Origin of the sequence: Salmonella sp. 741265055_HSA (assembly GCF_046569525.1) — a bacterium.
GTDB classification, from domain to species: domain Bacteria; phylum Pseudomonadota; class Gammaproteobacteria; order Enterobacterales; family Enterobacteriaceae; genus Salmonella; species Salmonella enterica.
The window spans coordinates 1-57,078 of the sequence record NZ_JBKFSQ010000013.1; the positions used below are offsets into that span (position 1 = coordinate 1).

Here is a 57,078-nt window from a genome sequence, read left to right on the forward strand (position 1 = left end):
GGTGGTCTGTAATCTGGAATAATTGAAATATGAGCCATTAATTTTTCAAGACCCATAATCTGTTCTCCTTATTTTTCAGGAGATATTTGATCATATATAAAGTCAGAAGGACAGTTGCACCAGATGAGGGTTAGCTTAATTTTTAAACAAGAAATGCTGATTTATTAGTACAAAAAACATACTTCTGCTGATCTTTCCCTGGTTTACTAACCTGCACACCCTAAGATTACTCTCTTATCTGCATTAAGAATATCATTGTGTTTTTTTCGGAATATATAAAGGTTCCCCATAGTGGATGCATAACGTGAGCCAAATTAGTTAAAGACGGGATCACTGACACTATAATAAGTCAAATGACCTTTTGTATTTTCTTTAATACATGTTGCCGAGGTAATTTCAAGTTTATTTTTTAGTGAATTAGTTTCATATTCAAGAAATGCTTTATTTAATTCCTGAATATTGGGGCGGTGTCATAACATCCTGATAGCAGAAAGATAAAAATCAGCAGCCATTTACCCTGATTAAACATATACGCTTCACGCATTACAATCTTCCGTAACCAAATCCAGCAGCGTTAAACTCCACCCTTTGCCCAAGCCATGAAGCTCGCTCAGATGAAAAATCAAACCATCACCCCATTTTTTCGGCACTGCCACCACTCGCTCTGATTGCAGCTCAAGCCGCCTGGCGTTTGCTATACAGGTATCCGACGCCTGATCCCCATTATCCGCTCCATTCACCATGCTAAACGCCAGCAGGTATAGCTAACAAAAAACCGGCGTGATCCCATCCCTTTTCACAAACGTACTCAACCTCCGTGTGGTGATCAAATTCCTTATCCACAGGAATGTGCTCTGAAAACCAACCTACCTGCCCCAACAGGTAGTTAAAGTCAGGTATCGGTTTATTAATATCAAATTTTTCATCCAGTTATAATCAAACCCAGCCCCAATTCGGTACAGCACATACATCCCGACTTTTTTATCAATCAGGGCATTAATTTTCGCGTTGTCTCGCTGCTGAAAAGCGATAATCACTTGTCTCGCCGTCTCTTCAAACGACGGAGCGGCACAAACGGGATGCGCGACCATTCCCAGCAGACTCAACGCGATGGCCGTGCGGCTCATTTTCATCATTGGCTCCCCATTAACATCCGGTGTTCTATTAGCGCCAATATACTCTCGCAATATTTACTCAGCCTGTCCGTAAGCGTACAATGCCCGCCCTTAAAGTGAGGACTCTCCTCCAGCCGCCTCATCAGGTGAGGCGGATCTGACCTGTCATCAGAACGAGAAAATGATGTTTAAACCAGAACTCCTTTCGCCGGCGGGAACGCTGAAAAATATGCGTTACGCTTTCGCTTACGGTGCCGATGCCGTCTATGCGGGCCAACCACGCTACTCTTTACGCGTGCGTAATAACGAATTCAATCACGAAAATTTGCAGCTTGGCATCAACGAAGCCCACGCGCTCGGAAAAAAATTCTACGTGGTGGTGAACATCGCCCCGCATAACGCCAAGCTCAAAACCTTTATCCGTGACCTGAAACCCGTCGTCGAGATGGGCCCGGATGCGCTGATCATGTCCGATCCAGGGTTGATTATGCTGGTACGCGAGCACTTCCCGGCAATGCCGATTCACCTGTCGGTACAGGCTAATGCCGTAAACTGGGCGACGGTAAAATTCTGGCAGCAGATGGGGCTGACCCGTGTGATTCTCTCCCGCGAACTGTCGCTGGAAGAGATTGAGGAAATTCGCCAGCAGGTGCCGGATATGGAAATAGAAATTTTCGTCCACGGCGCGCTATGCATGGCCTATTCCGGTCGCTGCCTGCTTTCCGGCTACATCAATAAACGCGATCCGAACCAGGGCACCTGCACCAATGCCTGCCGTTGGGAATATAACGTGCAGGAAGGAAAAGAAGACGTTGTCGGCAACATCGTGCATAAGCACGAACCGATTCCGGTACAGAACGTTGAGCCGACGCTCGGTATCGGCGCGCCGACGGATAAAGTGTTTATGATAGAAGAGGCCCAAAGACCGGGCGAATACATGACCGCGTTCGAAGACGAGCATGGCACCTATATCATGAACTCAAAAGATTTGCGCGCTATCGCCCACGTGGAGCGCCTGACGAAAATGGGCGTCCACTCGCTGAAAATCGAAGGCCGCACCAAATCCTTTTATTACTGCGCCCGTACCGCGCAGGTCTACCGTAAGGCCATCGACGACGCCGCCGCGGGTAAACCCTTCGACCCTACGCTGCTGGAAACGCTGGAAGGTCTGGCTCATCGCGGCTATACCGAAGGTTTCCTGCGTCGCCATACGCACGACGATTACCAGAATTACGAGTACGGATACTCCGTTTCCGAACGCCAGCAATTTGTCGGCGAGTTCACCGGCGAGCGTAAAGGCCAACTGGCGGCCGTGGCGGTGAAGAATAAATTCTCCGTTGGCGATAGTCTGGAGCTGATGACACCGCAGGGAAATATCAATTTCACCCTGGAACAGATGGAGAACGCCAAAGGCGAGGCTATGCCGGTGGCACCTGGCGATGGCTATACCGTCTGGATGCCCGTCCCGCAGGACGTTACGCTGGATTACGCACTATTGATGCGTAATTTCTCAGGTGAATCAACGCGTAACCCCCATGCTAAGTAGTTAATTGCGGTTATTTTTTCATGGCGGGAAGATTCTTAGAAATTGATCACATACCGCTTCGCTCAATGCGGGTATTATTCAACGCGCTGAAAAACATAACCCATAAATGCTAGCTGTACCAGGAACCACCTCCTTGGCCTGCGTAATCTCCCTTACGCAGGCTTATTTTTTGCGTATAATCAATAAAAAAGTGGTACTTCCCGCCATATCCAAAAATTGACCACACTAACCAAAGCGCAAATGGGCGCTTAGGTTTAGAGAGCTCCCCTATTCATTGCCAGCCAGCAAGTCACAATCCTCCCCGCATCCGGTCAGACTCAGGACCTGACATTCTGACGGCGACCAGGAGATGACACAGCACCAGGGTAAAAAGTATAAAATCATTCTGGAACAGGATAGAATTTGTTTCTTTTTTACGTTTAAAATCAGTGTATTAAATCAATAACTGCTTTGTGAGAACTTACACAAAAAGTTTACAGGCTATTAAATTAAGGTTAAAAACTGATAATTTAAGCGTATAAAATTATGGCACGTTTTAATGCCGCTTTTACAAGGATTAAAATAATGTTTTCCCGGATTAGAGGTTTGATTTCATGTCAAAGTAATACTCAAACCATCGCACCCACGCTCAGTCCACCTTCATCCCATGTAAATTTTGCTGGGGTTGATTATCCTCTATTACCACTCGATCACCAAACGCCCTTCCCACCGTCACATATAATCGGTATCCAGAGTTATTCCTTTATCCTGTAAAATGTGATACAGATTCTCCATTGATCTAATAACTACCTCAATTTCACATTCAAGTTTCTCTACAGAACTTTCATTGAGTGAAAGGTTGAGAGCCAGTAATAATGATTGTGAGTTATTATCATAACACAAATGTGGTCCACTATTCTCTGCAAACCATAAGTTTGCATTGAGAAACTCCAAAGCAAGATTATTATTATCCGGAGGTCTTCCACAAAAACCGTATATCATTATATACTCGCTGTTAGTGCTTGTTAATAACACACGATAGCGGTTATCTATAATAAATGAGCATAATCTGCTTTCGTCAAAGGCAATTGAATCGACATTTAATTTTAGTGAAAACTGTCTTAATAAGCTATCGGCTCTTGAATACATAACACCCCATACTCTAAAAATTTTCCATATATACCCTTCATACTTCAAGTTGCTTATGTGTTGGCTACGGATTACTCGACCCATCCATGGGCCTCGCCCTGACGGGCCGTCGCACGCGACGTTCAAATCTGCTCCCGGCAGATTTGTCGTTCACCCCAGTCACATCGTTATCTATGCTCCCGGGGACTCACTCCCTTGCCGCCTTTAAGCAACTCGAATTATTTTGGGTATAAGTCATAAACCTCTGGTCTGTGCGCTTAACACCCCGTGTCATCTCCGGAATTCATCTTTTCCCTATGACTTGCTGTGTTTGCTCATTTATGGCCAGGCTGGCCGGGTTCTGACGCCATTTGCGCTAAGGTATAGTCCGGCGCATATTCCCATCATACCAATTCCCCCCATGCCAAACGATGCGCCTAAAACCGTCAGGGCGGTAGTATATGCAGCACCGCTACTGACACTGGCGACAGCCCCTGAGCATACCCCACTGAAAACACTTGTAAAAAATGCTGAGGCTCCCAGGCACATTAAACATCTGGGTTTATTGCCGTAAACGTTAAGCTCAACGATTTGAGCTCCCGGTCTTTCTTCATTACACCGTTCAGAAGGAGGGAGCAATGGCGTTTGCGCATTCACGCCTGAAGTGACATTCATATAAACCTCTTCATGCACATGCCTGTTTATGTTTATGAGAAAAGCGATACCTCAGGCAACGATACGACTATAAGACACCGCGCTTAGAGCCTATCCCATTAGGGATATTTTACTTGCCATTTTGGTCCTGGGCAGTGCTCAAAATCCTCATGTACTACGTGTACGCTCCGGTTTTTGCGCGCTGTCCGTGTCCAAACTGGCTGCGCCAATAACGCCTGGTGGGATAGGCGCTAAGTCATCATCTAAATAGGTTTTATTTCATAACAAGAATAGTGTACTGCTAATAGTGCGCCTTGTTCCTGCCAAAGCAGTCTAAAGAACATTTCGATTTTATGCTATTAAAAAGTATGTTTGGTAATAAATATCAGGTTATTATCTTATATTGTGGTATTTGAAATTAATACTGATAACTGACGTATGTTCGTCTTGTTAATCCTCCGTTTCGTTATTAAAGGCGCTATATCGGAAAGCGTCTGACTACCCCTTGTGGTTTCCCTGCACTCTCACAAGCGCTACTCAATGCGTATACCGGCATCTCTCTTGTCGCCATTTGCCTTAAACCATGCTTCGCTTACCGCTGCGTATAGCAGGAAGAAAAACGGTAAAGCAATAAGTGCGCAACATTTCAATTTTCATCCTGTTCTGACCTCGCTTTTTCATTTCTGCTATACACTTTCTGGAGATGGTTGTTCAACCTATTAAGGCATAACGGATGGCTAACTTTCCCGCCAGCTTACTGATCCTCAATGGCAAAAGCGCTGATAACCAGCCGCTACGTGAGGCCATTACTCTACTTCGCGACGAAGGCATACAGATTCACGTTCGGGTAACCTGGGAAAAAGGCGACGCGCAGCGTTACGTTGATGAAGCCCGTAGACTGGGCGTTGAAACGGTGATTGCCGGCGGCGGAGACGGTACCATTAATGAAGTGTCAACCGCGCTGATCCAGATCCACGACGGCGTAGCCCCTGTACTGGGCCTTTTGCCGCTCGGCACTGCCAACGATTTTGCCACCAGCGCCGGTATTCCTGAAGCGCTGGACAAAGCGCTGAAACTGGCGATTGCCGGAAATGCGATGGAAATTGATATGGCCAGAGTCAATGATAAAACCTGTTTTATCAATATGGCGACGGGCGGTTTTGGCACCCGCATTACCACCGAAACGCCGGAAAAACTCAAGGCCGCGTTGGGCGGCGTCTCCTATCTTATCCACGGTCTGATGAGAATGGATACGCTGACCCCTGACCGCTGCGAAATACGTGGCGAAAACTTTCACTGGCAGGGAGATGCGCTGGTAATCGGCATCGGCAACGGTCGTCAGGCCGGCGGCGGACAGCAATTATGTCCCACCGCGCTGGTTAACGACGGGCTGTTACAGCTACGGATTTTTACCGGCGAAGAGCTGCTGCCGGCGCTGTTTTCCACGCTCACGCAGTCAGATGACAATCCGAATATTATTGACGGCACCTCGGCGTGGTTTGATATTCATGCGCCGCATGAAATCACGTTTAATCTGGATGGCGAACCACTCAGCGGACAAGAATTTCATATTGAGGTGCTGCCTGGCGCATTACGCTGTCGGCTGCCGCCAGACTGCCCGTTGCTACGTTAATAACACCTGCCGCTGGCCGGATGCGCTCACATCCGGCTTTTCTTCGTTGAACTCAGGCGATGGTGACTTTGCTATCCAGATAGACATCCTGTACGGCGTTAATCAACTTCACGCCATCAGCCATCGATTTCTTAAAGGCTTTACGTCCCAGAATTAGCCCCATTCCACCGGCTCGTTTGTTGATCACTGCGGTACGAACCGCGTCGCCGAGATCAGTGTCGCCGCCGTCCGCGCCGCCGGAGTTGATAAGCCCGGCGCGTCCCATATAGCAGTTCGCCAACTGGTAACGTACCAAATCAATCGGGTTATCGCTGGTCAGTTTGCTGTACACGCGATCATCGGTATAGCCGAAGTTGACCGCTTTATAACCGCCATTATTCTCGGCCATTTTCTGTTTCACAATATCCGCGCCAATCGTAGCGGCCAGATGGTTAGCTTGCCCCGTCAGGTCAGCGGATACATGGTAATCGACGCCGTCTTTTTTAAAGGAAGAATTACGCAGGTAAGCCCACAATACGGTCACCATACCCAGCTCATGCGCACGCTCAAAAGCGGCGGAGATCTCTTCAATCTGGCGACGAGACTGTTCCGAACCGAAATAGATCGTCGCGCCTACCGCCACGGCGCCCATATTGAACGCCTGCTCAACGCTGGCGTACAGGGTCTGATCGTACTCTGTCGGATAGCTCAATGTTTCGTTGTGATTCAGTTTGACCAAAAACGGAATACGGTGCGCATAGCGCCGTGAAACCGAGGCCAGTACGCCGTAGGTAGAGGCCACGCAGTTACAGCCGGCCTCAATCGCCAATTCAACAATATTTTTTGGGTCAAAGTAGCGCGGGTTGGCCGCAAAAGAGGCGCCGGCGGAGTGCTCCACTCCCTGATCGACGGGCAGTATCGAAAGGTATCCTGTTCCCGCCAGGCGTCCAGTATTATAAAGCGTCTGCATATTACGCAGAACGGCTGGTGGACGATTATTGTCAATCATCACCCGGTCAACGTAATCCTTGCCGGGTAGATAAAGCTGATCGGAAGGAATGGTCATACAACGATGCTGTAAAAGGCTGTCGGCGTCTTTGCCAAGCAACTGCGCAATATCAGTCATAGCTATGCTCCCGTAAGTTCCGATAGGGTATCGGAAGGTGAATAGTCCTGCCCCGCAGATTGCGGGTCGCAATAAGCCTGGTACTGACCGACCATTTTTGCCAACTTTAGCGCATTTTTTCGGCGCTATCTGCTGACTCGATTCACGTCCGAAAAAATGTTAGATCGGTCAAAATTAATGCTTAATGGTATTTAAAAGGTATTATTAAATGGTATTGTCGTGGCGTACCTTACCTGTCATGAAGGATTTAAAAATGAAAACGACCTTTAAACTGTCGTTCATGATGTTCGTAGAGTGGTTTATCTGGGGCGCCTGGTTCGTCCCCCTGTGGCTATGGCTAAATAAAAGCGGGTTTTCTGCCGGTGAAATAGGCTGGTCTTATGCCTGTACCGCCATTGCGGCGATCCTGTCGCCGATTCTGGTCGGCTCCGTTACCGACCGTTTTTTCTCGGCGCAAAAAGTCCTGGCGGTACTGATGTTTGCAGGCGCCGTGCTGATGTATTTCGCGGCGCAGCAAACCACCTTTGCCGGATTCTTTCCGCTGCTTCTGGCCTATTCATTGACCTATATGCCGACCATCGCGCTGACAAACAGCATTGCCTTTGCTAACGTACCGGACGTTGAACGCGATTTTCCACGCATTCGCGTTATGGGAACCATTGGGTGGATTGCCTCCGGCCTCGCCTGTGGATTCCTGCCGCAAATGTTAGGCTATAACGATATTTCCCCCACCAACATTCCACTGCTCATAACCGCCGCAAGTTCAGCGTTGCTGGGTGTATTTGCGTTCTGTCTGCCAGACACGCCGCCAAAAAGCACCGGCAAGATGGATATTAAAGTGATGCTGGGGCTGGATGCGCTGGTCCTGCTGCGCGATAAAAACTTTCTCGTTTTCTTCTTCTGTTCCTTCCTGTTTGCGATGCCGCTGGCCTTCTACTACATCTTCGCTAACGGCTATCTGACAGAAGTGGGAATGAAAAACGCCACCGGCTGGATGACGCTCGGCCAGTTCTCTGAAATCTTCTTTATGCTGGCTCTGCCCTTTTTCACTAAGCGCTTTGGTATTAAAAAGGTATTATTACTTGGTCTTATTACCGCTGCGATCCGCTACGGCTTTTTTGTCTATGGCGGCGCGGAGACGTACTTCACTTACACCCTGCTGTTCCTCGGTATTTTGCTGCACGGCGTAAGTTACGATTTCTACTACGTCACCGCCTACATTTATGTCGATAAAAAAGCGCCGGTTCATATGCGTACCGCTGCGCAAGGGCTTATCACCCTCTGCTGTCAGGGATTCGGCAGCCTGCTGGGGTATCGTCTCGGCGGCGTGATGATGGAAAAAATGTTTGCTTATCCGCAACCGGTTAACGGTCTGACATTCAACTGGGCGGGCATGTGGACGTTTGGCGCAGTGATGATTGCCGTCATCGCGCTACTGTTTATGATTTTCTTTCGCGAATCGGACAAAGAGATCACGGCTATTGACGATCGCGATATTGCGTTGACACAAGGGGAAGTAAAATGAAAGCAGAACGTATTCTCGGTGCTCTTTACGGGCAAGCGTTAGGGGATGCGATGGGAATGCCCTCTGAGCTGTGGCCGAGAACGCGCGTCAAAGCGCATTTCGGCTGGATTGACCGCTTTCTGCCCGGGCCAAAAGAGAATAATGCCGCCTGCTATTTTAACCGCGCGGAGTTTACGGACGATACCGCAATGGCGCTCTGCCTGGCCGACGCGCTACTCGAATGCGAAGGCAACATTGATCCCGAGATTATTGGGCGTAACATCCTCGCCTGGGCAGAGCGCTTTGATGCGTTCAATAAAAATGTACTCGGCCCGACGTCAAAAATTGCGCTGAACGCGATTCGCGACGGCAAACCCATCGCGGCGCTGGAAAATAACGGCGTGACTAACGGCGCGGCCATGCGCGTTTCGCCGTTGGGCTGCCTGTTGCCGCCAACTAACCTGACAGCCTTTATAGCAGAAGTAGCGTTAGCCTCCAGCCCGACGCATAAATCCGATCTGGCAGTGGCTGGCGCCGTGGTTGTCGCCTGGGCCGTCTCGCGAGCGGTTAACGGCGACACGTGGCAAAGTATTGCCGACTCGCTCCCCGCCGTCGCCCATCAGGCGCAGACAGCGCGTATTACCACGTTTAGCGCCTCGCTATCGGCACGTCTGGAACTGGCGCTAAACATTGTCCGCCACGCCGACGGCGTCGAATCTGCCAGCGAACAGCTCTATCAGATCATCGGCGCGGGAACCAGCACCATTGAATCGGTTCCCTGCGCTATCGCCATGGTGGAACTGGCAAATACCGATCCTAACCGCTGTGCCGTGCTGTGCGCTAACCTCGGCGGCGATACCGACACTATCGGCGCGATGGCTACCGCCATTTGCGGCGCGTTGCACGGGGTAAGTGCCATTAACCCCCAGTTAAAGCAAACGCTGGACGAGGTTAATCAACTGGATTTTGCGCGCTATGCCGTTGCGCTGGCGAGTTATCGTCAACGGCGGGAGGCACTATGAACGGCGCACGGTTGCTGACATTATTACCGACCCTGCATACCCGGCGTCCGCTCACCGTTATCGGCGCGGCAGTGATCGATATCATTGCCGACACCTGGACGTTGCCGCGTCGCGGAGGCGATATTGAACTGCAACAACAGAGCGTCAATGTCGGCGGCTGTGCGCTGAATATTGCCGTGGCGTTGAAACGACTGGGGATTGACGCCAGCAATGCGCTGCCGCTGGGCCAGGGCGTGTGGGCGGAGAGGATTCGCCGCCGTCTGGCAAAAGAGGGATTATCCAGCGTGATTGACGCGGTTGAAGGAGATAACGGCTGGTGTCTGGCGTTAGTCGAACCGGATGGCGAACGCACGTTTATGTCTTTTAGCGGCGTGGAAAACCAGTGGAATGCGGACTGGCTGTCGCAGCTCAGGACACCGCGGGGCAGTCTTGTCTACCTGTCCGGCTATCAACTGGCCTCTTCCTGTGGCGAACCACTGATCCAGTGGCTGGAAACCGTCGACGATGTAACGCCTTTTATCGATTTTGGCCCACGAATCGGTGATATTACAGACGATGTAATGGCGCGCATTATGGCCTGCCGGCCCATCGTCTCCCTCAATCGCCAGGAAGCCATCATCGCCGCGGAACGCGCCGGACTTGCGACCGATACGCGCACTTTCGGCGAAGCATGGGTAAACCGCTTTTCCGCGCCGCTGGTGGTGCGCCACGATAAAGACGGAGCGTGGTATTTTAGCGCGCAATCTTCCGGCGTTGTGCCAGCGTTTCCGGCAACCGTGGTGGATACCATCGGCGCGGGCGACAGCCATGCTGGCGGCGTGCTGGCAGGACTGGCGTCAGGCTGGCCGCTCGCGGATGCCGTACTGCTGGGAAATGCGGTGGCGAGCTGGGTGGTCGGGCATCGCGGCGGCGACTGCGCGCCCACGCGCGAGGCGCTACTCCTCGCACACAAAAACGTATAGGTCGCTACGACAATAACTGATGCTGTATTCAATAGGCCGCTGCTGCTGATCGAGCGCCACCTGCTTAATCACCAGCACCGGCACTTTACCATCCATTTGAATATGCGACTGAAACTCATCATCCGGCATCCGGGCGCTGACGCGAGATCGGGTACGCTGAGGGTAAATGTGCTGGCGACGAAAATAGTCATACAACGAAATGCCAATCGCGTCGACATCATGAATCAGATGCGCGGGCACCCAGGACTCTTCAATCGATACCGCGTCCTCATCAACATAACGAATGCGTTTGAGTAAAAAGACGTCGCTGCCTGCGGGGATCGCCAGATGCTGCGCGACCTCATCCGGACAACTTACCACGCGTTTGTTAACCCATAGCGTATCCGGTTTTTTGCCGCGCAAGACAACCTGCTGAGAAAATCCCCGCGCCTCTTTCAGGGAATATTCAAAGATATTATTGATTTGCGTACCGTAGCCACGGGCGCGCGTGACGACACCCTCTTCTTCCAGCGCCTGCATCGCTTTCCGTACCGTGATGCGCGAGACGCCGGTAAGCTGGCTGAGGTCGCGTTCGCCAGGCAAAATATTACCGTGCTCAAGAATACCGCTGCGCACGGCATCCTTTACCGTCTGGGCGAATTTCATGTATAGCGGCGTATTATCCGCCGCTGAAATTCGTTCATTCAGTTGCGCGATGAGCCGGGTATGCGCTTGTTCCATTTATCTTTCCTGACGACGGGTCTGTAGGCAGTATACTACCACCACGCGTGGAAATGATGTACCGGACCAATGCCCTTCCCCACTTCCAGCGTGTCCGCCTGCGCCAGCGCCGCCGAAAGCCATGCCTTCGCCTCGTTTACCGTCTCTCCCCAACAGCGATGCCGGGGCCGTAACGCCGCCAGCGCCGCCGACAGCGTACAGCCCGTCCCATGCGTATTTTTGGTGTTCACACGCGGCGCGCTAAAACGCTGCTCGCCCTCACGGGTAAAGAGCCAGTCCGGGCTTTGCGCATCCTCTAAATGCCCGCCTTTCATCAATACCGCTTCACACCCCATCGCCAGTAACGCCCGCCCCTGCGCCAGCATCTCCTGTTCCGTACGCGCATGGGGAGCATCCAGCAACGCTGCGGCTTCCGGCAAATTAGGCGTAATCAGCGATACCTGCGGCAACAGCCGGACGCGTAATGTTTCTATCGCAGAGGGCGAGAGCAGCGGATCGCCGCTTTTCGCCAGCATCACCGTATCCAGCACCACATTACGTACATGATGGCGCTGTAGTCGCTCCGCCACGGCCTCGACAATATCGGTTTCCGCCAGCATCCCGATTTTCGTGGTATCAATGCGCACATCGCTGAACACGGAATCAAGTTGAGCGGCGACAAAGTCCGGCTCTATCCGGTACACCGACTGTACGCCACAGGTATTTTGCGCCACCAGCGCGGTGATGACCGAACAGCCATACGCGCCCAGCGCGGAAAAGGTCTTGAGATCCGCCTGGATACCGGCCCCGCCGCTGGGATCGGTGCCGGCAATCGTCAGCGCGTTAATTCTCTTCATTGGCCGCCTCCACATCCAGATGATAGAGCACATCAAGAAAAGCCGGGATGAAGCTACCCGGTCCTTCGCTACGCTCTGCCGCGGCCTGTCCAGCCAGTTTCATCCAGCAGCAGGCCGAAGCGACATTGTCCAGCGCGGCGCCCGGTAACGCGCAACTGGCGGCGACGACCGCCGACAACGCGCAGCCGGTGCCTACAATGCGAGTCATTAACGGATCGCCGCCGGGAATGCTCAGCGTGCGCTGACCGTTAGTGACGTAATCTACCTCTCCGGTAACCACAACGATGCAGTCTATCTGACGCGCCAGCGCCTGCGCCGCAGGCAGTGCAGCCAACGCCGCCTCGGTGGTATCTACGCCGCGTCCGCCCAGCGCCATGCCGGATAACGCCAGGATTTCCGAGGCGTTGCCGCGTATTGCCGCCGGGCGCAGGGACAAGAGATCCAGGCAAAATCGCCGACGAAATTCCAGCGCGCCTACTGCGACAGGATCAAGCGTCCACGGCGTTTTGGCATCATAAGCGCTTTCTACCGCCGCACGCATCGCGTCAGCGCGTGAGGCGGTTAAGGTTCCGACATTAACCAGCAAGGCGTTGGCGATGGCGGCAAACGGTCTGGCCTCGACAGGATCAATCACCATGGCGGGTGAAGCGCCCAGCGCCAGCAGCGTATTGGCGGTAAACGTTTGTACGACGTCATTTGTCATACAGTGCGTAAGCGGGGAGAGCGCGCGAAAGTGTTTTAACGTATGCGCCGCAAGCGTGCGGCAGTGCAGGTCAGGCTGCATGGTTCAGCTCCTGCCCGCGTGAAGAAGGGACACGAGCAGTGTCAGACTTCCCTACGCTGGCATTATCCAGATCAGGTGGTACGGGTATTTCTCAGCCTTCACAAAGAAGGGCACCCCGAGTCGTCAAGCCCCGCCGTGTTAAGCGGGGTTTCGCTATTAAGCATACTGTCTGCGCCAGACAATGTAAATTTACAGCCAGCCGCGGACGATAATTTCAGCGTTATCAGATAGTTCTCAAAACCTATTCGGTTCTGGCAAACTTGCTGGCGGATATGTTGCTGCACGACGCTTTCGTTTACACTTTTTACGAAAAGGGGCGTGAGATAACAAAATAGCGCTTGTCAGATACGCCACCAGCAGAAATGATACACACGATGTTAACTGACCCGCATATGTGGAGGGTAAAAGTATGAAAAGTAAGTTGCTGCCTTGCGCGCTGTTGCTTGCAACCAGTTTTGCATGGGCCGCCCCCGCGACAACGGGCATTGATCAATATGAGTTAAAAAGCTTTATCGCCGACTTCACCCACTTCAAGCCCGGCGATACCGTTCCGCAGATGTACCGCACCGATGAGTATAATATTAAACAGTGGAAATTACGTAATCTGCCCGCGCCAGATGCCGGTACTCACTGGACCTATATGGGCGGCGCGTATGTACTGATTAACGATACCGATGGAAAAATCATCAAAGCCTACGATGGCGAGATTTTTTATCATCGATAAAAAAAGCCCCCTCATCCAGAGGGGGAAATACAGCCCCATGTTACTTTTTTATTAGCCCTTAATCACTCTATCTCCTTCAAACTGCCTTTTTGTTGACTGCCTTCACTACCCGATTCGCTCTGGATCTCGCCCTTTTGAAACTACCGCATACCACATTAAAATTTATTGCAGAAAGATTGTCACCCCGGTCACTTATTATTGTAAGTGACCGGGAACTCATTCACCTATCGCGCCATATATCTTAAATGTTTTTCGTATATATTAATCGTATTTCACATAGATCAGCGCAGTCGCTTTTAGATCGCCTGGCTTTATATTGTCTCGGTCATAAACATAATAGCTGGCGATAATAGGAATTGTTATCATATCACTGTTTAGCGGCGTGCCTACTTGATCCACTTTCCATAACGTTGAAGCATTACCCTGCGCTGCTGTATTTGAAATATTCACCGTTTTCCCACCGCTCTCCAGTATAAATCCGACGCCATTATTCACAGCACCGCGCAGCACAGAATAGCTATCTGGTATTAAATCACTGCTGGAGAGATAAACCGTCATTTTACGCGATGTTTGTTTAGCATTACCAAAAAGATTATCACACTGGAGACGAATATTATCCGCAGTATTTTTGTTGCTGACCTTGCCTGTGTTATATAATTCAGAAAGCGCAATATTCGGTAGCGTGATCGTCAGATCTTCAGGTTTGCAGGTTGTCTGCTTGCGATCGTAGGACACAAACAGATCAAATGAATATAACCCTGCACCTCTAAGATAACTATTATAATCTGCGGCACAGGCATTCCAGCCTCTGCCTGCTAGCAGGCACCCTAAAAACCGCCAACCAGCCGTCCACTGAGTTGCAGAAGAAGCGCTTGTTATTGATACCACCCCGTTGATTAGGACACTGTTCCCACTACCGGCAGAAATATTTACATTCGCACCAGAGGAAGCAGGTTCAACCGTTACCGTATAGCCCGTTGTAAACGGCATTGTGAGAGTATTATTATCTGCCCAGGAGATTTTTAACTTCAGTTTTACTGTATCATTGTATAATCCCACGATGATATCGGAAGGATCCATACGCGTTATCTTATAAGTCCCTGTACAAGTTGTATCGTTAAAATTGTGGCTATAAGTTGCGGACTGATTAGGGTTAATCGTAAAATCCTCACGAATAATTAAATTATCCTGATAAGTAATTTCTCCCGTACAGGCTGCGTATGTTTCAGGTAATATCAATATCATCACGATAAAAAGAAAGAATTTCATTTCACCACCTCACCACTACCGACAAATATAAACTTTACTTTCATCAACCGTTTTACCAAAGGTGATTGAACATGAAAGCCCCTGCTCTTTATCTACTGGTACACTGACTTCCGGCGGAATATCATTCGTTCGAATAAATAACTGGCTACCCTGTCCAACAATGCCCACATTATGACCATGATGATCTACTACATCATAACCAAAAATAAGAGGCGAGCCATCAGGACGCTGCGCTTTAATAAACCATGGTTTACGCTGGTCGGTATCAAAATTCACTAGCACGACGGCCCCTCGGTATGGGGCGGCAACTTTACGGTTACCGCGTAATTCCGTTTCACTGCTACTTTGCGACACATCAAGCATAAGATGGTTTTCGCGATATGGCGTAAGGTTGTCATAAACCACCGTTCCTTTTTTATTGGTAGTCCGATATTTTTGGCCGTTAACGTAGGCACCTTCAAGTCCCGGAGCCTGCATAATCGCAAAGGTATCTGAAAGCCGGCTGGATAAATTCAACCCGCCACTCCAGGCTACAACCCCACCGGAAATACTTCCGCCGGTCTGAGTATAATTGGACGACTGGCTGTAACTACCATTAAGCGTTGCAACGGGCGTATTCCAGGTTAAATTCGTCCCCGCCGTGGTTTCGCTATCCTGTCGCTGATGGCTAAGATTCACGCCGTAATTAAATTGATCGCGACTGCCAGCCGTACCGGTTAACCCAATATTGTTTGAGGTAAAACCGTCATCATCAAACGTTGTCGAATTCGACACATTCAGATGACGCCGCGGAGTAGTAATACCATCCCCCCAGTCAAAAGGAATTGAGATAAACAGGTTAAAACGTTTATCTTCATTATGATCTTCGTCATACGTCTGACTGGCGGATAATGTATAATTAATCTTCTGGAACGTATTGGAATAGCTTATTTGATAATCTTTACTGGTGCCGCTACGTCCCCAGTAATCACGCCATAATGCACTCAGTGATACCGCGCCCCATCCTTCCGGTAACGATTGGCTCACATTAGCTGAAAACGTATTTTTACGCCCAAAATCGTTTTGATAATAATCAGCAATATCGTACGCGTCGTTCTTATCTCGACGATAGTTATTTTTATTATTAGCCCAGACATGATCGTTAAATGTACGGTAATCCTGTGTTGAATACCGATACGCAGCCAGACCAAAACGGGTTAATGTTTGGGTCAGGTATTTATTATAAGCAATCTGATAACTCTGGCCATCAAATACATCGCCATTATCCTGTTTACTGTGCGATCGCGTGGCATCAAGCGAAATAGCGCCAATTCGGGTGTTCCACCCCGTGCCGAGGGTAAACGCATTATAATGGTTCGATAGCATCGTACCACCATAAAGCGTCAACAGGTTATTAAGACCATACTGATAACTGATTTGTGTAAAATCGGCCTGATTATCGGCGCCTTCAATATGACTACGGCCAGCGGAAAAATCATATTTAGAGACGCCGGGCTGCAACATGTTCGGTACGGAAGCGTAAGGCACCAGCCAGGTATTTATCGAACCATCCGCCTCACGTACGGTGACATCAAGATCCGCGCCACCGCCCGCGAGTTGCAGATCCGCAATGGAAAAGGGACCAGGAGGAACCTCTTTCTTATAAACAATGAATCCGTTCTGTTCGATAGTTACCAAAGCGTTAGTCTGTGCAATCCCCTGCACCAACGGCGTAAAATTCTGTTTCGAGTTTGGCAACATTTGCATATCGCGGAACAGACGAACACCGGTAAACCTCACGGAATCGAAAACATCTGACGAGGTATACTGATCCCCGGCGCGTAATGTGCCGAGAAGCTCAGCGATACCGCGCTCCAGATACAATGTGTTGCTTTTCCACTCACCGCTGCTGCCATCGGTTTTATTAAATGTGGTATCCGCATGCGCCTGCCAGCCCAACAGATTGAAACCGCTATTGAACCGAACGTAAGTACTTTTACTATTGCCAGAATTCTTATAGTCGCTGTAATACTGGCTGGCATAGTAAGAAGTATAAAATGCATTGATGCCGCGATCCCAGTTTTCAGGCAATACATAACCCGCCTCGACCTCATTTACATAGGCCTGGGGAACGCTCAAATCCAGCCGAAAAACACCAATATTAAAAGTATAGCCTCCGCTTCTCACGACATCTTTTAGTGCAATACAATTCAGTGTTCCCTGCGGTTTCAAACCATCGCTTATCACACCAATATTTTTCAACAATTCAGTGGAAATACATGTGCTACCGGGATCATCGGCAACAATGATATCGTATTTACCTCGCCATTGATTGTTGACATAAATATCCAAATCATACTGTCCCGGAATCGGCTTATTCTCATCTATATGGAAATTTGTTATTTTTTGGTCTTTCATTCCCCCCATCATAAAATGGGTATCAAACGTTTCCGTTGCGACAGCCTGCGTTTGCCAGGTAAACAGAGTCAATAAAACAAGCGAAGCGATGGGTGTCATCCTTGGCATGATGAACTCCTGTTTATTTTACATTGATTTTGCTACTAATATAGTTACCATTATCATCAATAATCGTTACTTCATACTGGCTTGTTGACGCGTATTTCATGTTAATATTTTGCGTCGATAGCGGTGGTAGCATGATAGTTTGATCATTAATCTTAGTATTTCCTGATTTTACATCCGTCACGGTAATCCAGTTTGCAGTATCATTTTTCATCATGACAGTTTTATTACTGCGAAATAAACCAATCCGCTGAAAACTGTCTTTGGTTACGGCGGCAATTCGGCTGGGGCGCCATATTAATTTTATTCGATTCTGCATTGCGAATTTAAGCACATTTTTACCGGCATTTTCCTGGCTGTTTGGTGGAATATCAAGCACATTCAGATAGAACAGACTTTCTTTGTTATCCGGTAAGTTATTAGGCATTTTCTTGATTTTGATCTGCTGACCAGACTCAGCGGCAACGCGCGCCACTGGCGGCGTCAGCATAAATGGCACCTGAATTTTTTCTGGCGGTAATGAAGTGTTACCGTCATCTATCCAGGACTGTACCAGCGAAGCTTGCTCGCCCTGATTCACCAATTGTACAACGACTTCTTTCTTCTCTGCCGGGTAAATCACACGCGTACCATAAATAACAATACCAGCATGGGCAGGCAAAATTATGGCAGATAACAATACTGCAGATAATATTTTCATATTTACACGGCCTTGCTTATAAAAAACCGGCGACGAACGCCGCCGGTTGAATAAATTAGTCAGTAACAACCGTTAAAGTCAGTGTTGAGCTAACATCACCAGAAGCAACATCACCGTCTAAACGCGCATAGCGTGCTAAAAAAGTCAGGTCGTATTCACCGGTGCTATTTGGATCTAGTGTTACCCCTGTCTGTGGATCAATCTGATTATCCGTACTTCCGTAGTAAACCGCAAAGCCGACACCTTTGGCAGACCCGTTATTAAATGTGATATCGTTGCTGTCAAATTGCGTTGAAGAGAAGGTAATACGCGGCGCTACATCCGGTTGACATTTTATTTTCAACGGCATCTGGGTTTGATTAGTTACTGCATCATAAATCTGACCCGGGTTTAAATTAATTACTTTATCCGCACCAATTTCATTCAGTCTAATTTCAGCGGTGTTCGTATCCACAAATTGACAGGTAGTACCAACCACCTTTCCGTTAATATTCAGAACGCCTGAATCATACTCTTCAGCAGCAAAAACTCCAGCGCTCATAAATACAGCAGACAATACAGAAGCAGCAATAAGTGAACGTTTCATAATCTCTTCCTTAATGAAGTAATTTCTATTTGTTAAGAGTTATTAACCCTTGCGAAGAAAATTCTCATAGACGGGAAGTTACCGCAATGTAAACACGATGTTTTATTGATTTAAAGCAATTTACAGATTGCAATATAATTGCAACAAATAATCATGACTTATCATTATTTTGTAAACTTATTAATTTCCGAAATTTACTGTCCTTATACATAAGCAAAGCAAATAAAAAAGCCCATATCATTTATATCAATGATATGGGCCTGCGGAATTAATAAGAATTAGAGCCTATCCCACCAGGCGTTATTGGTGCAGCCAGTTTGGACACGGACAGCGCGCAAAAACCGGAGCGTACACGTAGTACGTGAGGTTTGACTCGCTACGCTCGCCCTTCGGGCCGCCGCAAGCGGCGTTCAAAACGCTAACGCGTTTTGGCGAGCACTGCCCAGGACCACAATGGCAAGTAAAATAGCCCTAATGGGATAGGCTCTTAGTCGTAATGATTAACAATAATCTGTCGGGTGCTATCACCAGGCACCGCGTATAGCTGCGTTGTCACACCTCTCATCGGCGTAACGGCGGGTGTTTGCAGCGTTGAAACGTGGATAGTGTTGCCGCAACGCTGCTGTAACTGTGCGTTTACCACTTCTGTACTGCACGTTGGCGCGGTCACTTTTCCACTGATGGTTAATGTTGCGGTATCGGAGGCAAAAACGGGTATGCTTATTCCATAAGCCGAAACTATAATTCCCATCAGCAAATATTTTTTCATCGTGAGCAATTGTTCCTCTGGTGAACGTCAAACAGTATGCAGGCTATCCTGATGAGCAGTATGAACGTATCGATACCTTAAAACCAATTGAAAAAATAAATCAGTAGGATAGGTATGATCAATTCAAATAATGTTTTTGCCGATTATTTCAGATAAACGCCTGTCTGTTTAAGCAAGAATTAACAATGCGGGGGCTATTATTTTATTAATACATTCACCACATCAATATATATTAATGCAGTGAATGTCATATTCTCTTTGGAATACGTCAGGAGGATTACACCGCGCGGAAGGCGATTTCACCCGGAATCACTTCACCCTGCCAGTAAAGCTGTGCCGCAACGCGATCGGCCAGTTCGCGATAGATCGCGGTAAACTCGCTCTCCGGACGGCTAACCACCGTCGGCGTACCGCGATCGAGATCTTCGCGCAGACTAATATGCAGCGGCATCTGACCCAGAAGCTGAGTATGGTATTTTTCCGCCAGCTTCTGCGCGCCGCCCGTGCCGAAGATCGGTTCGTGATGGCCGCAGTTGCTACAAATATGCATACTCATATTTTCCACAATGCCGAGCACCGGCACTTCCACCTTCTCGAACATCACGATACCTTTTTTGGCGTCGATTAGCGCGATATCCTGCGGCGTAGTCACCACCACCGCGCCGGTAACAGGAATGTTCTGCGCCAGCGTTAGCTGAATATCCCCGGTTCCCGGCGGCATATCCAGTACCAGATAATCCAGATCCGGCCACAGCGTCTCCTGTAACATCTGCATCAGCGCCTTACTGGCCATTGGGCCGCGCCATACCATCGCGTTATCGTCAGTCACCAGATAACCGATCGAGTTGGTCGCCAGGCCGTGAGACATAATCGGCGCCATATGCGTACCGTCTGGCGATGTCGGGCGCTGATCTTCTGCGCCAAGCATGGTTGGGATCGACGGACCGTAAATATCGGCATCGAGAATCCCAACCTTTGCGCCTTCAGCCGCTAACGCCAGCGCCAGGTTAACGGCGGTGGACGATTTACCCACCCCGCCTTTACCGGAGCTCACGGCAATGATGTTTTTCACGCCATTAATGCCAGGCTGATTTTTGACGCGTTTCAGCGTCGCAATGTTGTACGACAGTTTCCAGTCGATCGCTTTTGCGCCTGTAATACGTAACAGATCGGCGCTGCATTGCTCTTTTAAAACCTCAAACGCGCTGTTCCAGACGAACGGCATGACCAGCTCAACGTGCAGCGTATCATCCATCCAGGCGACGTGGTGCAACGCCTTAAGCGTGGTGAGGTTATGCTTCAGGGTTGGGTGCTGAAAATTCGCCAGCGTCCCGGCGACCATCGCTCGCAGGGTATCTGGTGACTTGGCCTGGGATTGTTCGTTCATCCCGACTCCTTTTGTAGTTCTGAAAAGTACGATTGTAACTTTGTAGTTTACTCCAGCGGTAACAATTATTCATTTACGGATAAATGCCCTTATCGCTTGGCGCAGTAATTACCATTTTGGTACTATCAAAGCCCTTTTTTACAACAGAAGAAGTAATACCCACTATGACTCAAGTCGCGAAGAAAATTCTGGTAACGTGCGCGCTGCCGTACGCCAACGGCTCTATCCACCTCGGCCATATGCTGGAGCACATCCAGGCTGATGTCTGGGTCCGTTACCAGCGAATGCGCGGCCATGAGGTTAACTTCATCTGTGCCGATGACGCTCATGGCACGCCGATCATGCTGAAAGCGCAGCAGCTTGGTATTACGCCGGAGCAAATGATCGGTGAAATGAGCCAGGAGCACCAGACCGATTTCGCCGGTTTTAATATTAGCTATGACAACTACCACTCAACGCACAGCGACGAGAACCGTGAGTTGTCTGAGCTGATTTACACGCGCCTGAAGGAGAACGGTTTTATTAAGAACCGCACTATCTCTCAACTCTACGATCCGGAAAAAGGCATGTTCCTGCCGGACCGATTTGTGAAAGGCACCTGCCCGAAATGTAAATCCGCGGACCAGTACGGCGATAACTGTGAAGTCTGCGGCGCAACTTACAGCCCGACCGAACTTATCGAGCCGAAATCCGTGGTGTCCGGCGCGACGCCGGTAATGCGTGACTCCGAGCACTTTTTCTTTGACCTGCCGTCATTCAGCGAAATGCTGCAGGCGTGGACCCGCAGCGGAGCGCTGCAGGAGCAGGTGGCGAACAAAATGCAGGAGTGGTTTGAATCCGGCCTGCAACAGTGGGACATTTCCCGCGACGCGCCGTATTTTGGTTTCGAAATCCCGAACGCGCCGGGCAAATATTTCTACGTCTGGCTGGACGCGCCGATTGGCTATATGGGTTCCTTCAAAAATCTGTGTGATAAGCGCGGCGACACGACCAGTTTTGATGAGTACTGGAAAAAAGACTCCGACGCCGAGCTGTACCACTTTATCGGCAAAGACATCGTCTATTTCCACAGCCTGTTCTGGCCTGCCATGCTGGAAGGCAGCCACTTCCGTAAGCCGACCAACCTGTTCGTTCACGGTTACGTGACGGTGAACGGCGCGAAGATGTCTAAGTCGCGCGGCACCTTTATTAAGGCCAGCACCTGGCTGAAACACTTTGACGCCGACAGCCTGCGCTACTACTACACCGCGAAGCTTTCTTCACGCATTGATGACATCGACCTGAACCTGGAAGACTTTGTCCAGCGCGTCAATGCCGATATCGTCAATAAAGTAGTCAACCTGGCCTCGCGTAACGCCGGTTTTATCAATAAGCGTTTCGACGGCGTGCTGGCAACTGAACTGGCCGATCCGCAATTGTATAAAACCTTTACTGACGCCGCTGCGGTGATTGGCGAAGCATGGGAAAGCCGTGAATTCGGCAAAGCTATCCGTGAGATTATGGCGCTGGCCGACGTCGCTAACCGTTATGTTGACGAGCAGGCTCCGTGGGTGGTGGCTAAACAGGAAGGCCGCGACGCGGACCTGCAGGCCATTTGCTCAATGGGCATCAACCTGTTCCGCGTGCTGATGACGTATCTGAAACCGGTACTGCCGACGCTTTCTGAACGCGTTGAAGCCTTCCTGAACAGCGAACTGAACTGGGATGCTATCGAACAGCCGCTGCTCGGTCACAAGGTCAACACCTTTAAGGCGCTCTACAATCGCATCGACATGAAGCAAGTTGAAGCGCTGGTTGAAGCGTCTAAAGAAGAGGTGAAAGCCGCAGCCGCGCCGGTTACCGGCCCGTTAGCCGACTTCCCGATTCAGGAAACCATCACCTTTGACGATTTCGCCAAAATTGACCTGCGCGTAGCATTGATTGAAAACGCTGAGTTCGTAGACGGTTCTGACAAATTGCTGCGCCTGACGCTGGATCTGGGCGGCGAGAAGCGTAACGTCTTCTCCGGCATTCGTTCCGCCTACCCGGACCCGCAGGCGCTGATTGGCCGCCAGACGGTAATGGTCGCCAACCTCGCGCCGCGCAAAATGCGCTTTGGCGTCTCCGAGGGAATGGTGATGGCCGCCGGCCCTGGCGGGAAAGATATCTTCCTGTTAAGCCCTGATGACGGCGCGAAGCCTGGCCAGCAGGTGAAATAAGCAACAAGCCGGAGCATGCTCCGGCTTTTTTAACCGCTTAATCCTGACTGGCATACCGCCTCCTCCGCGCGTTTTAACTTTTTCCTTAATAAGCAATAGCGCTAAGACTCCATATCCGGACTGCTAAATAACGGCTAAAAGTCATATTCTATCCCTCCCTGATACATTGCTATTACTGGGTTAAATTAATTCATTGAAATTATTTTAAAAGCCCAATCATTATATAAAATGGAGTTTTAGATGAAAATTTCTGGCAAGTTATTGTCCGCGGCTTTGGCTTCCGTACTGGTGTTCTCTCTTGCTGGCTGTGGCGATAAAGAAGAATCAAAGACCTTTAACGCAAACCTGGCGGGGACAGAAATTTCAATTACTTACACCTATAAAGGTGACAAAATCATTAAGCAGACGTCTGAAAGTAAAATCAGCTATGCCACGGTAGGCGCTAAAACGAAAGAAGATGCCGCCAAAATTCTCGATCCGCTGAGCGCGAAATATAAAAATATCGCCGGAGTGGAAGAAAAATTAACCTATGAAGATACCTATGCCCAGGAAAACGTCTCTGTGGATATGGAAAAAGTGGACTTTAAAGCGTTACAGGGAATCTCTGGGACAATGGTGTCCGGCGATACCAGCAAAGGTATCAGCATGAAACAAACCCAGACGCTGCTGGAAGCCGCTGGTTTTAAAGAAGCGAAATAACTGGCAGGCATAATGTATTGCCTCGACTGATAAAGTCGCTCAGGGCGCTGCTTCGGCAGCGTCTTTTCTTTATGAATTCCGAAAAAAGACAGCCTCGCTGTAAGTCCCCTCGCCAAAACCTATAATAATGGGTTTTCCCGGTCAGGCAGGACGCTGCCGGGAACAATACCGCAGAATTAATTACTTCGCCGTGTGTTCACGGGCCGCCAGACCGCGCAGAAAATAACGCATAAACTGATCGCCGCATTCGCGGAAGTTCTTATGATCCGGCGCACGCATCATCGCGGTGATCTCTGGCATCGAGACACGAAACAACTGATCGGTAAGTATCGCCAGGATATCATCTGTTTTTAGCGAAAAGGCAATACGTAGCTTTTTCAGCACAATATTGTTGTTGATACGACGTTCCGCCGTCAATGCAGGCGCCGCCTCATCTTTGCCGCGTTTTTCATAAATGAGGCCATTGAGAAATGAGGACAACACGATATCCGGGCAACGCTGAAACCCCTCTTCCTCTTCTTTGCGCAACCAGATTGCAATCTGCTCCGGCGTAGCATCAACGTTACCCAGCGCCAGGATACGCGCCAGATCGGTATTATTAGCTTTTAAAATGTAGCGCACGCTACGCAGAATATCGTTACTCAGCATGAGGCCTTCGGTCGTTTCTATGGCAAAACGATATTCTAACAGTCTTTTACAGGCCAATCGCCTCTTTTAAACTTTTCAGATAGCGACGGCTTACCGGCACCGTCAGGCCGTTGCGTAAAATCAGCTCTGCCTGCCCATTATCCTCCAGCCGAATTTCCTGCAAATGGGCCATATTCACCAGAAACTGACGATGACAACGCAGTAGCGGCGTCCGGCTTTCCAGCGTGCGCAGCGTCAGCTCGGTAAACCCCTCTTTCCCTTCACTGCTGGTCACATAAACGCCGCTCATACGGCTACTGACAAAGGCGACATCATCCATTTGCAACAAATAGATCCGGCTGTGTCCGGTACAGGGAATAAATTTAAGCGCCTGCTGGTTTTCCGGCAATAACGAAACATCCTGTTTACTGCGCTCCTGACGCAGACGATGTAACGTTTTTTCCAACCGTTTCTCCTCTATCGGCTTGAGCAGATAATCAAAAGCGTGCTCTTCAAAGGCTTTGATGGCGTATTCGTCAAACGCGGTTAAAAAAACGATATACGGGCGGTGTTCCGGGTCAAGCATTCCTACCATCTCCAGTCCACTGATACGCGGCATCTGAATATCCAGAAACAGCACATCAGGCCGCAGCTTATGTACCGCGCCAATCGCTTCTACCGCGTTCGCGCACTCTCCCACAATCTCAATGTCATCCTGCCCCTGGAGCAAAATCCGCAGATTTTCCCGCGCTAACGGCTCATCATCCACAATCAGCACTTTAATCATGCGTCCTCCTCCAGTGGAAGTCGTAATGTAATTCGGGTAAAACAGTCCGGCTCGCAGGCCACGCTAATACCATAATCATCGCCAAAGTGTTCGCGCAGACGTTTATCCACCAGACTCATCCCCAGCCCGCTACTGCCGGCGGAAGGCTGATACAGTCCCGCATTATCTTCAATATCTAACATCAAATACTGCCCTTCGCGCCGGGCGCGAATAGCGACGTTGCCGGTATCAAGCAGTTGCGACGTGCCATGTTTAATGGCGTTCTCAACAATCGGCTGTAATGTAAACGCAGGCAATTTCTGACGTGAAAGCGTCGATGGAACATCAAGCTGTACCTGCAGACGCGACTGAAAACGCGCTTTTTCAATTTGCAGATAAGCGTTCACGTGTTCAATTTCATCCGCCAGCGTGACGATTTCCGACGGGCGCTTTAAATTTTTGCGAAAAAAGGTCGACAAGTATTGCACCAGTTGGCTGGCCTGTTCGCTGTCGTGGCGAATCACCGCTTTAATGGTATTGAGCGCATTAAACAGAAAATGCGGATTCACCTGCGCGTGCAACAGCTTGATCTCTGACTGCGTCAGCAACGCCTTCTGCCGTTCATACTGCCCGGCCAGGATCTGCGCGGATAAAAGCTGCGCAATACCCTCTCCCAGGGTACGGTTAATTGAGCTGAACAGCCGGTTTTTCGCTTCGTACAATTTAATGGTGCCCATGACTCGCTGATTTTCGCCACGCAGCGGGATCACCAGCGTCGAGCCGAGTTTACACTGCGGGTGTAGCGAACAACGATACGGCACTTCGTTGCCATCGGCATAAACCACCTCTCCGGTTTCAATTGCTTTCAGCGTATAACCTGATGAAATGGGTTTGCCCGGTAGATGGTGATCGTCGCCAATACCGGTAAAAGCCAGCAGTTTTTCACGATCGGTGATGGCGACGGCGCCAATATCCAGCTCCTGATATAACACCTGCGCCACCTTCATACTGTTCACTTCGTTAAATCCCTGACGCAGAATCCCCTCCGTTGACGCGGCGACCTTCAGCGCGGTAGCAGAAAATGCCGAAGTATATTTTTCGAACATGGCGCGCTTATCGAGCAAAATACGCATGAACAGCGCGGCGCCAACGGTATTCGTCACCATCATCGGCGCGGCAATATTACTGACCAGATGCAGGGCATCGTCAAACGGCCTGGCTATCAGTAAAATGATCAGCATCTGCACCAGTTCGGCAACACACGTAATTGCTCCCGCCGTCAGCGGGCTAAACACTTTGTCCGGGCGTCCGCGACGTATGAGAACGCTGTGTACCAACCCGCCCAGCAGCCCTTCGACGATGGTGGAAATCATACAGCTCAGCGCCGTCATGCCGCCCATAGAATACCGATGTAACCCACCGGTCAGACCGACCAGCCCGCCGACGACCGGCCCGCCGAGTAGGCCACCCATCACCGCGCCAATCGCGCGGGTATTGGCAATCGAATCTTCGATATGCAGCCCAAAATAAGTGCCCATAATGCAGAAGATAGAAAACGTGACGTAACACAGAAACTTGTGCGGCAGACGAACCGTGACCTGCATAAGCGGGATGAACAGGCGCGTTTTACTCATTAGCCACGCAATGACCAAAAACACGCACATCTGCTGAAGCAGCAGCAACACCAGATTAAACTCGTACATACCCGCAAACCACACTTCAATTAAAAGCGCGTAACATACATTGAGTACGATTAACTTTCTTTGAACTGTTGCATAAAAATATGAATTCGTGAATACGATCACTTAAACGCCGCGCCGCAACCCGCTACTTCGCGTTTTAATGCATAAAAAACAGGCAAAACTTCCTGGTTCGTAAAAGAGCGTCTAAAGTTAAACCGGGACCTCGCGAGCAAGGGTGAAACGATGGCGCTTTACACAATTGGTGAAGTGGCTTTGCTTTGTGATATCAATCCTGTCACGTTGCGCGCGTGGCAGAGACGTTATGGACTTTTAAAACCACAGCGAACGGATGGCGGTCATCGTCTGTTTAACGATGCCGATATTGACAGAATCCGCGAAATCAAGCGCTGGATAGATAACGGCGTCCAGGTCAGCAAAGTCAAAGTGCTGCTCAGTAGCGACAGTAGCGAACAACCTAACGGCTGGCGCGAACAGCAGGAGATCCTGCTGCACTACCTGCAAAGCAGTAATCTGCACAGTTTACGGTTATGGGTCAAAGAACGCGGTCAGGATTATCCAGCCCAAACATTGACCACTAACCTGTTCGTCCCACTGCGGCGACGATTACAGTGCCAACAACCCGCCCTTCAGGCGCTGCTCGGCATTCTTGACGGTATCCTGATCAACTATATTGCGCTCTGCCTGGCGTCTGCGCGTAAGAAACAGGGAAAAGATGCACTGGTGATCGGCTGGAATATCCATGATACCACCCGCCTGTGGCTGGAAGGTTGGGTCGCCAGCCAACAGGGATGGCGAATCGACGTGCTGGCGCACTCGCTTAGCCAGTTCCGCCCGGAACTGTTTGACGGCAAGACGTTACTGGTATGGTGCGGAGAAAACCAGACGCTGGCGCAGCAGCAGCAACTCCTGGCATGGCGCGCCCAGGGACGCGACATTCATCCCCTTGGCGTTTAAACAGCAGCTAACAAATTCGCTTTAATGTATACTCCTTTTATTAACATAAGGAGTACATAATGCGCGTAGCGAAAATCGGGGTGATCGCCCTTTTCCTGCTGATGGCTATTGGCGGTATCGGCGGCGTGATGCTGGCAGGTTACAGTTTTATTTTGCGTGCCGGGTAAGCGCGCGCGTCAGCCTTTCAAACAGGCGATCGATAATGATCGCCGCCAGCGCCACCAGCAGCGCCCCCTGGATAACATAGGCCGTATTAAAGCCGCTAAGCCCGATAATGATCGGCGTGCCTAACGTACTGGCCCCCACCGTTGAAGCGATGGTCGCCGTACCAATATTAATAATCACCGAGGTTCGGATGCCCGCCAGAATCACCGGCGCGGCCAGCGGCAGCTCAACCTGATACAACTGTTGGCGACGGCTCATTCCCATACCGCTGGCAACGCTCATTACGCTGGCAGGCACCGCGCCCAGCCCGGCCAGGGTCGCCTGCAGGATGGGCAACACCCCATACAGGATCAAGGCGATAATGGCCGGTTGCTGACCAAAACCCATGACGGGTACCGCGATCGCCAGTACCGCCACCGGGGGAAAGGTCTGCCCGACGGCGGCGATAGTCTCCACCAGGGGGCGAAACTCTTTCCCACTTTCTCGCGTGACCGCAATCCCTGCGCCGACGCCCACCACGACGGCAAACAAACTTGAGATGCCCACCAACCAGAAATGGGCGAGCGCGAGGGCGGCAAAACTCTCCTGTTGGTAGACCGGGCGCGGTAAATCGGGAAACAGCGCGGCGAAGAACGGCTGGCTATAAGGCAATCCAAACAGCAGAAGCAAGAACAGAGCAATAAGCCAGAGAAGTGGATCACACAGTCGTTTCACGGGGAGACGTCTCCGAAAGCAGATCGCGGAAATGGAGCGTACCGCAGGGCTCGCCCTGCTGATTCGCCACCGGCAGGACGTCGCACCGGCGGGCGACAAACATCGATAGCGCATCGCGTAACGTCATCTCTTCCACCAGCGCGTCGCCGCTGAGCTGTTCATGCCGGCGTACATAATCGCCTACGCTACGTAACGAAAGCAGCCTTACGCCCAGCTCGCTGCGGCCAAAAAACGCCTGCACGAAATCATTTTCCGGCGAGGTCAGCATAGAAAGCGGCGATCCCTGTTGGATAACGTGGCCCCCGTCCATCAGCACCAGATGGTCGGCGAGGCGTAGCGCCTCGTCGATGTCGTGCGTCACCAGTACGATGGTGCGCCCCAGTAGCTGATGAATGCGGGTCATCTCCTGCTGCAATGCGCCGCGCGTTACCGGATCAAGCGCGCCGAAAGGCTCGTCCATCAGCAATACCTGCGGATCGGCAGCCAGCGCCCGCGCAACGCCGACCCGCTGCTGTTGCCCGCCGGAAAGCTGATGCGGATAGCGATCGCGCAGCGCGCTTTCCAGACCCAATAATGCCATCAGTTCATCAATACGATCGTTAATCCGCGCACGCGACCACTTTTGTAGTTGCGGTACGGTGGCGATATTTTGCGCCACCGTCCAGTGGGGAAAAAGACCGATAGACTGAATGGCATAGCCCATGCGACGGCGCAGTTCAAGCACCGGCAGGCTGCGGATCTCTTCCCCGGCAAAACGGATCGTTCCGCTATCATGCTCTACCAGCCGGTTAATCATCTTCAGAGTGGTCGATTTTCCCGAACCGGAGGTGCCAATTAACACCGAAAAGCTGCCTTCGCTAAAGTGCAAATTGAGGTCGCTAACAGCCTGTTGATCGCCGAAGGTTTTACTGACATGGTTAAATTCAATCATCGGTTGCTCCCTTCAAAAACGCGATCCATAAATCAAACAGCGCGTCGATCACTACCGCCAGCGCAATCACCGGAATGACGCCCAACAGAACTAAATCAATGGCGCTGCTCAATAGCCCCTGAAACACCAGCGCGCCGAAACCTCCCGCGCCAATCAGCGCGGCGACGACGGCCATTCCCACTGTCTGGACCATTACTACCCGCAGGCTACGTAAAAAAACTGGCAGCGCCAGCGGCAGTTGCACATGCCTGAAGCGCTGGCCGCTACTCATTCCCATTGCTCTTGCGCTCTCCAGCACATCGCGCGGCACCTGATTGAGCCCGGCGACCACACCGCGCACCAGCGGCAATAACGCATAGAGCACCAGCGCTATCAGCGCAGGCGTCATGCCGGTTCCCGCGACGCCGAATGCGGCAAGCCACGGAAACTGTTTCACCAGTCCGGCCAACGGCGCAATCAGCAGGCCAAACAGCGCGACGGAAGGGATAGTCTGGATCACATTCAGCACGGTAAACACCGGCCCCTGGCGTGAGGCGGAAAAATAACACCAGACGCCCAACGGTAGTCCGATCGCCAGCGCCGGCAGCACCGTGCCTGCCAGTAACATCAAATGTTGCACCAGCGCGGCATCGAAAACATCCTGGCGGTTGGTATACTCTTTCAGAAGCGAGAGGTTGTCGAACGTGCCTGAAAACAGCAGCGCCAGCGGGACAATGACAATTTGCGCGTGCAGCAACCAGCGCCACAGCGGCCCAGTGGTAATACGGCGGATCGCATCGCTACAGGCCAGCAGCATCAGACCGAGGCCCAGCCACAATCCACTTCCCAGACTGGTACGCGCCAGCGGACTGCCCTCCTGCGCCAACTGGGTCGCCGCCCTGCCGACTCCCCACAGCATGACAATAAAGAGCGTCTGCGCCATCATCAGCGTCAGTACGCTACCGCGTTTACCGGGTACAAAGCACAACGTAAACAGCGCGCATCCCGCGCCAGTCAGCATCCAGATGGTCGCCGGCCAGATCTCCCATAACTGGCGCCCCTCGCCGCTCACCAGACGATTCGGGGCGTAATTAATGAAAGGCAGCGCGACAGCAAGCAAGGTCAGAACAACCAACAGCAACAGCACACGATTAACCGTGATTTTTTTGGCAGCATCACTCACAGATTACTTCACCCACCCTTTTTGTCGGAGGTAATCTGCGGCGACTTTTTTCGCATCCAGCCCTTCTACGGCGATTCTGGCGTTCAACTGTTGCAGCGTTTTCTCATCAAGGCTGGCGAAAACGGGCTGCAGCCAGTCGGCTATCTGCGGATAGGCCTGTAACACCGATTCACGCACTACCGGCGCGGGGGCATAGATAGGCTGGACGCCTTTCGGGTCGCTCAGGGTTTGCAAACCCAGCGCGGCGACAGGGCCGTCGGTGCCATACGCCATCGCGGCGTTAACGCCGGATGTTTGTTGCGCGGCGGCTTTGATCGTGACCGCCGTATCGCCGCCCGCCAGCGACAAGAGCTGGTTCTGATTCAAGGTAAAATCATAGGCTTTTTCAAATGCCGGCAGCGCATCCGCCCGTTCGATAAATTCCGCAGACGCCGCCAGTTTAAAAGTGCCGCCCTCTTTCAGATAACGGCTGAGATCGGCAAGCGAGGAGAGTTTATTTTTTTCCGCGATGTCCTGACGTACCGCGATGGTCCAGGTGTTGTTGGCCGGCGCAGGCGTCAACCAGACCAGCTTATTCTGCTCCGCATCCAGTTTTTTGACTTTCTCAAAGCCTTGCTTTGCATTTTTCCATGCCGGATCGTTTTCATCTTTAAAAAAGAACGCCCCGTTACCGGTGTATTCCGGATAGATATCCAGCTCTCCGGCGGTAATCGCGCCACGAACGACTGGCGTCGTCCCGAGCTGAATTTTATTGACCGTTTTAACGCCGTGGCTTTCCAGTACCTGCAAAATCATGTTGCCGAGCAGCGCGCCTTCGGTATCAATCTTTGACCCGACCGTCACGGGCGATGCCGCCTGTAGAGGTAAACTCACCGTCGCCAGCAACGCCAGCGAACTTACCCATAGCTTTGAGATCGTCATGATGCTTTCCTCATCCTTTTACGGCCTTTTTCAGAGACTTGAGAAAAAAGCATAGTTGAAAAGTCTGCGTTTAACCTGGGATTTTCCGCCAGTGTAAGTGACGTGGCAGGCAATAAAAGGGGGGACAGGAAAAGTCATTGCCAGACAGGGCGCAGCTATCGCGCCCTGTTGACGGCAGGCTTACAGTAGCTCGAACGATCCTTGTTTAACGCGAGCGGAATCCACGCCGATAAAGACGTTGAACTTGCCGGGTTCCGCGTCATATTTCATCTGCTGATTCCAGAACTTCAACGCCTCGATATCAATCGGGAAACTCACGGTTTTACGTTCGCCGGGCTTGAGGGTGATTTTTTCAAAGCCTTTTAATTGCTTCACCGGGCGGCTCATTGACGCCGTGACATCCTGTAAGTACATCTGGATGACCGTTGCCCCTTCGCGTTTACCGGTGTTCGTGACCTCTACGCTGGCCGTGACTTTGCCGTCGCGTTGCATTGTCGGTGAGGAGAGCGTGACGTCAGACACCGTAAATGTGGTGTAGCTCAGACCGTAACCAAACGGATAGAGCGGGCCATTCGCTTCGTCAAAATAGCGTGAGGTGTATTTGTTTGGCTTTTCAGGATTATACGGGCGTCCCGTATTGAGATGGCTGTAATAGACCGGAATTTGTCCCACCGAACGCGGGAAGGAGATCGGCAGTTTGCCTGACGGGTTGTAATCGCCAAACAGCACATCGGCAATGGCGTTGCCGCCTTCCGTCCCGGCAAACCAGGTCTCCAGAATCGCATCGGCCTGTTGATCTTCTTTTACCAGCGCCAGCGGTCTGCCGTTCATTAATACCAGTACCAGCGGCTTACCGGTGGCTTTCAGAGCGGTGATTAAGTCGCGCTGACTCTGCGGAATGGTGATATTGGTACGGCTGGAGGCTTCATGCGCCATCCCCTGCGACTCGCCTACCACTGCGACCACTACATCGGCCTGTTTCGCCGCCTGCACCGCCTCATCAATCATCGCCTGCGGTGAGCGCGGATCGATTTTCACCGCCTCTTCATACAGGTTTAAGAAATCGACGATGCCTTTATCGTTAGTGATATTCGCCCCTTTGGCATAGAGGATCTTCGCCCCATCGCCGACGGCATTTTGAATACCCGCCAGCACCGTCACCGACTGATTCGCGACCCCAGCAGCAGACCAGCTTCCCATTACATCACGTTGACTGTCGGCCAGCGGCCCAACAACGGCAATGGTGCCCGATTTTTTCAGCGGCAGCGTTTCCAGCCGGTTTTTCAGCAGTACCACACTTTCCCGCGCCACTTCCCGCGCCTCTTTACGATGCAGGCGGCTTTCGGCATTGGTGTCCACCGGGTCGCTCTCTTTCGGCCCCAGATGGCTATAGGGGTCGTTAAACAATCCCATGTCATATTTTACGTTGAGCACATGGCGCGTCGCGTCGTCCAGTTCCGCCATCGTCACTTTGCCCGACTTAATCAGACCCGGCAGATATTTGCTGTAATACTCATCCGCCATGCTCATATCCACCCCTGCCTTTAGCGCCACGCGCACCGCATCTTCCGGGTCGGCCGCGGTGCCGTGTTTAATCAGTTCTTTAATAGCGCCGTGGTCGGAAACGGTAATTCCCTTAAAGCCCCACTCATCGCGCAGGACATCTTTCAATAGCCAGGAATCTGACGTCGCAGGCGTGCCGTTCAGCGAGTTCAGCGCCACCATCACCGCACCGCTCCCCGCATCCAGCCCCGCTTTGTACGGCGGCATGTAGTCATTAAACAGACGCTGGGAACTCATATCCACGGTGTTGTATTCTTTACCGCCTTCAACGGCGCCATAGGCGGCAAAATGTTTCACGCTGGTCATCACCGAATAGCGATCCGCCGGACTTTTGCCCTGCATCGCTTTCACCATGGTTTCGCCCATGATGGAGGTTAAATATGTATCTTCGCCAAAGCCTTCGGAGGCGCGTCCCCAACGCGGATCGCGGGAGACATCCACCATCGGCGCCCAAGTCATATTCAGGCCGTCGTCCGCCGCTTCATACGCCGATACGCGTCCTACGGTTCTTACCGCATCCAGATTAAAAGAAGAAGCCAGACCGAGGCTTATCGGGAAGACGGTTCGCTGGCCGTGTACCACGTCATAGGCAAAAAAGAGAGGGATTTTCAGGCGGCTCAACGCCATCACCTGATCCTGCATTTGACGGATATCCTGGCGGGTGACGGTATTGAAAATCGCCCCTACCTGCCCGTCTTTGATCATCTCGCGAATCGCTTCTTTCGGGTTATCAGGGCCGACGCTAATCAGACGTAACTGACCAATTTTTTCATCGACAGTCATTTTCTTGAGTAAATCCGTGACGAACGCGTCGCGCGCTTCAGGCGTCAGCGGGTGATTGCCAAACAGGTTTTCCGCCAGTGCTGGCTGCATCGCCAGACTCACAGCAACACCTACTGAACATAACCATTTCATGTTGAGTCTCTCTTTATCTTTATCCCGACGAGGCGGTAAAAACAGAATAAAAACCGCAGTTTGCCATAAGCCTAAACGCGAGAGGAGAAGAAAGCGAAGGTTATTCTCTTAATTTTCCGCACAGGCGAATACGCAACCGCCAGCAAATGGTATCAAGGCGGAAAATGAATAGCGCCAACACAGATACAATTTGAATGAGAAAGCGTATTGTCATACAAAGCGCTATGCTTAACGCTGATATTTTGTCCCACCACAAGGAGTGGAGAATGTCTTCCATAACAATGACTGATAATAAAACGTTCCTGAATGAGCTGGCCCGCCTGGTAGGCCATTCTCACCTGCTGACAGACCCCGCCAAAACCGCCCGCTATCGCAAGGGTTTCCGTTCCGGTCAGGGCGACGCGCTGGCCGTTGTTTTCCCGGGTTCATTACTGGAACTGTGGCGTGTGCTCAACGCCTGCGTTAACGCTGACAAAATTATTCTGATGCAGGCCGCCAACACCGGTCTGACGGAAGGCTCCACGCCGAACGGCAACGACTACGATCGCGATATTGTGATTATCAGCACCCAGCGGCTGGATAAGCTGCACTTACTGGATAACGGCCAACAGGTTCTGGCCTGGCCCGGTACGACGCTCTATGCGCTGGAAAAAGCGCTTAAACCGCTGGGCCGTGAACCGCACTCGGTGATTGGTTCGTCGTGTATCGGCGCGTCGGTCATCGGCGGCATCTGTAATAACTCCGGCGGCTCGCTGGTGCAGCGCGGCCCGGCCTATACCGAGATGTCGCTCTTTGCCCGTATTGACGAGCAAGGCAAACTGCAACTGGTCAATCATCTGGGTATCGATCTTGGGCATACCCCGGAGCAGATCCTGAGCAAGCTGGATGACGAACGGATTAAAGATGAGGATGTGCGTCACGATGGTCGTCATGCGCACGATCACGACTACGTGACGCGGGTACGAGATATCAACGCCGATACGCCCGCCCGCTATAACGCCGACCCGGACCGTTTGTTTGAATCTTCCGGCTGCGCCGGAAAACTGGCGGTTTTTGCCGTTCGCCTTGATACCTTTGCAGCGGAAAAAAATCAGCAGGTTTTTTATATCGGCACTAATCAGCCCGCGGTACTGACTGAAATCCGTCGGCATATTCTGGCGAACTTCGACAATCTGCCAGTGGCGGGAGAATATATGCATCGCGATATCTACGATATTGCGGAGCAGTACGGTAAAGATACCTTTCTGATGATCGATAAACTCGGCACCGACAAGATGCCATTCTTTTTCACGCTAAAAGGCCGAACCGATGCGATGCTGGAAAAAGTAAAATTTTTCCGTCCGCATTTCACCGACCGCGCGATGCAGAAATTCGGCCACCTGTTTCCCAGCCATCTGCCGCCGCGAATGAAAAACTGGCGCGATAAATATGAGCATCATCTGCTGTTAAAAATGGCGGGAGACGGCGTCGCAGAAGCGCAACGCTGGCTGAATGAATTTTTTAAATCCGCTGAGGGCGGTTTCTTTACCTGTACGCCGGAAGAAGGCAGCAAAGCCTTCCTGCACCGCTTCGCCGCTGCTGGCGCAGCGATTCGTTATCAGGCCGTACACGCTGATGAAGTGGAAGATATCCTGGCGCTGGATATCGCTCTGCGCCGCAACGATACCGACTGGTTCGAGCATCTGCCGCCGGAAATCGACAGCCAACTGGTACATAAACTCTATTACGGTCACTTTATGTGCCACGTTTTTCATCAGGACTATATCGTGAAGAAAGGCGTCGACGTCCATGCGCTGAAAGCGCAAATGCTGGAGCTGTTGCAGGCGCGCGGGGCACAATACCCGGCGGAGCACAACGTTGGACATCTGTATAAAGCGCCGGAAACGCTGACGCGTTTTTATCGGCAAAATGACCCAACCAACAGTATGAACCCCGGTATCGGCAAAACGAGTAAGCGGAAATTCTGGCAGGAAAATACGCCCGACGAAACGCATTAACACCGTGCGGTTTACCGTGAAGCCCGGCGGCGCGATGCCTGCCGGGCCTGCGGCGACTTAATCGTTCTGTGCGGTTTGCGCCCCGGCACTGGCGCTGGCTGCCGCCATTTGCGCGGCTTTTTGCTTTTTATAGCTCAGCGCGGCAGCCGGAACGGGCATGACTTTACCGGTTTCAATCCATGTACGCAGGCGACTGGCGTCCGCAAAGTGGGTATATTTGCCGAACGCGTCCATGACCACCAGCGCGACCGGTTTGTTATTGATCACGGTACGCATCACCAGGCAATGCCCCGCCGCATTGGTAAAGCCGGTTTTCGTTAACTGGATATTCCAGTTATCACGGTAGACCAAATGGTTGGTATTGCGAAATGGCAGCGTATACGCCGGATGCGAGAATGTCGCCATATCTTCGCGCGTGGTGCTTAGCTGGCCAATCAGCGGGTATTGCTTCGTGGCAATCAGCAGTTTTGTTAAATCCCGCGCGGTCGAGACGTTATGAATCGACAGCCCCGTTGGCTCAACAAAGCGGGTATGCGTCATGCCCAGCGCTTTCGCCTTCGCATTCATCGCTTTAATAAATGCGTTATAACCGCCGGGATAATAGTGCGCCAGGCTTGCCGCCGCACGGTTTTCGGATGACATCAACGCCAGCAGCAACATATTTTTGCGGCTAATTTCGCTGTTCAGGCGTACGCGGGAGTAAACCCCTTTCATTTCCGGCGTCTGGCTGATATCGACCTTCAGTATTTCATCCAGCGGCAATCGCGCGTCGAGCACGACCATCGCTGTCATTAATTTGGTTATCGAGGCAATCGGACGCACCAGATCCGGGTGGTTCGAATAGATCACTTTATTGGTGTTGAGATCAACAATCATTGCGCTACCGGAGGCAATCTCAGGTTGAGACGCCGCGGTTGTCGCTGCCGTTTTCGCCACAGCCTGCGGGGCAAAAGGTACGGCCAACATCAGAGCAAGGCTCAGGAATGAAGCTCGGAATTTCAGCATGATGAGATTTCTGATAATGATTCACGCGCGTCGTAACGCACACCGCCTGAGCTAAGATTATACTCAAGCTAGCAGTGGCATCATAGCGGCACGCCAGCGTTGCCGCTACAGAAGAATCGTCAGCAAATGCTGCATTGCTGGCTTTTGCGCCAGCCCTTTTTCGCATCAGAACAGGCGGTAGCCGTATCCCCACAGGATCACGGTGATCGCCAGTAGCACCTCCAGAACCAGTACGCCGATAGCGAGCGTCGAACTGGAGAAGCTTAATCCTTCCTCTCTATTAATGTTAAGGAAAGTCGGAATACCCAAATACAGCAAATAGCCGGTGTAAAAAAGCGCGACAGCGCCGACCAGTGCGCATAGCCATACCAGGGGATAGAGCGCCACCAGACCACTTAAAAACAGCGGCGTCGCGACATAGCCGGCAAAAACCATACAGCGCGCAAGCGATGGCCGTTGCGGATAGTTTCGCGCCATCCACCAGATGACGCGTCCCATCACCGCGACGCCCGCCAGCATCACGCCGTAGAACAAGACCGCCAGCGCAAAAGCGGTAAACAGCGAGAGTTGTAACACGTTGCCGTCGCCAAAATTCCAGCCGATTTGCGTCGTGCCGATAAAGGCGCAGACGACGGGAATCGCCGCCATCAGCAAAACATGGTGCGTATAGTGATGCGAAACGGTTTCGTTTTCGCTTTTGATCACCTGCATTTCCCGATCGGGATGGGAAAAAAGCCCCCATACATGGTTCATACTGCCCCCTTCTGCTGCCTCAGATGCCAGTATGTTCAAGTATAATTCAGTTTATGGTTATTTTATGAACAATAGTGAAATAGTCTCCGGCAAAACGTCGGCTTTGCCGCGCACGCCTCTTGCCAGGGTGTATGCTTAATGCCGGAGGTGGTTTACGCATGGATATCAACACGCTTATTACGCATTATGGCTATGCGGCGCTGGTTATCGGCAGTATGGCCGAAGGTGAAACCGTTACCCTGTTGGGGGGCGTCGCGGCGCATCAGGGATTACTCAAGTTTCCGCTGGTGGCGGCGGCCGTCGCGCTGGGAGGGATGATGGGCGATCAGCTACTTTACCTGTTAGGACGATGCTATGGCGGGAAGATCCTGCGTCGTTTCCCGCGTTATCATACGAAGATTCGTCGCGCGCAGAAAATGATCCAACGCCATCCGTATCTGTTTGTGATCGGCACGCGTTTTATGTATGGCTTCCGGGTGGTTGGCCCGTTGCTGATTGGCGCCAGCCGCCTGCCGCCTAAAATTTTTCTGCCGCTGAATATTGTAGGCGCGCTGATCTGGGCGCTGCTGTTTACCACGCTGGGATATCTTGGCGGCGAGGTGATCGCGCCATGGCTGCACGACCTCGATCAGCATCTCAGGCACGGGGTCTGGCTGATTCTGGCCATCGTCCTGGTGGTGGGCGTGCGCTGGTGGCTGAAAAGACGCGGCAAAGCGGAGGCCCGTTAAACCCGATGGTATCCGGATGGCATAACGCCGCCATCCGGCACCCGGCGTTTATTTGGCGTTGAATTGCGGATTCGCCAGCATAAACCCGCCGTCGACAATCAGCGACTGACCGGTGGTATAGCTTGCGCCTTCGGAACACAGCCAGGCGACGAGGCTGGCTATTTCATGCGTAGAACCCGGTCGGGCGATAGGGATCGAGGGTTCCGATCCCGGCTCAATGTCGCTGTCATCCATATCATTCATCGGCGTGGCGATAGCGCCTGGCGCGACGGCGTTGACCAAAATATGATGTTCAATCAGTTCCAGCGCCATGGATTTAGTCAATCCCCCCAGCGCATGTTTCGCCGCGGTATAGGCGCTGGCTTGCGGAAGCGGCGTATGCTCATGGACGGAGGTGATGTTGATAATACGCCCTCCCTCTCCTTGTTTAATCATATGCCGGGCGGCGATCTGCGCGCAGAGAAACGCGCCATCGACATCCACGGTAAAAATTTGCCGCCACTGCGTAAACGGCATATCAATAAACGCGGATTTGGTCATCGCCCCGGCATTATTGACCAGCACGTCAACGCGCCCCAGGCGCTGAATAAGATGTTCAATGGCCTGCGCGCCCTCGGGTAACTGGCTCAGGTCAAGATGAATGGTCTCTGCCCGCACACCAAACTGCGCCGCTTTTTTCGCAGTCTCCTGCGCGCCGCGTTCATCGGAATGCCAGGTGATACCAATATCAAAACCGTTTTGTGCTAATAACAACGCACACGCTTTGCCAATTCCCGAATCTGATGCCGTTACAATTGCGACTTTGGTCATATTCCTCTCCGGATGATTCATACACAGCCTAAGTATAGGAACCCTGTCTGAATCATCTGGAAAAATCAGGAATGATAACCGCCGCCCAGCGCGCTGGTAAGCTGAATAGAGGCATCCAGCCACTGGCCCTGCAACAGCAAGCCGTTACACTGCTCGCGCAGTGCCGGGATTTTGGCCTCGCTCACGCGGGAACCCGCAATAATGCCGGCATTAAAGCGCGCTTGCGCCAGACCGACCACACGCTGCGCGTCATGCTCAATCTGCTGCTGATGCTGATTTTTCTGCGCCAGCGTCTCTACCTGACTGGCGGCGCGCGCCACATCATTAACCGCATCTACCACCGCTTTGTTGTAGTTGGCGATAGAAAGGTTGCTTTGCGCTTTGGCGATATCGAGGTTGGCATTCAGCCTGCCGCTGTCGAAAATCGGCAGCGTCAACCCGCCGGTAATGCCATATTGCTGTGCGGAATGGCGGAACAAATCGCTCAGATGTAACGCATCCTGCTGTAAAAAAGCCATTAGATTGATATCGGGATAAAACGCGGCCTTCGCGGCGTCAATGCTGCTCAACGAGGATTCAATGTACCAGTGCGCGGCCTGTAGATCCGCCCGGCGCGCCAGCAACGAATACCCCAGTTGCGACGGTAACTGGCTTTCAACGGCGGGGAGACTCACCTGACGTAGCTTGAGCGCCGCCGATTGCGTATTGGTTAACGCGCTGAGCCGCGCTTCAATCACCTTCATTTTACCGTTAACGTCATTCAGCTGCTGCTGGGTTTTACTGGCGTCGATATCGGTCTCGACGCCTTCGACGGAAGAGGTAATGCCGTGTTGATACAGCTCCCGGTTCACCGCCACCACGTTTTGCTGCTCATGCTCGATTTGCATCAGCACATTTTCCAGCGCCGCCTGCGTCTGCCACTCCCAGTAGAGTCGCGCCACGCCGCTTGCCAGCAATTGCCGGGTCTGCTCCTGCTCCGCTTCGCGCGCTTTGACCGCCCCGATCCGCGCGGTAACTTCAGCGCGGTTTTTTCCCCATAAATCCAGATCCCAGCCCGCCGTCAGGCCGAATGTACCGTTGGTATACCACGGCCCGGTCGTTCCCGCCGCGGGGTCGGTAATCGCGAATGGCCCCATCAGCCCTTCCGCGGACATTCGCTGGCGCTCAATGTCGGCAGAAAAGTCGAGCTGCGGGCCGTCCTGCGCCTCAACCGCTTTCGCCTGCGCTTCCGCCAGTTGAATACGCTGTTCAGCCACCTGCATATCCGGCGAATGCTGTATGGCATTATCAACCAGCGCGTCAAGCTGCACATCGTGATACGCCTTCCACCACTGGCTATCCGGCCAACCGTTTTTCAATGCCGCCGGCAGGCTGGAATCAACATGAGAAGAGGGCGTCTGCTGGGTCAGCGACTGGCGGGTATCATGCATGGGGGCGCAGCCCGCCAGCAAAATAAAAAGCGGTAAGCTCGCTGTCGCGGCAAGGAAAGAATTACGATTCATGGAGGTGTTCTGATAAAAAAAGGTGCGCAGAGAGTACGTCTTACGGCGATCTATTTTTTAGTTACGCGTGGCAATACATCATCAGACAACAAAAGACATATTTTGAAATTTATATGATTAGCAAATGATTCCATCTAATACATTTTTTGATGTAATGATTCAATGTAAAGTCCCATTAACCCGTTAATAAATGAACGATTTTGCTGCAATACGCGCCAGCAGCCTTCATGAGTTAAACGTCGCCGCGCCCAACAAGGCAGCAGATGGCTTAATACTTTCCTATACTTTGTTTGTATTTACCAATAAAGGGACAAACAATGAAAATTCTTCTATGGGCAATCTTAATTATTTTTCTGATTGGGCTGTTAGTGGTAACGGGCGTGTTTAAGATGATTTTCTGATTCCTGCGCCGGGCAGTGATAGTATCTGCCCGGCACACGTTCTGGACGCTGTAGAGATTAGATTTTAATAGCCTGAATCGCCCGCGCAATCTCGGATGAACGGTTTAACGCCCGAATCGACTGAAAGAGTTCCGTCGCCTCAATATATTCCTTACGTAAATATCCCAACCACTGTTTAATACGCGCGACATGATATAAACCAGTATCGCCCTGCTTTTCCAGTCGGGTATATTTTTGTAATAACGTCACCACTTCCGGCCACGGCATACGCGGTTCGTTATACTTCACCACCCGGCTCAGGTTAGGAATATTTAACGCCCCACGGCCAATCATCACCGCATCGCAGCCGCTGGTCGCCATACATGCCTGCGCGCTCTGCCAGTCCCAGATTTCGCCATTAGCGATAACCGGAATAGTCAGACGCTGGCGTATTTCGCCGATCGCCTGCCAGTCGATATGCTCGGCGCGGTAGCCCTGCGCTTTGGTACGACCATGCACCACCAGTTCACTGGCGCCGGCCTGCTGCACCGCATCGGCGATTTCAAATTTTCTATCGCCGCTATCCCAGCCGAGACGCACTTTTACCGTCACCGGCAGATGCGACGGTACCGCGGCCCGCATCGCTTTCGCGCCCTGATAGATGAGTTCGGGATCTTTGAGCAATGTCGCGCCGCCGCCGCTGCCGTTCACCACTTTTGACGGACAGCCGCAGTTCAGGTCCACGCCATACGATCCCAACGCCGTCGCCCGCGCGGCGTTTTCCGCCAGCCACTGCGGATGCTGGCCCAGAAGCTGAATACGCACCGGCGTGCCGGACGGCGTGCGGCTGGCGTGAAGCAACTCCGGGCAGATGCGATGAAACACTTTTACCGGCAGCAGCTGATCCACCACGCGCACAAATTCGGTGATGCAGAGATCGTAATCATTCACTTCGGTCAGCAGCTCGCGCACTAACGCGTCGAGCACGCCTTCCATCGGCGCCAGTAAAACACGCATATCGGTATCCACAGCAAAAAAAGAGGCGCTATCATAACGCCTCTCTGCGATGAGCAAAACTTTTTGCCGGGTGGCGGCGCAAACGCCACGCTACGTCACGTAAAGTGCTCAACGCGGCTCAAGACAGTTATCTTCTTTCCAGCCGTACAGCCATTCGATACCGCGATAAAACGCCTCCTGCGATTTTCCTTTCCACAACAGATTACGTACCTGACGCTCCACCCCGGCGGCGTGATAGAGACGCCCCATCTCGCGGGTAGACCAGACGATACGCGCCGTGCGGGGAATACGCACCGACTCATACAGCGCAAATGCCTGCTGCGCGTCGCCGTCGCAGCGTTCCAGCGCTTTGCCCAGCGTGACGGCGTCTTCCAGCGCCATACAGGCCCCCTGGGCCATATATTGCGCCACCGGATGCGCGGCGTCGCCCACCAGAGTGATACGCTCGGTTCCCCATTTCGCGACCGGCTCGCGATCGGCGGTCGACCAGCGGCGCCAGGAGGTCGGCTTATCCAACATCTGACGCGGGCGGGGATGAATACCGGCAAAATAAGAGAGCACCTCTTCTTTACTGCCGTCTTTCACGCCCCACTCTTCTTGCTGGCGGCTATGGAATGTCACCACCAGATTGTACTGTTGACCTCCACGGAGCGGATAATGGACCAGGTGACAATGCGGGCCTGCCCACAGCACCGGTGCGTTAATACGTAAATCGTCCGGCATATCGTCGCAATCAATCACCGCCCGATAAACTACATGCCCCGTTACGCGCGGCGCATCGCCGAGTAAACTTTGCCGCACGACCGATTTAACGCCGTCGCAACCCACGAGAATATCCGCCGTCCAGCTATTTCCATGCTCATCAAACACCGTAACGTCATCCGGCGTCTGGCGGATATCGACAATATGGGTCGAGGTACGATACTCCACGCCAGGGTGCGTCAGCGCCGCTTCCCATACCGTTGCATGAATATCTACCCGGTGAATTACCGCATACGGCCCGCCAAAATGGTCACGGAACGCCTGTCCGGTTTCAATGCATACCACTTCTTCGGCATTCACGGCATCCATCATGGTAATGTGATCGGTAAACACCGCACGCTGGCGGGCAACATCGCCCACCCCGAGACTATCCAGCGCCGAAAAAGCGTTCGGCCCAAGCTGAATACCCGCGCCAATCTCGCCAATTTCGTGCGCTTTTTCCAACAGCATGACTTTTATTCCCTGGCGCGCCAGCGACAGCGCGGTCGCCGCGCCGCCGATTCCGCCACCTACAATAATTGCGCTTGTCACGTGAGTCATGGTCATTCTCCTTTTCAGGCCGGGATTTTATCTTGTTGATTTTCCGGCGCGGCGGCAATAAACGCCGGTAGCTGTACGCAAGCGTCATAAACGGCTTTACAGCGCGGATAGCCTGATAAATCGCAGCCCATCCTGAGCGCATTCGCCCACTGAGGAATCAGGCAGCAGTCCGCAAGGCCTGGCGTGTCGCCCACGCAGAATCGTCCGGACTGACTTTTACGCAATAGCTGCTCTACCGCGCTTAACCCTTGCTGTATCCAGTGGGCGTACCAGCGTTTTTTATCCTCTTCGCTAACCTTCAGCTCATCGGTCAGGTAGCGCAACACGCGCATGTTATTGATTGGGTGTATATCGCAGGCGATAGCGTAGACAATTTCCAGCGCCTGGCTGCGCGCCGGGTCGCTCGTCGGCAGCAGCGGCGTTTGCGGAAAATGTCGGTCCAGCCAGTCGACGATGGCCAGCGATTGCCCCAACGATTCGCCGTCATCAGTGACCAGCGTCGGCACCAGGCCTACCGGATTCATCCGTCGGTAGGCCAGCGCATTCTGCTGGCCGATACGAATATTGACGCCCACCGTCTGGTAATCAATCCCCTTTAACGCCAGCGCAATACGTACACGATAAGACGCCGAACTATTAAAGAAACTGTACAGCTTCATCGTTCACCTCAGACAATTTTCACAGCAATCGGCGTCAGACCTTCTACGTTCCCGGTGATGACATCCCCTTTCACCACGGCGCCCACCCCCTCTGGCGTACCGGTGAAAATCAAATCGCCTGGCTGCAATTCAAAAAAGCCGGACAAATAGCTGATGGTTTCATTCACCGACCAAATCAGATGACGAATATCGCTGCGCTGATGGTCTTCGCCGTTAACCTGTAGCCAAATAGGGGCGTTATCCACATTATGCGTTTCAGCGGCTTTGTGTAATGGCGCAATGGGCGCGGAGAGATCGAACGCTTTGCCAATTTCCCACGGGCGTCCCATCTGACGCATTTCCATCTGACGATCGCGACGCGTCATGTCCAGACCGGTGGCGTATCCCCAGACATATTCATGGGCTTTTTCCAGCGGGATATCGCTCCCCTTTTTACCAATCGCCACCACCAGCTCAATTTCATAATGGTAGTTATCGGTCTGCGCCGGATACGGCAGTTCCAGGGTATCCCCCGCCACTACCGGGACGACAGCGTCCGCTGGTTTACAAAAGAAGAACGGCGGTTCGCGATCGGGATCAAAGCCCATTTCACGGGCATGGGCGGCATAGTTGCGACCCACGCAGTAAACGCGACGTACCGGAAACTGCTCATCACTGCCCGCCACTGGTACTGTCACCGGGGCCTGCGGCTGGAATACATATTTGGTCATGTTCTCTCTCCCTAATTAATAACGTGCTTCGCGGAACAGCCCCAGGGCTTCCTGAACCGGCTTGTCCGAAAAGCTGAATAACACCGTGTCTTCGCTGCTACGAAACGACACCTCATGCCAGGTCGGCGCCACAAAAATGTCTTTTGCGGAAAAATGAAAAGTTTCGTTGCCGATAGTGACCTGCCCTGCCCCTTCAACGACGTGGTAGATAGTGCTGTCGGTGCTCCGCGCCACACGCGAGGCAAAGCCTTTTGGCAGCAGTTGCAGGAACGCGCCCATTGACGGCATCGGATAACCGCCGGTGACGGGATTAACGTAACGCAGCTTGTAACCTTCCCACTCATCCGGATCGCCCATACGGGTCAGATCGTGCAGCGCCTCGCGACTGCGGTCGTAACGGTAGTTGAAAATCGGCGACGAATTCCCGCGCTGGTGGCGCAGCGGCAGCATATTCGCTGCATAGCGCGGCAGATAATCGCCCTCTTTTCGCGTTACCGGCTGCTGATCTTCGGGATAGTCTTCCGCAAACCCACAGCCCAGGAGGTTGACTAACGGCAGATCCAGACCATCCAGCCATACCACCGGCTCTGACCCCGGATTACCATGATCGTGCCAGCGCCACTGCGGCGTCAGGATAAAATCGCCGGTATGCATTGGCGTGCGCTCGCCGTCCACCGCGGTAAATGCGCCTTTACCTTCGACGATAAAACGCAGCGCCGACTGGTTATGGCGATGACTCGGCGCGACTTCGCCGGGCAGGATCAGCTGTAAACCAGCGTATAAGGTCGCCGTAATCGACGACTGACCGCGCAATGCCGGATTTTCCAGCACCAGCACCCGGCGGATCGCCTCTTTCGCGCCAATGACATTGCCGCTTTCCATCAGTAGCGGACGAATTTCCTGATAATTCCAGTAGGCCGGCGCGCAGTTGGCGTTTGGCGTCTGCGGTACCAGGTGATGTAACGATTCCCACAGCGGCGTCAGATTCTGCCCGGAAATATGCTGGTAATACTGTTGACGGCTATCTTTTACGTTCTGATTTATTGCAGACATGGAGATTCTCCTTATTCGTTTACGACGCTGGCACGCGGCAGGTCGTCAGGTACAGAAATCGAAAGGCGGACAACCACCGTCAGCAGGGTAAGCATTACCGCGCTGATAGCCGCCGGAATAGCAATGACAAAAAACAACGTATCGAAAGAGAAATTGAGGGCCATCATCATGCCGCCGGAGAGCGAACCGACAATCGCCCCGCAGCGTCCAATGGCGTTCGACCAGCTCACGCCCGTCGCCCGGCTTTGGGTGGGGTACAGCGTTGCCGTCAGAGCATTCAGCCCTACCTGGGAACCGCTAATACCGATGCCGGTACCAAAAATCGCCAGCGCCATCAGCCAAAGGCCGTTTTCGCTCAGGCCTATCATGACAATGCAAACCGCGCCCAGCGCATAGCTCACCGCCAGTACCCGGAACGGGTTAAGCCGGTCCATCAACACGCCGAGTAACAGCGCGCCAAGCGTGCCGCCAACCTGGAATGCGGCAGTCACCCACGACGCCTGTTGCAGATCAATACCGCGATGGTTAAGTAACGTCGGCATCCAGCTGGAAAGCAGATAGATAATGAGCAGGCTCATAAAGAACACCACCCATAACATCAGGGTAATGACAAGCTGTCGCCCGGCAAAAAGCTGGCGAATACTGCCTTTGGCGACGGCTGCCGTCTCATGCAGAAAGAATTGCGTATCGTGATAGCGCTCGCCGGTAATGGCGCTGACCGTCCGGGCGACAACGGCTTGCGGTAGTTGGCGACGTACCTGCCAGCGGGGAGATTCCGGCAGCGCGAACAGCAGGCCGAAAAACAGCAGCAAAGGCAAGATGCCGCCTAGCGCCAGAATTCCGTGCCAGCCAATCAGCGGCACCAGTTGCGCGCTCACAATCCCGCCCATCGCTGACCCCAGGGTAAAACCGCAGAACATCAGCGTGACCAGCGCTCCGCGTCGACGAGCGGGAAGGTATTCCGACGTCATGGTGATGGTATTCGGCATCGCTCCGCCCAGTCCCAGACCGGTTAAGAAGCGCAGCAACACCAGGGTTTCTATATCCGGCGAGAAAGCGGAAAGCAGGCTCAATGCGCCGAATAGCGCCACGCAAAGCTCAATGACCCGCTTGCGGCCAAAGCGATCCGCCAGCGGCCCGCATAGCAGCGCGCCGGCCGTAAGCCCCAGCAGCCCTGCGCCAAACAGCGGCGCAAGTTCGCTGGCGCTTAGCTGCCAGTGGGTACGAATATCCGGGGCGATGAAGCCAATCGCGGCGGTGTCGAAACCATCGAGCATAACCACCAGAAAACAGCAGATGATAACGCGCCACTGCATTTTGCCGACGGGCGCGGCATCAATAAGGGCTTGTAGATCACGTCGTTGAGTCATAGTTAATGCCTCAGTGCAGGGAGATAGATGTTGTTTTTATGTTTGCTATGTTACGAGTTTGTAGAGTGAGCGATAAAATGTACAATGGCTTTTCAGGCAGAGACATAACCTGGAGGTTATAGCGAATGGCGAACTGGGCGCAGAAATTGAAATTACATCACCTGCAAACGCTGGTTGCGCTGGGCGAACAGGGCAACCTGACGCACGTCGCCCGGATGATGAATATCTCCCAGCCGGCGCTATCGAAGTGGTTATCTCAACTCGAAGATGAGATAGGCATCACACTTTTTGAGCGCCACAGTAAAGGGCTACGCCCCTCGGAAGGCGGTAAATTACTGCTCCAGCACGCCCAGCGCCTAATTAACGATCTGGAGCGTTCACAGTATGAAATCGCCCGTTTCAAGCAGGGCGGCCTGGTTGGCAGCCTGAAGATCGGCTGTTCACCCGTGGCGACTGACTGCGTATCACAGGCGATTCTGAGCCTGCTTAACGAAATGCCGACGCTGCATCTGAATATTGAAGAGAAGGTAATGACGCCGCTGCTGCACGATTTGCTTGCCGGTCAGGTGGATGTGGTGGTAGGACGTGTCGGCGGACGCGCCCTGCAACTGCCGCTTAATTATCAGGTACTTTATACCGAGCCGGTCTGCTTTGTGGCGCGTCCACACCATCCGCTGGCCGCGCGAGCACAGATCGCCTGGAACGATCTGGCGCACTGGCGGTGGATAGTCTGGCCAACCGGCACCCCTATTCGCATCAGTATTGACAACGCCCTCGTCGATAACGGCGTCATGCTCCCGGAAAACACCATTGAATCGGCGTCAATGAACGTCAGCACCAATTTGCTGCAAAGCAGCGATATGATCTCTATTCTTTCTTTACGGCTGGCGCAACGCTATGCCAGCCAGGGGCAACTGGCGATTTTAAACTTGCCAAAAATTGAGCAAAAAGGCAGCGTAGGGATGTTCTGGCGTAAGAATGAGACGCCGTCTTTGGCCCTGAGTCGCTTTTTGTATTTTTTAGCCCAGGTTTAACGCCGCCGACCAGGGGCATTGCCCGATGTTCCTGCTGTCTATACCCACTATGCTAAGAATTCATGATGTGATCGGTAGCACGTTTTAACGTTTAATTGTATGATGAATCCATCTCATCAAGGGCTTTAAACATGAGTAAGTCACTGAATATTATCTGGCAATATATACGCGCTTTTGTATTGATTTATGCCTGTTTGTACGCAGGCATTTTTCTTGCATCACTGCTTCCTATCACTATTCCCGGCAGCATTATCGGGATGTTAATTCTGTTTGTGTTGCTGGCGCTGCAAATTCTGCCGGCAAAGTGGGTTAACCCCGGCTGTTATGTGCTGATTCGTTATATGGCGTTGCTGTTTGTGCCGATTGGCGTCGGGGTCATGCAATATTTTGATTTACTGCGCGCGCAATTCGGCCCGGTGGTGGTCTCTTGCGCTATCAGTACGCTGGTCGTTTTTGTGGTCGTAAGCTGGAGTTCACATCTGATACACGGTGAGCGTAAAGTGGTTGGGCAGAAGGGAACGAAAAAATGATGACATATATCTGGTGGTCGTTACCGCTGACGCTGGCGGTATTTTTCGCCGCCCGCAGACTGGCGGCGCATTTTAAAATGCCGTTGCTGAATCCGCTGCTGGTGGCAATGGTAGTCATTATTCCTTTTCTGTTGCTGACCGGTATTCCCTACGAGCACTACTTCAAAGGCAGCGAAGTCCTTAACGATCTGCTGCAACCGGCGGTGGTGGCGCTGGCCTATCCCCTTTATGAACAATTGCACCAGATTCGCGCGCGTTGGAAATCCATTATTAGCATCTGTTTTGTCGGCAGTATGGTAGCGATGATTACCGGGACATCCGTTGCCTTGCTGATGGGCGCAACGCCTGAAATCGCGGCATCGGTACTGCCTAAATCCGTGACTACGCCTATCGCGATGGCGGTGGGCGGCAGCATCGGCGGCATCCCTGCGATCAGCGCGGTATGCGTAATTTTTGTCGGTATTCTGGGCGCGGTGTTTGGCCACACGCTGTTAAACGCGATGCACATCCGTACTAAGGCCGCACGCGGGCTGGCAATGGGGACCGCCTCACATGCGCTCGGTACTGCGCGCTGCGCCGAGCTGGATTACCAGGAAGGCGCGTTTAGCTCCCTGGCGCTGGTGATCTGCGGCATTATTACCTCGCTGGTAGCGCCCTTTTTGTTTCCGCTCATTCTGGCGGTAATGCGCTAACGACGGGACAAAAGACCGGGTTAAAATTTGCGATACGTCGCGCATTTTTCATTTAAGTTTCACAAGTTGCATAAGCAATGAGATTTAGATCACATATTAAGACATAGCAGGCCCGTAAACTACGGTTCCATTACATTGTTATGAGGCAACGCCATGCATCCACGTTTTCAAACTGCTTTTGCCCAGCTTGCGGATAATTTGCAATCAGCGCTGGCCCCTATCCTGGCGGACCACCATTTTCCCGCCATGCTGACCGCAGAGCAGGTCTCGACGCTTAAAAATACGGCGGGACTGGACGAAGACGCGCTGGCTTTCGCACTGTTACCTCTGGCGGCGGCCTGCGCCCGTACCGATTTGTCCCATTTTAACGTCGGCGCGATTGCGCGCGGCGTTAGCGGCAACTGGTATTTCGGCGCGAATATGGAGTTCCTGGGCGCCACCATGCAACAAACTGTGCATGCTGAACAAAGCGCGATTAGCCACGCCTGGCTACGCGGCGAAAAAGGGCTCGCCGCCGTCACCGTTAACTACACGCCTTGCGGCCACTGTCGCCAGTTTATGAACGAGCTGAACAGCGGTCTGGATCTGCGCATTCATCTGCCGGGCCGCGCGCCACATACGTTACGCGATTATCTGCCTGACGCTTTCGGGCCAAAAGATCTGGAGATCAAAACGCTGCTGATGGACGAGCAGGATCATGGCTTTACGTTAACGGGCGATACGCTAACGCAAGCGGCGATTACGGCAGCCAATAAGAGCCATATGCCTTATAGCCACTCACCGAGCGGCGTGGCGCTGGAATGTAAAGATGGCCGTATTTTCACCGGCAGCTATGCGGAAAACGCCGCCTTTAACCCTACGCTTCCCCCGCTGCAAGGCGCGCTAAATCTGCTGAGTCTCAATGGCTATGACTATGCGGATATTCAGCGTGCGATTCTGGCGGAAAAAGGCGATGCGGCATTAATTCAATGGGATGCCACCGCCGCAACGCTGAAAGCGTTAGGTTGCCATAATATTGACCGCGTGCTTCTCAGCTAAGAGCCTATCCCATTAGGGCTATTTTACTTGCCATTTTGGACCTGGGCAGTGCTCAAAATCCTCACGTACTACGTGTACGCTCCGGTTTTTGCGCGCTGTCCGCGTCCAAACTGGCTGCGCCAATAACGCCTGGTGGGATAGGCTCTAACTCTTTCTCTCGTCAAATAACGCCGTCAGGTAAAAAACTGATGGCGCCTACGCCAGCCCCCATCTACATTAATACAACCGCTGTAAACCGAAAAATAGCATGTCCCCTAATACTCAACAAGGCAAGGGGGCTATCTTAAATAAACGTAATAATATCACGGCTCTCATCACGCTTAGCGCCCACAAATGAAAGAAAATAAAGTCCTTACCTCCTGCGAGACCCTGTGCAGTTACGGGTGACACTGAGCGACATACGACCACTAACGACCGGGGAATAAGACATGCCGAGGCCAGTTGGAAATAAAGAGTATGTGATTATTGATATGTCCTTCATGCAGGATGAAACTGTTCAAAAGGCAGTCAATGTAAATAACCGATCTTTCCAGATGATAAATTCAGCGGATCTGCCATTAATAGGTCACAGTAGTTCAACTTCAACCTTAAATGATCTCCTGGATCGCGCAGAAAACCGATCTCTCCAATCTTTTAGTTCGGAGTATCGGGATGCATCGAGTCGAAGCAGTTCGACGTTAACACTGAATGATACTCTCGATAGCACCAAAAACCGCCTCTTCCAACCGGTTAATTCAGACGGTTTAGGCTTAATAACGCGGAATAGTTCTACGTTAACGTTAAATAACCTTCTTGATAGCGCCGCTGGCAACGAACTCACTGTTCATCACCGACAAACGGGTTCCCAATTCTCATTAAATGACCTTCTGGACGCAATGGGAACAGAAGCGGCTGTTTCAGAAACGGCTGCCAATCAATACGGTGATTGTATAATAAAAATCCCTCATGACAGGACACCCGCTGTCAACGACGAAGTTAAATACATCGAAGCCAGGAATACCTGTGTCACGATCCCCGAAGAAATGCTCTCTCTTCGGACTGAAGTCGCCACCAATGATGTATGCCTTGAACTTGATGCTAAAATTCTGAAGATTTTAACGTGTCGTTATCAGTATCAATTAGATGCTATCGTTGGTGATATCATGCCGGCAGAGAGTGATAACGCCGAAAAAGTCCGCCAAATCATGAGAATGTACGCTGAACAATACAGACTCGTTTATGAGAAATCTGGCTGTTTTTACAAAGCATATATGTCATTGCATAAATGTGTGGAAAATTTATTACCCTATTCTTTCAGAGCGGGTGGGAATATTAGTTTTCATCTTTTGATACAGGCGCTTTTTTTTGATGGAAAATATGATAATGCGGAATTAAAACGCGAAAGTATAACACCAGAACCTACCGCGCCAATAACTATGAAACCGGACGCTTTCTTTAATAGCGTCCTCTCATTAAACTTATCGCAAGTTAAACTCTTTGGCGACATTATATCTGCATTACTCTTCCATTTCCCAAGTATTTTTTACCAGTATCCTAAGTTAAGAGATGAAATAAATCAGTGCATAGAGAAACGTACTGTGACGGGTTCCGTGATTGCCAGACTCACGTTGTGCCTGGCAAGCACGCTATTAGCGATCGCACCACTTGTAATGCTAAGTGGTGCAATGCAGGCAGGAACAATACTTCGGCATGTAGGAAGAGGTATCAGCTATATAGATATCCCTATCGTCTTAACTGTATTAGGTGAAAGCTGGTATCAAGCATACAAATATGGCTCATCAGGAAACGAAAAAGCGGCGCAGAAGTTTATCGCTCAAGAAGCAACGTTCAAGACAACACAACGGGTTCTAAGTCAGGGGTTAAGTTTATTCTCATCTTTATCTGGCTCAATTATGCGAAGCATAGGTAAAGGAACAGCTCCAGAAATGATGTTAATGTTTATTATAAATACATTGAATCTTTTTCTGCACCAAAATCCATACGAAGGTACGTCAGTCGGCGCAAAAGCATTAAAAAGGGCGGCCTACCTGGCTGGCAATGAAGCGATTACTGTGCAAACGATAGCCTTGCTGGTAGATCTTAAGAGTACGGGGGCCATTACCCAGCGATTATTTAACTGTTCAGACAGGCTCGTTTACATGATAAATCTTCGAAGAACACGTCCAAAGGATCAAGTGCATATATTAAAAGAGGTTATTAGTGCTTGTTCGCGCGGACACCGCGCTATTTTACAAGAAACGGATAAACAGAGGTGCCTGACAGCGATAGACCACATCTATAATGGTGATTTTAATCCCGCTTTATTAGAAGGCCTACCCGAAGAATTTACTGTTTTCCTTACTTACTTAAATACGTTACGAAAAAGAGATGCGTCATGCCTGAGTCTGGGCAACGAGGTAAACGAAAAAATCATTGCGGCGCTCATAAAAGTGCTTTCCTTCCGCGAAACCGTTTTGCTTGAGAATACCTGAGAACATCATTTTTTATGACGCAACGCGCTCTTATTTTTCATAGACGCACATCTCTGGCCAGAACATGTATACTCTGGCACCTGACTATGATGCTGAAAATCTCCGCAATCAGACGGCGGTTTCTTGCGCTACGCCTTCGGGTACAGTAGCCTGATCGTACTTTCATCCTGGTATCGAGTTTCCTGCATGTTAAAGCGCGTGTTTTACAGCCTGTTGGTCCTGGTAGGCTTGCTGCTGTTGACGGTGCTTGGCCTCGATCGGTGGATGAGCTGGAAAACAGCGCCCTATATCTATGACGAGCTACAGGATCTCCCCTACCGCCAGGTTGGCGTCGTGTTAGGGACCGCCAAATACTATCGCAAGGGTGTCATTAATCAGTACTATCGTTACCGTATCCAGGGCGCGTTAAACGCTTACAATAGCGGTAAAGTTAATTACCTGCTGCTCAGCGGCGACAATGCCCTGCAAAGCTATAACGAACCGATGACCATGCGCAAAGACCTTATCGCGGCGGGCGTCGATCCTGCGGACATTGTGCTTGATTACGCTGGCTTCCGTACGCTTGACTCCATTGTGCGTACCCGCAAAGTGTTTGATACCAACGACTTTATTATCATCACTCAGCGCTTCCACTGCGAACGCGCCTTGTTTATTGCGCTGCATATGGGCATTCAGGCGCAGTGTTACGCGGTACCTTCGCCCAAAAATATGCTGACAGTGCGCCTGCGCGAATTTGGCGCCCGCTTTAGCGCGCTGGCGGATCTCTATATTTTTAAACGCGAACCGCGTTTTTTAGGCCCGCTGGTACCTATCCCCACGCAGCATCAGGTACCGAATGACGCCCAGGGGTATCCGGCAGTTACGCCGGAACAATTGCTTGAACTGGAAAAGAAAAAAGGGAAATGATCATGGATGTACAGACGATATTTGTCATATTAGCCTTTCTGCTACTCCCGATTTTTTGCTTCCGTGAGGCCTGGAAAGGCTGGCGAACCGGCGCGGTAGATAAAGTTGTCAAAAATGCGCGAAAACCGGTTTATGTCTATCGCCATGCCGATCCCGTACAATATTGGTCTTATCTTTTTCTTTATACCGGTTGCGGTTTTTTATTTACTGGAATGATTATTTATCTTCTTTTTTATCGTTAATCTATTTATTACTTCTTTAAAATTGAGAATAGTTATTATTATGATATAAGGAACAAATGCTGTTTTGCATTCTGGTTTCATTTTTTTGTGAATTCTTTCACAGAATACCCTTCTTTCAATGCTTAGGCTGGCGGTAGATTTTGGATCATTAAAACGCGTTATTTGCGTTTCGCCTTAATTTATTCAAGCATTAAGGAAGATTATATGCCGCAACAAAATTATCTGGATGAACTCACGCCTGGTTTTACGCCATTACTGGCAATAAAAGAGGCTTCACGTTGTTTATTATGTCACGATGCGCCCTGTAGTCAGGCTTGCCCGGCGCAAACCGATCCGGGGAAATTTATTCGTTCTATTTACTTTCGCAATTTTAAAGGCGCAGCGGAAACTATCCGGGAAAATAACGCGCTTGGCGCCGTCTGCGCCAGAGTCTGTCCGACGGAAAAATTATGCCAGCGCGGATGTACACGTTCCGGAATAGATAAACCTATTGATATTGCACGCCTGCAACGTTTTATTACCGATTTTGAACAGCAGACTGCCATGCAGATTTATCAGCCCGGGAGTAAAACACGCGGGAAAGTCGCAATTATTGGTGCGGGCCCGGCAGGTTTACAGGCAAGCGTGACGCTCACGCATTTAGGCTATGACGTCACCATTTACGAAAAACAGCCGCAGCCCGGCGGATGGCTGCGTCACGGCATCCCGGCATTTCGTCTGCCGCAAAGCGTACTCGATCAGGAAATTGCCCGCATTGTAGAAATGGGCGTCAATATTAAATGTAATTGTGAGGTGGGCGGGTCGCTATCGCTTGCGCAACTCAAAGCCGAATATCGCGCCGTGCTGATGACCGTCGGGATGTCCTGTGGCTCTCATTTACCGTTATTTGAGCAAGCCAGTCACGTAGAGATTGCCGTTGATTTTTTACAGCGCGCCCGTCAGGCCGACGGCGATATTAGCGTTCCGCGTAGCGCATTAATTATTGGCGGCGGCGACGTAGCGATGGATGTCGCCAGTACGTTAAAAATTCTCGGCTGCCCTTCCGTCACCTGCGTGGCGCGGGAAGAATTAGCCGAATTCCCCGCCAGCGAAAAAGAATTTACCAGCACGCAGGCATTAGGCGTATCGATTATTGATGGCTTTACGCCTGTCGCCGTCAGCGGAAATAAAGTGACCTTCCACCATGTACGCCACTCAGGAGAACTGACGCTGGAAGCGGAAAATATTATTTTGGCCGTGGGGCAGCACGCGCGACTGGATAACTTTGCGGAGATAAAAGCGCAGCATAATATTATCGACACGCACAATTATCAAACCGACGACCCGGCGATCTTTGCCGCTGGCGATATTGTTAAAGGCGATAAGACCGTCGTTTATGCGGTAAAAACCGGAAAAGAAGCCGCTCAGGCTATTCATCATTATTTAGAGGAGGCCTGCTCATGTTAACAAAAGATTTGTCTGTTACCTTTTGCGGCGTTAAGTTTCCCAATCCGTTTTGCCTTTCTTCTTCTCCGGTAGGCAATTGTTATGAGATGTGCGCCAAAGCCTATGATACCGGCTGGGGCGGGATCGTTTTTAAAACCATTGGTTTTTTTATTGCCAACGAAGTCTCTCCACGTTTTGACCACCTGACGAAAGAAGATACCGGTTTTATTGGTTTCAAAAACATGGAGCAAATTGCTGAGCATCCGCTGGAAGAGAATCTGGCCGCCATTCGACGGCTAAAACAGGATTATCCGGATAAGGTGCTGATTGCTTCCATCATGGGGGAAAATGAGCAGCAGTGGCAGGAACTGGCGCGTCTGGTTGAGGAAGCCGGCGCGGATATGATTGAGTGTAACTTCTCTTGCCCGCAGATGACCTCACACGCCATGGGAAGCGATGTAGGGCAAAGCCCGGAGCTGGTTGAAAAATACTGCCGCGCCGTAAAACGCGGTTCATCTTTGCCAATGCTGGCGAAAATGACGCCGAATATTGGCGATATGTGTGAAGTCGCGCTGGCCGCCAAACGCGGCGGAGCCGACGGTATCGCCACCATCAACACCGTGAAATCCATTACTAACATCGACCTGAACCGCAAAATCGGGATGCCGGTGGTTAACGGTAAATCCAGCATCTCCGGTTATTCAGGAAAAGCGGTGAAACCCATTGCGCTGCGTTTTATCCAGCAGTTGCGAATGCACCCTGAACTGCGCGATTTCCCGATTAGCGGTATCGGCGGCATTGAAACCTGGGAAGACGCTGCCGAATTTCTGCTGCTGGGCGCAGCGACCCTACAGGTGACGACAGGCATTATGCAATACGGTTACCGCATTGTAGAAGATATGGCGAGCGGCCTCAGCCACTATCTGGCCGATCAGGGATTTGCCTCATTACAGGAGATGATCGGGCTGGCGAATGGCAATATTATCCCGGCGGAAGAGCTGGATCGCAGCTATATCGTCTATCCGCGGATTAATCAGGAGAAATGCGTCGGCTGCGGACGTTGCTATATCTCCTGCTATGACGGCGGTCATCAGGCGATGGAGTGGGATGAACACAGCCGCACGCCGCATTGCAATACGGAAAAATGCGTCGGTTGTCTGCTGTGCGGTCATGTCTGCCCGGTCGCCTGTATTGATTTAGGCGAGGTCAAA

General features: G+C 51.7%; 54 protein-coding genes, 1 pseudogene and 1 riboswitch (1 of these 56 only partly in view). Of the genes and pseudogenes, 23 read left to right on the forward strand and 32 right to left on the reverse strand.

What is annotated here, in order from left to right; all coding sequences use genetic code 11:
- Nucleotides 1-536: 536 nt before the first annotated feature.
- Both ACLD4K_RS09355 and ACLD4K_RS09360 read right to left on the reverse strand, forming a co-directional pair.
- A complete protein-coding gene (locus ACLD4K_RS09355; RefSeq protein ID WP_259468410.1) occupies nt 537-743 on the reverse strand; it encodes a hypothetical protein in 207 nt (68 codons plus the stop codon).
- Nucleotides 744-866: 123 nt separating this feature from the next.
- Complete coding sequence (locus ACLD4K_RS09360) at nt 867-1,136, reverse strand: hypothetical protein (protein ID WP_259468411.1); 270 nt, start codon at nt 1,134-1,136, stop codon at nt 867-869.
- A gap of 163 nt (nt 1,137-1,299) precedes the next feature.
- On the opposite strand from ACLD4K_RS09360, the gene yegQ reads away from it, so the two are divergent.
- Both yegQ and ACLD4K_RS09370 read left to right on the forward strand, forming a co-directional pair.
- Nucleotides 1,300-2,661 carry a tRNA 5-hydroxyuridine modification protein YegQ gene (yegQ, locus tag ACLD4K_RS09365; protein ID WP_183058772.1) on the forward strand — a complete coding sequence of 454 codons (1,362 nt, stop codon included), beginning with the start codon at nt 1,300-1,302 and terminating at the stop codon, nt 2,659-2,661.
- 525 nt (nt 2,662-3,186) lie between these two features.
- Nucleotides 3,187-3,363: pseudogene (locus ACLD4K_RS09370) on the forward strand (non-LEE encoded effector protein NleB); the annotation flags it as partial.
- A 9-nt stretch (nt 3,364-3,372) separates the two neighbouring features.
- On the opposite strand, the gene ACLD4K_RS09375 reads toward ACLD4K_RS09370, so the two are convergent.
- Complete coding sequence (locus ACLD4K_RS09375) at nt 3,373-3,789, reverse strand: CesT family type III secretion system chaperone (protein WP_411011769.1); 417 nt, start codon at nt 3,787-3,789, stop codon at nt 3,373-3,375.
- 318 nt (nt 3,790-4,107) lie between these two features.
- Entirely contained in the window at nt 4,108-4,443 is a 336-nt protein-coding gene (gene steD, locus ACLD4K_RS09380) for a type III secretion system effector SteD (protein ID WP_411011747.1), read from the reverse strand.
- A 712-nt stretch (nt 4,444-5,155) separates the two neighbouring features.
- Between steD and yegS the strand changes: the two genes are divergently transcribed.
- Complete coding sequence (yegS, locus tag ACLD4K_RS09385; RefSeq protein ID WP_411011748.1) at nt 5,156-6,055, forward strand: lipid kinase YegS; 900 nt, start codon at nt 5,156-5,158, stop codon at nt 6,053-6,055.
- 52 nt (nt 6,056-6,107) lie between these two features.
- Here the strand turns inward: yegS and fbaB are convergent, their stop codons facing one another.
- Nucleotides 6,108-7,160 (reverse strand): class I fructose-bisphosphate aldolase, encoded by a 1,053-nt coding sequence (gene fbaB, locus ACLD4K_RS09390; protein WP_000129590.1) that lies wholly within the window; start codon nt 7,158-7,160, stop codon nt 6,108-6,110.
- A gap of 253 nt (nt 7,161-7,413) precedes the next feature.
- On the opposite strand from fbaB, the gene ACLD4K_RS09395 reads away from it, so the two are divergent.
- Genes ACLD4K_RS09395 through ACLD4K_RS09405 form a run of 3 tightly spaced genes read left to right on the forward strand, consistent with a single transcriptional unit; the run spans nt 7,414 to nt 10,648 of the window.
- Nucleotides 7,414-8,685, forward strand: coding sequence for a nucleoside permease (locus tag ACLD4K_RS09395; protein WP_076935413.1), 1,272 nt, complete (start codon nt 7,414-7,416; stop codon nt 8,683-8,685).
- Complete coding sequence (locus ACLD4K_RS09400) at nt 8,682-9,686, forward strand: ADP-ribosylglycohydrolase family protein (protein WP_000642793.1); 1,005 nt, start codon at nt 8,682-8,684, stop codon at nt 9,684-9,686. The genes ACLD4K_RS09395 and ACLD4K_RS09400 overlap by 4 nt, the downstream gene beginning before the upstream one ends.
- Nucleotides 9,683-10,648, forward strand: coding sequence for a PfkB family carbohydrate kinase (locus ACLD4K_RS09405; protein WP_065680588.1), 966 nt, complete (start codon nt 9,683-9,685; stop codon nt 10,646-10,648). Before ACLD4K_RS09400 ends, ACLD4K_RS09405 begins: the two co-directional genes overlap by 4 nt.
- Here the strand turns inward: ACLD4K_RS09405 and ACLD4K_RS09410 are convergent.
- Genes ACLD4K_RS09410 through thiM form a run of 3 tightly spaced genes read right to left on the reverse strand, consistent with a single transcriptional unit; the run spans nt 10,622 to nt 12,988 of the window.
- Entirely contained in the window at nt 10,622-11,368 is a 747-nt protein-coding gene (locus tag ACLD4K_RS09410) for a GntR family transcriptional regulator (RefSeq protein ID WP_000434062.1), read from the reverse strand. The two genes, ACLD4K_RS09405 and ACLD4K_RS09410, sit on opposite strands and share 27 nt — an antisense overlap.
- 35 nt (nt 11,369-11,403) lie before the next feature.
- Nucleotides 11,404-12,204, reverse strand: a complete 801-nt coding sequence (gene thiD / locus ACLD4K_RS09415) for a bifunctional hydroxymethylpyrimidine kinase/phosphomethylpyrimidine kinase (RefSeq protein ID WP_000822242.1) — start codon at nt 12,202-12,204, stop codon at nt 11,404-11,406.
- Nucleotides 12,191-12,988 carry a hydroxyethylthiazole kinase gene (gene thiM / locus ACLD4K_RS09420; RefSeq protein WP_411011749.1) on the reverse strand — a complete coding sequence of 266 codons (798 nt, stop codon included), beginning with the start codon at nt 12,986-12,988 and terminating at the stop codon, nt 12,191-12,193. The genes thiD and thiM overlap by 14 nt, the downstream gene beginning before the upstream one ends.
- Before the next feature lie 31 nt (nt 12,989-13,019).
- Nucleotides 13,020-13,116: riboswitch (TPP riboswitch) on the reverse strand.
- Between the two features lie 281 nt (nt 13,117-13,397).
- Between thiM and rcnB the strand changes: the two genes are divergently transcribed.
- Nucleotides 13,398-13,712 (forward strand): Ni(II)/Co(II) efflux transporter accessory subunit RcnB, encoded by a 315-nt coding sequence (gene rcnB / locus ACLD4K_RS09425; RefSeq protein ID WP_000837534.1) that lies wholly within the window; start codon nt 13,398-13,400, stop codon nt 13,710-13,712.
- A gap of 261 nt (nt 13,713-13,973) precedes the next feature.
- Here the strand turns inward: rcnB and ACLD4K_RS09430 are convergent, their stop codons facing one another.
- From ACLD4K_RS09430 to apbC, 6 genes are all read right to left on the reverse strand, one after another.
- Nucleotides 13,974-14,981: a putative fimbrial-like adhesin protein gene (locus tag ACLD4K_RS09430; RefSeq protein WP_183059288.1), complete on the reverse strand. Its 1,008-nt coding sequence runs from the start codon at nt 14,979-14,981 to the stop codon at nt 13,974-13,976.
- A 15-nt stretch (nt 14,982-14,996) separates the two neighbouring features.
- The gene (locus ACLD4K_RS09435) at nt 14,997-17,486 is read right to left on the reverse strand and encodes a fimbrial biogenesis outer membrane usher protein (protein WP_411011750.1); all 2,490 of its coding nucleotides are present in this window, start codon (nt 17,484-17,486) and stop codon (nt 14,997-14,999) included.
- A 13-nt stretch (nt 17,487-17,499) separates the two neighbouring features.
- Complete coding sequence (gene stcB, locus ACLD4K_RS09440; protein ID WP_183059286.1) at nt 17,500-18,183, reverse strand: fimbrial biogenesis chaperone StcB; 684 nt, start codon at nt 18,181-18,183, stop codon at nt 17,500-17,502.
- Nucleotides 18,184-18,238: 55 nt separating this feature from the next.
- A complete protein-coding gene (yehD, locus tag ACLD4K_RS09445) occupies nt 18,239-18,769 on the reverse strand; it encodes a fimbrial protein YehD (protein WP_183059285.1) in 531 nt (176 codons plus the stop codon).
- Nucleotides 18,770-19,256: 487 nt separating this feature from the next.
- Nucleotides 19,257-19,538, reverse strand: coding sequence for a DUF2574 family protein (locus ACLD4K_RS09450; RefSeq protein ID WP_183059284.1), 282 nt, complete (start codon nt 19,536-19,538; stop codon nt 19,257-19,259).
- Between the two features lie 277 nt (nt 19,539-19,815).
- Complete coding sequence (gene apbC, locus ACLD4K_RS09455; RefSeq protein ID WP_079790472.1) at nt 19,816-20,925, reverse strand: iron-sulfur cluster carrier protein ApbC; 1,110 nt, start codon at nt 20,923-20,925, stop codon at nt 19,816-19,818.
- A 164-nt stretch (nt 20,926-21,089) separates the two neighbouring features.
- Here apbC and metG point away from each other — a divergent pair, with 164 nt between their 5' ends.
- Nucleotides 21,090-23,123, forward strand: a complete 2,034-nt coding sequence (gene metG / locus ACLD4K_RS09460; protein WP_000195343.1) for a methionine--tRNA ligase — start codon at nt 21,090-21,092, stop codon at nt 23,121-23,123.
- 240 nt (nt 23,124-23,363) lie between these two features.
- Nucleotides 23,364-23,822, forward strand: coding sequence for a YehR family lipoprotein (locus ACLD4K_RS09465; protein WP_000703136.1), 459 nt, complete (start codon nt 23,364-23,366; stop codon nt 23,820-23,822).
- Between the two features lie 180 nt (nt 23,823-24,002).
- On the opposite strand, the gene ACLD4K_RS09470 is transcribed toward ACLD4K_RS09465, so the two are convergent.
- The 3 genes from ACLD4K_RS09470 to ACLD4K_RS09480 are packed head-to-tail and all read right to left on the reverse strand — an operon-like array spanning nt 24,003 to nt 26,918.
- Complete coding sequence (locus ACLD4K_RS09470; protein WP_411011751.1) at nt 24,003-24,470, reverse strand: DUF1456 family protein; 468 nt, start codon at nt 24,468-24,470, stop codon at nt 24,003-24,005.
- Between the two features lie 46 nt (nt 24,471-24,516).
- The gene (gene btsR, locus ACLD4K_RS09475) at nt 24,517-25,236 is read right to left on the reverse strand and encodes a two-component system response regulator BtsR (RefSeq protein WP_000598637.1); all 720 of its coding nucleotides are present in this window, start codon (nt 25,234-25,236) and stop codon (nt 24,517-24,519) included.
- Nucleotides 25,233-26,918, reverse strand: a complete 1,686-nt coding sequence (locus tag ACLD4K_RS09480) for a LytS/YhcK type 5TM receptor domain-containing protein (protein WP_411011752.1) — start codon at nt 26,916-26,918, stop codon at nt 25,233-25,235. Before ACLD4K_RS09480 ends, btsR begins: the two co-directional genes overlap by 4 nt.
- 222 nt (nt 26,919-27,140) lie before the next feature.
- Here ACLD4K_RS09480 and mlrA point away from each other — a divergent pair, with 222 nt between their 5' ends.
- Together mlrA and ACLD4K_RS09490 are read left to right on the forward strand one after the other, a co-directional pair.
- On the forward strand, nt 27,141-27,872 hold the full coding sequence (gene mlrA, locus ACLD4K_RS09485) for an HTH-type transcriptional regulator MlrA (protein WP_001240418.1): 732 nt from the start codon (nt 27,141-27,143) through the stop codon (nt 27,870-27,872).
- A gap of 59 nt (nt 27,873-27,931) precedes the next feature.
- Nucleotides 27,932-28,039: a protein YohO gene (locus ACLD4K_RS09490; RefSeq protein ID WP_001261696.1), complete on the forward strand. Its 108-nt coding sequence runs from the start codon at nt 27,932-27,934 to the stop codon at nt 28,037-28,039.
- Here the strand turns inward: ACLD4K_RS09490 and ACLD4K_RS09495 are convergent.
- The 5 genes from ACLD4K_RS09495 to bglX all read right to left on the reverse strand — a co-directional run bounded on the left by ACLD4K_RS09495 (nt 28,020) and on the right by bglX (nt 34,243).
- On the reverse strand, nt 28,020-28,751 hold the full coding sequence (locus ACLD4K_RS09495) for an ABC transporter permease (RefSeq protein WP_023225924.1): 732 nt from the start codon (nt 28,749-28,751) through the stop codon (nt 28,020-28,022). The genes ACLD4K_RS09490 and ACLD4K_RS09495 overlap by 20 nt on opposite strands.
- Nucleotides 28,735-29,682, reverse strand: a complete 948-nt coding sequence (locus ACLD4K_RS09500; RefSeq protein ID WP_000569166.1) for an ABC transporter ATP-binding protein — start codon at nt 29,680-29,682, stop codon at nt 28,735-28,737. The genes ACLD4K_RS09495 and ACLD4K_RS09500 overlap by 17 nt, the downstream gene beginning before the upstream one ends.
- Nucleotides 29,675-30,844: an ABC transporter permease gene (locus ACLD4K_RS09505; protein WP_001278110.1), complete on the reverse strand. Its 1,170-nt coding sequence runs from the start codon at nt 30,842-30,844 to the stop codon at nt 29,675-29,677. The genes ACLD4K_RS09500 and ACLD4K_RS09505 overlap by 8 nt, the downstream gene beginning before the upstream one ends.
- Nucleotides 30,845-30,847: 3 nt before the next feature.
- Entirely contained in the window at nt 30,848-31,765 is a 918-nt protein-coding gene (locus ACLD4K_RS09510) for an ABC transporter substrate-binding protein (RefSeq protein WP_000155876.1), read from the reverse strand.
- Between the two features lie 180 nt (nt 31,766-31,945).
- Nucleotides 31,946-34,243 carry a beta-glucosidase BglX gene (gene bglX, locus ACLD4K_RS09515; protein ID WP_000871560.1) on the reverse strand — a complete coding sequence of 766 codons (2,298 nt, stop codon included), beginning with the start codon at nt 34,241-34,243 and terminating at the stop codon, nt 31,946-31,948.
- Between the two features lie 266 nt (nt 34,244-34,509).
- On the opposite strand from bglX, the gene dld reads away from it, so the two are divergent.
- Complete coding sequence (gene dld, locus ACLD4K_RS09520) at nt 34,510-36,240, forward strand: D-lactate dehydrogenase (protein ID WP_000095234.1); 1,731 nt, start codon at nt 34,510-34,512, stop codon at nt 36,238-36,240.
- Between the two features lie 57 nt (nt 36,241-36,297).
- On the opposite strand, the gene pbpG is transcribed toward dld, so the two are convergent.
- Together pbpG and ACLD4K_RS09530 are read right to left on the reverse strand one after the other, a co-directional pair.
- Nucleotides 36,298-37,245: a D-alanyl-D-alanine endopeptidase gene (pbpG, locus tag ACLD4K_RS09525; protein ID WP_000911555.1), complete on the reverse strand. Its 948-nt coding sequence runs from the start codon at nt 37,243-37,245 to the stop codon at nt 36,298-36,300.
- 165 nt (nt 37,246-37,410) lie between these two features.
- Nucleotides 37,411-37,998 (reverse strand): Yip1 family protein, encoded by a 588-nt coding sequence (locus ACLD4K_RS09530; protein WP_001017057.1) that lies wholly within the window; start codon nt 37,996-37,998, stop codon nt 37,411-37,413.
- Nucleotides 37,999-38,156: 158 nt separating this feature from the next.
- On the opposite strand from ACLD4K_RS09530, the gene ACLD4K_RS09535 reads away from it, so the two are divergent.
- Entirely contained in the window at nt 38,157-38,726 is a 570-nt protein-coding gene (locus tag ACLD4K_RS09535; RefSeq protein ID WP_001523476.1) for a DedA family protein, read from the forward strand.
- Nucleotides 38,727-38,774: 48 nt separating this feature from the next.
- Here the strand turns inward: ACLD4K_RS09535 and ACLD4K_RS09540 are convergent, their stop codons facing one another.
- Together ACLD4K_RS09540 and mdtQ are read right to left on the reverse strand one after the other, a co-directional pair.
- On the reverse strand, nt 38,775-39,536 hold the full coding sequence (locus ACLD4K_RS09540) for an SDR family oxidoreductase (RefSeq protein ID WP_000169608.1): 762 nt from the start codon (nt 39,534-39,536) through the stop codon (nt 38,775-38,777).
- Between the two features lie 65 nt (nt 39,537-39,601).
- Nucleotides 39,602-41,038 carry a multidrug resistance outer membrane protein MdtQ gene (mdtQ, locus tag ACLD4K_RS09545; RefSeq protein WP_411011753.1) on the reverse strand — a complete coding sequence of 479 codons (1,437 nt, stop codon included), beginning with the start codon at nt 41,036-41,038 and terminating at the stop codon, nt 39,602-39,604.
- A gap of 317 nt (nt 41,039-41,355) precedes the next feature.
- On the opposite strand from mdtQ, the gene yohP reads away from it, so the two are divergent.
- A complete protein-coding gene (gene yohP / locus ACLD4K_RS09550) occupies nt 41,356-41,439 on the forward strand; it encodes a small membrane protein YohP (protein WP_000698460.1) in 84 nt (27 codons plus the stop codon).
- Between the two features lie 57 nt (nt 41,440-41,496).
- On the opposite strand, the gene dusC is transcribed toward yohP, so the two are convergent.
- The 6 genes from dusC to ACLD4K_RS09580 all read right to left on the reverse strand — a co-directional run bounded on the left by dusC (nt 41,497) and on the right by ACLD4K_RS09580 (nt 47,529).
- Nucleotides 41,497-42,435: a tRNA dihydrouridine(16) synthase DusC gene (gene dusC, locus ACLD4K_RS09555; protein WP_001264846.1), complete on the reverse strand. Its 939-nt coding sequence runs from the start codon at nt 42,433-42,435 to the stop codon at nt 41,497-41,499.
- Nucleotides 42,436-42,543: 108 nt separating this feature from the next.
- Nucleotides 42,544-43,737, reverse strand: a complete 1,194-nt coding sequence (locus ACLD4K_RS09560; protein WP_411011754.1) for a 3-hydroxybenzoate 6-monooxygenase — start codon at nt 43,735-43,737, stop codon at nt 42,544-42,546.
- A 14-nt stretch (nt 43,738-43,751) separates the two neighbouring features.
- The gene (gene maiA, locus ACLD4K_RS09565) at nt 43,752-44,396 is read right to left on the reverse strand and encodes a maleylacetoacetate isomerase (RefSeq protein WP_000781187.1); all 645 of its coding nucleotides are present in this window, start codon (nt 44,394-44,396) and stop codon (nt 43,752-43,754) included.
- An 8-nt stretch (nt 44,397-44,404) separates the two neighbouring features.
- Entirely contained in the window at nt 44,405-45,106 is a 702-nt protein-coding gene (locus tag ACLD4K_RS09570; protein ID WP_000170627.1) for a fumarylacetoacetate hydrolase family protein, read from the reverse strand.
- A 15-nt stretch (nt 45,107-45,121) separates the two neighbouring features.
- Complete coding sequence (gene gtdA, locus ACLD4K_RS09575; RefSeq protein WP_183059271.1) at nt 45,122-46,159, reverse strand: gentisate 1,2-dioxygenase; 1,038 nt, start codon at nt 46,157-46,159, stop codon at nt 45,122-45,124.
- Between the two features lie 11 nt (nt 46,160-46,170).
- Nucleotides 46,171-47,529 (reverse strand): MFS transporter, encoded by a 1,359-nt coding sequence (locus tag ACLD4K_RS09580; protein WP_023201136.1) that lies wholly within the window; start codon nt 47,527-47,529, stop codon nt 46,171-46,173.
- A gap of 125 nt (nt 47,530-47,654) precedes the next feature.
- Here ACLD4K_RS09580 and ACLD4K_RS09585 point away from each other — a divergent pair, with 125 nt between their 5' ends.
- The 9 genes from ACLD4K_RS09585 to preA form a co-directional block, all read left to right on the forward strand.
- Nucleotides 47,655-48,563 (forward strand): LysR substrate-binding domain-containing protein, encoded by a 909-nt coding sequence (locus ACLD4K_RS09585; RefSeq protein ID WP_374735805.1) that lies wholly within the window; start codon nt 47,655-47,657, stop codon nt 48,561-48,563.
- A 131-nt stretch (nt 48,564-48,694) separates the two neighbouring features.
- The gene (locus ACLD4K_RS09590) at nt 48,695-49,093 is read left to right on the forward strand and encodes a CidA/LrgA family protein (protein ID WP_000045719.1); all 399 of its coding nucleotides are present in this window, start codon (nt 48,695-48,697) and stop codon (nt 49,091-49,093) included.
- Nucleotides 49,090-49,785, forward strand: a complete 696-nt coding sequence (locus tag ACLD4K_RS09595; RefSeq protein WP_058110907.1) for a CidB/LrgB family autolysis modulator — start codon at nt 49,090-49,092, stop codon at nt 49,783-49,785. Before ACLD4K_RS09590 ends, ACLD4K_RS09595 begins: the two co-directional genes overlap by 4 nt.
- 153 nt (nt 49,786-49,938) lie before the next feature.
- Nucleotides 49,939-50,823, forward strand: coding sequence for a cytidine deaminase (cdd, locus tag ACLD4K_RS09600; RefSeq protein WP_001629962.1), 885 nt, complete (start codon nt 49,939-49,941; stop codon nt 50,821-50,823).
- A gap of 428 nt (nt 50,824-51,251) precedes the next feature.
- Nucleotides 51,252-53,294 (forward strand): hypothetical protein, encoded by a 2,043-nt coding sequence (locus ACLD4K_RS09605; RefSeq protein ID WP_411011755.1) that lies wholly within the window; start codon nt 51,252-51,254, stop codon nt 53,292-53,294.
- A 186-nt stretch (nt 53,295-53,480) separates the two neighbouring features.
- Nucleotides 53,481-54,200, forward strand: coding sequence for an outer membrane permeability protein SanA (gene sanA / locus ACLD4K_RS09610; protein WP_000920081.1), 720 nt, complete (start codon nt 53,481-53,483; stop codon nt 54,198-54,200).
- Nucleotides 54,197-54,442 carry a DUF2542 family protein gene (locus ACLD4K_RS09615; protein WP_411011756.1) on the forward strand — a complete coding sequence of 82 codons (246 nt, stop codon included), beginning with the start codon at nt 54,197-54,199 and terminating at the stop codon, nt 54,440-54,442. The genes sanA and ACLD4K_RS09615 overlap by 4 nt, the downstream gene beginning before the upstream one ends.
- Before the next feature lie 204 nt (nt 54,443-54,646).
- On the forward strand, nt 54,647-55,888 hold the full coding sequence (locus tag ACLD4K_RS09620) for an NAD(P)-dependent oxidoreductase (RefSeq protein WP_411011757.1): 1,242 nt from the start codon (nt 54,647-54,649) through the stop codon (nt 55,886-55,888).
- Nucleotides 55,882-57,078, forward strand: partial view of an NAD-dependent dihydropyrimidine dehydrogenase subunit PreA gene (preA, locus tag ACLD4K_RS09625; protein ID WP_000956097.1) — the 5' portion only. It continues 39 nt past the right edge of the window; 1,197 of the gene's 1,236 nt are visible here — the first part of the coding sequence; it begins with the start codon at nt 55,882-55,884; the stop codon falls past the right edge of the window. Before ACLD4K_RS09620 ends, preA begins: the two co-directional genes overlap by 7 nt.

Excerpts from the sequence above, each read along its gene's own strand:
- rcnB (WP_000837534.1), top strand. The coding sequence starts at position 13,398 with ATGAAAAGTAAGTTGCTGCCTTGCGCGCTGTTGCTTGCAACCAGTTTT.
- ACLD4K_RS09510 (WP_000155876.1), bottom strand. The coding sequence starts at position 31,765 with ATGACGATCTCAAAGCTATGGGTAAGTTCGCTGGCGTTGCTGGCGACG.
- bglX (WP_000871560.1), bottom strand. The coding sequence starts at position 34,243 with ATGAAATGGTTATGTTCAGTAGGTGTTGCTGTGAGTCTGGCGATGCAG.
- sanA (WP_000920081.1), top strand. The coding sequence starts at position 53,481 with ATGTTAAAGCGCGTGTTTTACAGCCTGTTGGTCCTGGTAGGCTTGCTG.
- ACLD4K_RS09615 (WP_411011756.1), top strand. The coding sequence starts at position 54,197 with ATGATCATGGATGTACAGACGATATTTGTCATATTAGCCTTTCTGCTA.
- ACLD4K_RS09535 (WP_001523476.1), top strand. The coding sequence starts at position 38,157 with ATGGATATCAACACGCTTATTACGCATTATGGCTATGCGGCGCTGGTT.
- ACLD4K_RS09450 (WP_183059284.1), bottom strand. The coding sequence starts at position 19,538 with ATGAAAAAATATTTGCTGATGGGAATTATAGTTTCGGCTTATGGAATA.
- ACLD4K_RS09595 (WP_058110907.1), top strand. The coding sequence starts at position 49,090 with ATGATGACATATATCTGGTGGTCGTTACCGCTGACGCTGGCGGTATTT.
- apbC (WP_079790472.1), bottom strand. The coding sequence starts at position 20,925 with ATGAACGAACAATCCCAGGCCAAGTCACCAGATACCCTGCGAGCGATG.
- gtdA (WP_183059271.1), bottom strand. The coding sequence starts at position 46,159 with ATGTCTGCAATAAATCAGAACGTAAAAGATAGCCGTCAACAGTATTAC.
- yegQ (WP_183058772.1), top strand. The coding sequence starts at position 1,300 with ATGTTTAAACCAGAACTCCTTTCGCCGGCGGGAACGCTGAAAAATATG.
- thiM (WP_411011749.1), bottom strand. The coding sequence starts at position 12,988 with ATGCAGCCTGACCTGCACTGCCGCACGCTTGCGGCGCATACGTTAAAA.
- mdtQ (WP_411011753.1), bottom strand. The coding sequence starts at position 41,038 with ATGAATCGTAATTCTTTCCTTGCCGCGACAGCGAGCTTACCGCTTTTT.
- ACLD4K_RS09465 (WP_000703136.1), top strand. The coding sequence starts at position 23,364 with ATGAAAATTTCTGGCAAGTTATTGTCCGCGGCTTTGGCTTCCGTACTG.
- ACLD4K_RS09400 (WP_000642793.1), top strand. The coding sequence starts at position 8,682 with ATGAAAGCAGAACGTATTCTCGGTGCTCTTTACGGGCAAGCGTTAGGG.
- dld (WP_000095234.1), top strand. The coding sequence starts at position 34,510 with ATGTCTTCCATAACAATGACTGATAATAAAACGTTCCTGAATGAGCTG.
- ACLD4K_RS09590 (WP_000045719.1), top strand. The coding sequence starts at position 48,695 with ATGAGTAAGTCACTGAATATTATCTGGCAATATATACGCGCTTTTGTA.
- ACLD4K_RS09605 (WP_411011755.1), top strand. The coding sequence starts at position 51,252 with ATGCCGAGGCCAGTTGGAAATAAAGAGTATGTGATTATTGATATGTCC.
- stcB (WP_183059286.1), bottom strand. The coding sequence starts at position 18,183 with ATGAAAATATTATCTGCAGTATTGTTATCTGCCATAATTTTGCCTGCC.
- ACLD4K_RS09435 (WP_411011750.1), bottom strand. The coding sequence starts at position 17,486 with ATGCCAAGGATGACACCCATCGCTTCGCTTGTTTTATTGACTCTGTTT.
- ACLD4K_RS09500 (WP_000569166.1), bottom strand. The coding sequence starts at position 29,682 with ATGATTGAATTTAACCATGTCAGTAAAACCTTCGGCGATCAACAGGCT.
- ACLD4K_RS09540 (WP_000169608.1), bottom strand. The coding sequence starts at position 39,536 with ATGACCAAAGTCGCAATTGTAACGGCATCAGATTCGGGAATTGGCAAA.
- thiD (WP_000822242.1), bottom strand. The coding sequence starts at position 12,204 with ATGAAGAGAATTAACGCGCTGACGATTGCCGGCACCGATCCCAGCGGC.
- ACLD4K_RS09430 (WP_183059288.1), bottom strand. The coding sequence starts at position 14,981 with ATGAAATTCTTTCTTTTTATCGTGATGATATTGATATTACCTGAAACA.
- ACLD4K_RS09410 (WP_000434062.1), bottom strand. The coding sequence starts at position 11,368 with ATGGAACAAGCGCATACCCGGCTCATCGCGCAACTGAATGAACGAATT.
- mlrA (WP_001240418.1), top strand. The coding sequence starts at position 27,141 with ATGGCGCTTTACACAATTGGTGAAGTGGCTTTGCTTTGTGATATCAAT.
- yegS (WP_411011748.1), top strand. The coding sequence starts at position 5,156 with ATGGCTAACTTTCCCGCCAGCTTACTGATCCTCAATGGCAAAAGCGCT.
- ACLD4K_RS09570 (WP_000170627.1), bottom strand. The coding sequence starts at position 45,106 with ATGACCAAATATGTATTCCAGCCGCAGGCCCCGGTGACAGTACCAGTG.
- steD (WP_411011747.1), bottom strand. The coding sequence starts at position 4,443 with ATGAATGTCACTTCAGGCGTGAATGCGCAAACGCCATTGCTCCCTCCT.
- ACLD4K_RS09530 (WP_001017057.1), bottom strand. The coding sequence starts at position 37,998 with ATGAACCATGTATGGGGGCTTTTTTCCCATCCCGATCGGGAAATGCAG.
- ACLD4K_RS09560 (WP_411011754.1), bottom strand. The coding sequence starts at position 43,737 with ATGACTCACGTGACAAGCGCAATTATTGTAGGTGGCGGAATCGGCGGC.
- yohP (WP_000698460.1), top strand. The coding sequence starts at position 41,356 with ATGAAAATTCTTCTATGGGCAATCTTAATTATTTTTCTGATTGGGCTG.
- ACLD4K_RS09490 (WP_001261696.1), top strand. The coding sequence starts at position 27,932 with ATGCGCGTAGCGAAAATCGGGGTGATCGCCCTTTTCCTGCTGATGGCT.
- ACLD4K_RS09585 (WP_374735805.1), top strand. The coding sequence starts at position 47,655 with ATGGCGAACTGGGCGCAGAAATTGAAATTACATCACCTGCAAACGCTG.
- ACLD4K_RS09375 (WP_411011769.1), bottom strand. The coding sequence starts at position 3,789 with ATGTATTCAAGAGCCGATAGCTTATTAAGACAGTTTTCACTAAAATTA.
- pbpG (WP_000911555.1), bottom strand. The coding sequence starts at position 37,245 with ATGCTGAAATTCCGAGCTTCATTCCTGAGCCTTGCTCTGATGTTGGCC.
- fbaB (WP_000129590.1), bottom strand. The coding sequence starts at position 7,160 with ATGACTGATATTGCGCAGTTGCTTGGCAAAGACGCCGACAGCCTTTTA.
- cdd (WP_001629962.1), top strand. The coding sequence starts at position 49,939 with ATGCATCCACGTTTTCAAACTGCTTTTGCCCAGCTTGCGGATAATTTG.
- ACLD4K_RS09470 (WP_411011751.1), bottom strand. The coding sequence starts at position 24,470 with ATGCTGAGTAACGATATTCTGCGTAGCGTGCGCTACATTTTAAAAGCT.
- ACLD4K_RS09405 (WP_065680588.1), top strand. The coding sequence starts at position 9,683 with ATGAACGGCGCACGGTTGCTGACATTATTACCGACCCTGCATACCCGG.
- ACLD4K_RS09360 (WP_259468411.1), bottom strand. The coding sequence starts at position 1,136 with ATGATGAAAATGAGCCGCACGGCCATCGCGTTGAGTCTGCTGGGAATG.
- ACLD4K_RS09480 (WP_411011752.1), bottom strand. The coding sequence starts at position 26,918 with ATGTACGAGTTTAATCTGGTGTTGCTGCTGCTTCAGCAGATGTGCGTG.
- ACLD4K_RS09620 (WP_411011757.1), top strand. The coding sequence starts at position 54,647 with ATGCCGCAACAAAATTATCTGGATGAACTCACGCCTGGTTTTACGCCA.
- metG (WP_000195343.1), top strand. The coding sequence starts at position 21,090 with ATGACTCAAGTCGCGAAGAAAATTCTGGTAACGTGCGCGCTGCCGTAC.
- maiA (WP_000781187.1), bottom strand. The coding sequence starts at position 44,396 with ATGAAGCTGTACAGTTTCTTTAATAGTTCGGCGTCTTATCGTGTACGT.
- btsR (WP_000598637.1), bottom strand. The coding sequence starts at position 25,236 with ATGATTAAAGTGCTGATTGTGGATGATGAGCCGTTAGCGCGGGAAAAT.
- ACLD4K_RS09580 (WP_023201136.1), bottom strand. The coding sequence starts at position 47,529 with ATGACTCAACGACGTGATCTACAAGCCCTTATTGATGCCGCGCCCGTC.
- dusC (WP_001264846.1), bottom strand. The coding sequence starts at position 42,435 with ATGCGTGTTTTACTGGCGCCGATGGAAGGCGTGCTCGACGCGTTAGTG.
- yehD (WP_183059285.1), bottom strand. The coding sequence starts at position 18,769 with ATGAAACGTTCACTTATTGCTGCTTCTGTATTGTCTGCTGTATTTATG.
- ACLD4K_RS09355 (WP_259468410.1), bottom strand. The coding sequence starts at position 743 with ATGGTGAATGGAGCGGATAATGGGGATCAGGCGTCGGATACCTGTATA.
- ACLD4K_RS09395 (WP_076935413.1), top strand. The coding sequence starts at position 7,414 with ATGAAAACGACCTTTAAACTGTCGTTCATGATGTTCGTAGAGTGGTTT.